Origin of the sequence: Sphingobacterium puteale, assembly GCF_050986225.1 — a bacterium.
Taxonomy (GTDB): Bacteria; Bacteroidota; Bacteroidia; order Sphingobacteriales; family Sphingobacteriaceae; genus Sphingobacterium; species Sphingobacterium puteale.
In genome coordinates, this window is record NZ_CP158959.1 from 3633298 (window position 1) to 3690968 (window position 57671).

At 39.0% G+C, this 57671-nt stretch carries 44 protein-coding genes and 1 pseudogene (2 of these 45 only partly in view); 19 read left to right on the plus strand and 26 right to left on the minus strand.

The features are described from left to right. On the minus strand, positions 1-1280 hold the start of the coding sequence (locus tag ABTV71_RS15555; protein ID WP_433900177.1) for a SusC/RagA family TonB-linked outer membrane protein. 1837 nt of this gene lie to the left of the window's left edge; the window shows 1280 of its 3117 coding nt (coding positions 1-1280); it begins with the start codon at positions 1278-1280; the stop codon falls past the left edge of the window. Positions 1281-1520: 240 nt separating this feature from the next. Between ABTV71_RS15555 and ABTV71_RS15560 the strand changes: the two genes are divergently transcribed. Beyond that, positions 1521-5459, plus strand: a complete 3939-nt coding sequence (locus ABTV71_RS15560) for a hybrid sensor histidine kinase/response regulator transcription factor (RefSeq protein WP_370483862.1) — start codon at positions 1521-1523, stop codon at positions 5457-5459. Positions 5460-5506: 47 nt separating this feature from the next. Here ABTV71_RS15560 and ABTV71_RS15565 read toward each other — a convergent pair whose 3' ends face one another. Beyond that, positions 5507-7501, minus strand: a complete 1995-nt coding sequence (locus tag ABTV71_RS15565) for a hypothetical protein (protein WP_433900178.1) — start codon at positions 7499-7501, stop codon at positions 5507-5509. Between the two features lie 514 nt (positions 7502-8015). On the opposite strand from ABTV71_RS15565, the gene ABTV71_RS15570 reads away from it, so the two are divergent. Continuing rightward, positions 8016-8561: an NIF family HAD-type phosphatase gene (locus tag ABTV71_RS15570; protein WP_433900179.1), complete on the plus strand. Its 546-nt coding sequence runs from the start codon at positions 8016-8018 to the stop codon at positions 8559-8561. 505 nt (positions 8562-9066) lie between these two features. Here the strand turns inward: ABTV71_RS15570 and ABTV71_RS15575 are convergent. From ABTV71_RS15575 to ABTV71_RS15630, 12 genes and pseudogenes are all read right to left on the minus strand, one after another. Further along, entirely contained in the window at positions 9067-10041 is a 975-nt protein-coding gene (locus ABTV71_RS15575; protein ID WP_433900180.1) for an aldo/keto reductase, read from the minus strand. Positions 10042-10122: 81 nt separating this feature from the next. Continuing rightward, positions 10123-10692, minus strand: coding sequence for a Crp/Fnr family transcriptional regulator (locus ABTV71_RS15580; RefSeq protein ID WP_433900181.1), 570 nt, complete (start codon positions 10690-10692; stop codon positions 10123-10125). 75 nt (positions 10693-10767) lie between these two features. Beyond that, on the minus strand, positions 10768-11175 hold the full coding sequence (locus ABTV71_RS15585; protein ID WP_433900182.1) for a helix-turn-helix domain-containing protein: 408 nt from the start codon (positions 11173-11175) through the stop codon (positions 10768-10770). Positions 11176-11255: 80 nt separating this feature from the next. Beyond that, a complete protein-coding gene (locus ABTV71_RS15590; protein WP_433903712.1) occupies positions 11256-12077 on the minus strand; it encodes an SDR family oxidoreductase in 822 nt (273 codons plus the stop codon). 55 nt (positions 12078-12132) lie between these two features. Further along, positions 12133-13017: a helix-turn-helix domain-containing protein gene (locus ABTV71_RS15595; protein ID WP_433900183.1), complete on the minus strand. Its 885-nt coding sequence runs from the start codon at positions 13015-13017 to the stop codon at positions 12133-12135. A gap of 162 nt (positions 13018-13179) precedes the next feature. Next, positions 13180-14088, minus strand: a complete 909-nt coding sequence (locus ABTV71_RS15600) for a helix-turn-helix domain-containing protein (RefSeq protein WP_433900184.1) — start codon at positions 14086-14088, stop codon at positions 13180-13182. A 9-nt stretch (positions 14089-14097) separates the two neighbouring features. Continuing rightward, on the minus strand, positions 14098-14451 hold the full coding sequence (locus tag ABTV71_RS15605) for a hypothetical protein (RefSeq protein WP_121123110.1): 354 nt from the start codon (positions 14449-14451) through the stop codon (positions 14098-14100). Position 14452: 1 nt separating this feature from the next. Further along, positions 14453-14653: a hypothetical protein gene (locus ABTV71_RS15610; protein WP_433900185.1), complete on the minus strand. Its 201-nt coding sequence runs from the start codon at positions 14651-14653 to the stop codon at positions 14453-14455. 7 nt (positions 14654-14660) lie between these two features. Further along, positions 14661-15107, minus strand: a complete 447-nt coding sequence (locus ABTV71_RS15615; protein WP_433900186.1) for a DUF2147 domain-containing protein — start codon at positions 15105-15107, stop codon at positions 14661-14663. A 64-nt stretch (positions 15108-15171) separates the two neighbouring features. Beyond that, positions 15172-16104, minus strand: coding sequence for an SDR family oxidoreductase (locus tag ABTV71_RS15620; RefSeq protein ID WP_433900187.1), 933 nt, complete (start codon positions 16102-16104; stop codon positions 15172-15174). A 236-nt stretch (positions 16105-16340) separates the two neighbouring features. Further along, positions 16341-16514: pseudogene (locus ABTV71_RS15625) on the minus strand (helix-turn-helix domain-containing protein); the annotation flags it as partial. Between the two features lie 311 nt (positions 16515-16825). Then, on the minus strand, positions 16826-17791 hold the full coding sequence (locus tag ABTV71_RS15630) for a helix-turn-helix transcriptional regulator (protein ID WP_433900188.1): 966 nt from the start codon (positions 17789-17791) through the stop codon (positions 16826-16828). An 87-nt stretch (positions 17792-17878) separates the two neighbouring features. Between ABTV71_RS15630 and ABTV71_RS15635 the strand changes: the two genes are divergently transcribed. Continuing rightward, positions 17879-19063, plus strand: coding sequence for an FAD-dependent monooxygenase (locus ABTV71_RS15635; RefSeq protein WP_433900189.1), 1185 nt, complete (start codon positions 17879-17881; stop codon positions 19061-19063). A 210-nt stretch (positions 19064-19273) separates the two neighbouring features. Here the strand turns inward: ABTV71_RS15635 and ABTV71_RS15640 are convergent, their stop codons facing one another. Both ABTV71_RS15640 and ABTV71_RS15645 read right to left on the minus strand, forming a co-directional pair. Continuing rightward, complete coding sequence (locus tag ABTV71_RS15640; protein WP_433900190.1) at positions 19274-19504, minus strand: hypothetical protein; 231 nt, start codon at positions 19502-19504, stop codon at positions 19274-19276. A 108-nt stretch (positions 19505-19612) separates the two neighbouring features. Beyond that, on the minus strand, positions 19613-19939 hold the full coding sequence (locus ABTV71_RS15645; protein ID WP_245971290.1) for a winged helix-turn-helix transcriptional regulator: 327 nt from the start codon (positions 19937-19939) through the stop codon (positions 19613-19615). Positions 19940-20131: 192 nt separating this feature from the next. Here ABTV71_RS15645 and ABTV71_RS15650 point away from each other — a divergent pair, with 192 nt between their 5' ends. After that, positions 20132-20866, plus strand: coding sequence for an SDR family NAD(P)-dependent oxidoreductase (locus ABTV71_RS15650; protein WP_121123099.1), 735 nt, complete (start codon positions 20132-20134; stop codon positions 20864-20866). Between the two features lie 164 nt (positions 20867-21030). Here the strand turns inward: ABTV71_RS15650 and ABTV71_RS15655 are convergent, their stop codons facing one another. Beyond that, positions 21031-22215: an FAD-dependent oxidoreductase gene (locus tag ABTV71_RS15655; protein ID WP_433900191.1), complete on the minus strand. Its 1185-nt coding sequence runs from the start codon at positions 22213-22215 to the stop codon at positions 21031-21033. Beyond that, the gene (locus ABTV71_RS15660; protein WP_433900192.1) at positions 22208-22705 is read right to left on the minus strand and encodes a transposase; all 498 of its coding nucleotides are present in this window, start codon (positions 22703-22705) and stop codon (positions 22208-22210) included. Before ABTV71_RS15660 ends, ABTV71_RS15655 begins: the two co-directional genes overlap by 8 nt. 111 nt (positions 22706-22816) lie before the next feature. Here ABTV71_RS15660 and ABTV71_RS15665 point away from each other — a divergent pair, with 111 nt between their 5' ends. The 5 genes from ABTV71_RS15665 to ABTV71_RS15685 all read left to right on the plus strand — a co-directional run bounded on the left by ABTV71_RS15665 (position 22817) and on the right by ABTV71_RS15685 (position 30992). Then, positions 22817-23791 carry a helix-turn-helix domain-containing protein gene (locus ABTV71_RS15665; protein ID WP_433900193.1) on the plus strand — a complete coding sequence of 325 codons (975 nt, stop codon included), beginning with the start codon at positions 22817-22819 and terminating at the stop codon, positions 23789-23791. A gap of 263 nt (positions 23792-24054) precedes the next feature. Continuing rightward, positions 24055-24450 carry a hypothetical protein gene (locus ABTV71_RS15670; protein WP_121123091.1) on the plus strand — a complete coding sequence of 132 codons (396 nt, stop codon included), beginning with the start codon at positions 24055-24057 and terminating at the stop codon, positions 24448-24450. Between the two features lie 171 nt (positions 24451-24621). Continuing rightward, entirely contained in the window at positions 24622-28965 is a 4344-nt protein-coding gene (locus tag ABTV71_RS15675) for a CusA/CzcA family heavy metal efflux RND transporter (RefSeq protein ID WP_433900194.1), read from the plus strand. Between the two features lie 2 nt (positions 28966-28967). Next, positions 28968-30116, plus strand: a complete 1149-nt coding sequence (locus ABTV71_RS15680; RefSeq protein ID WP_433900195.1) for an efflux RND transporter periplasmic adaptor subunit — start codon at positions 28968-28970, stop codon at positions 30114-30116. Positions 30117-30209: 93 nt separating this feature from the next. Next, positions 30210-30992: a phosphatase PAP2 family protein gene (locus ABTV71_RS15685; RefSeq protein WP_433900196.1), complete on the plus strand. Its 783-nt coding sequence runs from the start codon at positions 30210-30212 to the stop codon at positions 30990-30992. A 108-nt stretch (positions 30993-31100) separates the two neighbouring features. Here the strand turns inward: ABTV71_RS15685 and ABTV71_RS15690 are convergent, their stop codons facing one another. The 4 genes from ABTV71_RS15690 to ABTV71_RS15705 all read right to left on the minus strand — a co-directional run bounded on the left by ABTV71_RS15690 (position 31101) and on the right by ABTV71_RS15705 (position 35171). Beyond that, positions 31101-31838 carry a sulfite exporter TauE/SafE family protein gene (locus ABTV71_RS15690; protein WP_433900197.1) on the minus strand — a complete coding sequence of 246 codons (738 nt, stop codon included), beginning with the start codon at positions 31836-31838 and terminating at the stop codon, positions 31101-31103. 54 nt (positions 31839-31892) lie between these two features. Continuing rightward, positions 31893-32087, minus strand: coding sequence for an MBL fold metallo-hydrolase RNA specificity domain-containing protein (locus ABTV71_RS15695; RefSeq protein ID WP_433903713.1), 195 nt, complete (start codon positions 32085-32087; stop codon positions 31893-31895). Continuing rightward, on the minus strand, positions 32024-33262 hold the full coding sequence (locus ABTV71_RS15700; RefSeq protein ID WP_433900198.1) for an MBL fold metallo-hydrolase: 1239 nt from the start codon (positions 33260-33262) through the stop codon (positions 32024-32026). Before ABTV71_RS15700 ends, ABTV71_RS15695 begins: the two co-directional genes overlap by 64 nt. 511 nt (positions 33263-33773) lie before the next feature. Next, positions 33774-35171: a L,D-transpeptidase family protein gene (locus ABTV71_RS15705; RefSeq protein ID WP_433900199.1), complete on the minus strand. Its 1398-nt coding sequence runs from the start codon at positions 35169-35171 to the stop codon at positions 33774-33776. A 560-nt stretch (positions 35172-35731) separates the two neighbouring features. Between ABTV71_RS15705 and ABTV71_RS15710 the strand changes: the two genes are divergently transcribed. The 4 genes from ABTV71_RS15710 to ABTV71_RS15725 all read left to right on the plus strand — a co-directional run bounded on the left by ABTV71_RS15710 (position 35732) and on the right by ABTV71_RS15725 (position 39126). Beyond that, a complete protein-coding gene (locus ABTV71_RS15710; protein ID WP_433900200.1) occupies positions 35732-35956 on the plus strand; it encodes a hypothetical protein in 225 nt (74 codons plus the stop codon). Positions 35957-36067: 111 nt separating this feature from the next. After that, the gene (locus ABTV71_RS15715; RefSeq protein ID WP_433900201.1) at positions 36068-37483 is read left to right on the plus strand and encodes an aldehyde dehydrogenase family protein; all 1416 of its coding nucleotides are present in this window, start codon (positions 36068-36070) and stop codon (positions 37481-37483) included. 5 nt (positions 37484-37488) lie between these two features. Then, complete coding sequence (locus ABTV71_RS15720; protein WP_433900202.1) at positions 37489-38313, plus strand: helix-turn-helix domain-containing protein; 825 nt, start codon at positions 37489-37491, stop codon at positions 38311-38313. A gap of 15 nt (positions 38314-38328) precedes the next feature. Continuing rightward, positions 38329-39126, plus strand: a complete 798-nt coding sequence (locus tag ABTV71_RS15725) for an SDR family NAD(P)-dependent oxidoreductase (protein ID WP_433900203.1) — start codon at positions 38329-38331, stop codon at positions 39124-39126. A 75-nt stretch (positions 39127-39201) separates the two neighbouring features. Here the strand turns inward: ABTV71_RS15725 and ABTV71_RS15730 are convergent, their stop codons facing one another. Next, complete coding sequence (locus tag ABTV71_RS15730) at positions 39202-39561, minus strand: winged helix-turn-helix transcriptional regulator (protein WP_121123069.1); 360 nt, start codon at positions 39559-39561, stop codon at positions 39202-39204. Positions 39562-39688: 127 nt separating this feature from the next. On the opposite strand from ABTV71_RS15730, the gene ABTV71_RS15735 reads away from it, so the two are divergent. Both ABTV71_RS15735 and ABTV71_RS15740 read left to right on the plus strand, forming a co-directional pair. Then, on the plus strand, positions 39689-40480 hold the full coding sequence (locus tag ABTV71_RS15735) for an SDR family oxidoreductase (RefSeq protein ID WP_121123067.1): 792 nt from the start codon (positions 39689-39691) through the stop codon (positions 40478-40480). A 23-nt stretch (positions 40481-40503) separates the two neighbouring features. After that, positions 40504-40821 (plus strand): nuclear transport factor 2 family protein, encoded by a 318-nt coding sequence (locus tag ABTV71_RS15740; RefSeq protein ID WP_121123065.1) that lies wholly within the window; start codon positions 40504-40506, stop codon positions 40819-40821. 339 nt (positions 40822-41160) lie between these two features. Here ABTV71_RS15740 and ABTV71_RS15745 read toward each other — a convergent pair whose 3' ends face one another. Both ABTV71_RS15745 and ABTV71_RS15750 read right to left on the minus strand, forming a co-directional pair. Beyond that, on the minus strand, positions 41161-42582 hold the full coding sequence (locus tag ABTV71_RS15745; RefSeq protein WP_433900204.1) for an MFS transporter: 1422 nt from the start codon (positions 42580-42582) through the stop codon (positions 41161-41163). A 41-nt stretch (positions 42583-42623) separates the two neighbouring features. Beyond that, positions 42624-43664, minus strand: coding sequence for a bifunctional transcriptional activator/DNA repair enzyme AdaA (locus tag ABTV71_RS15750; RefSeq protein ID WP_433900205.1), 1041 nt, complete (start codon positions 43662-43664; stop codon positions 42624-42626). Between the two features lie 365 nt (positions 43665-44029). On the opposite strand from ABTV71_RS15750, the gene ABTV71_RS15755 reads away from it, so the two are divergent. Further along, positions 44030-47101, plus strand: a complete 3072-nt coding sequence (locus ABTV71_RS15755; protein WP_433900206.1) for an amino acid adenylation domain-containing protein — start codon at positions 44030-44032, stop codon at positions 47099-47101. Between the two features lie 429 nt (positions 47102-47530). Here ABTV71_RS15755 and ABTV71_RS15760 read toward each other — a convergent pair whose 3' ends face one another. Continuing rightward, positions 47531-51667, minus strand: coding sequence for a hybrid sensor histidine kinase/response regulator transcription factor (locus tag ABTV71_RS15760; protein ID WP_433900207.1), 4137 nt, complete (start codon positions 51665-51667; stop codon positions 47531-47533). A 301-nt stretch (positions 51668-51968) separates the two neighbouring features. Here ABTV71_RS15760 and ABTV71_RS15765 point away from each other — a divergent pair, with 301 nt between their 5' ends. The 3 genes in view from ABTV71_RS15765 to ABTV71_RS15775 are tightly spaced (at most 16 nt apart) and all read left to right on the plus strand, a layout consistent with a single transcriptional unit that may run on beyond the window. Continuing rightward, positions 51969-55154 (plus strand): SusC/RagA family TonB-linked outer membrane protein, encoded by a 3186-nt coding sequence (locus tag ABTV71_RS15765; RefSeq protein WP_433900208.1) that lies wholly within the window; start codon positions 51969-51971, stop codon positions 55152-55154. A 16-nt stretch (positions 55155-55170) separates the two neighbouring features. Next, positions 55171-56760, plus strand: a complete 1590-nt coding sequence (locus tag ABTV71_RS15770) for a RagB/SusD family nutrient uptake outer membrane protein (protein WP_433900209.1) — start codon at positions 55171-55173, stop codon at positions 56758-56760. A gap of 9 nt (positions 56761-56769) precedes the next feature. Then, positions 56770-57671, plus strand: partial view of a glycan-binding surface protein gene (locus tag ABTV71_RS15775; RefSeq protein ID WP_433900210.1) — the 5' portion only. It continues 553 nt past the right edge of the window; the window shows 902 of its 1455 coding nt (coding positions 1-902); its start codon is at positions 56770-56772; the stop codon falls past the right edge of the window.

A 57671-nucleotide genomic window follows, 5' to 3' on the forward strand; every position in this document is an offset into this window, starting at 1 on the left:
TCGCTATAGAACCAATCGGTCCATCCGTAACCTTCTATCTTTGGGATTACAAACGGCGCCATTTGGGTAATTCGTGCAATCGTGGCTCCAGCTCCTTCAATCAGATCCTTTGTCTTGCCAATATAGCCCGACACAGTAAGCCCCAGATGTGCTTTGTTGTTTAAAAATGAATGCTGGGTATTGAACCGGAAATTATATCTATCGTAATTTGTCCCCTCAACAATACCTTTTTGATTGAGGTATCCTGCGGAAATGGCATAAACAATATTTTCCTTGCCGCCACTAAGCTGTAAATAATGGTTTTGCTGTAATGCAGGCTTAAAATAGAAATCTGCCCAATTGTAATCCCTATAGCGCACAGGGTCTTTAATATCTTTATAATGGCTTATATATTCATCGTCATACTGCGGCTGGAAACCTGAATTTATTTTCGCTTCATTCAGTAGCGTTAGATAATCATAGGAATTCAACAATTTTGGATATCGTGTCACTTGTTGCGCTGCGGCATATCCATCATATTTTATTTTCAGTTTTCCTTCCTGCCCCCGTTTTGTCGTAATCAAAATAACACCATTAGCCGCTTTATTGCCATATATTGATGCCGATGCAGCGTCTTTTAGTACGGATATGGAGGCGATATCTTTGGGATCTACATCATTAATAGCTGCTTCAAACCCGTCTATGATGACCAAGGGTGACGTATTGTTCAATGTACCGATCCCACGGATCGTTAGGGTACCGCCATCAGCACCTGGCTGCCCTGAATTTTGGGTCACCTGCAGTCCGGCCACTTTTCCAGCTAATGCCATAGAAGCATTTGTGATAGGACGGCTTTCTATATCAGCCATTGAAACAGATGTGACTGCCCCGGTGAGATTTACTTTTTTTTGCTTTCCAAATCCTACGACAACGACATCTTGTAGTCCAAAACTGTCCTGCTCAAGTTTAATCTTTATTTCTCCCACGCCAGATTCGACCTGAACAACAGTCTGTTTATAACCCAAAAATGAGACTTGCAGACTTTGTCCAGAACGAACGTTAATACTAAACCGTCCCTCACTATCGGTCTTGGTACCTGTCTGCGTTCCCATTATTTTAATATTAGCACCAGCGAGTGGAATTCCCTGCGGGTCAAGGACACGCCCGCTGCGAATTTCCTGTCGGATATATCGCTCCACAGAAATAGCTTTCGCTTTCCATGCCGCATGAACGACAGGTGGCTCCAATAGAAAAACAACTAGAAAATAGAGTACATTATGGTTTAACTTTTTTCTTTTCATCTCTTTCTAAATTTGGTAATTGGTTATATTGTGCCGCAGAACAAGGTGATCCGCAACTTCGTCCCGAAAATAAGGAGTTATTCCAACTAAAAAAGATAATATGGTTTAAATATGGATGAATTTAATTTTTCATCATTTTTTTTTTGAGGAGCTGAACGATATTACAATTAAATAAACGATATTATATTTTTTAATCTATACATAGTTGTTTATTTGATAAATAAGCAAAGCCTAAAGAAAATGACTCTAAAAACGTTTTTCATATTTTGTTATCTACTGTTTACTTGTCTATCACTGGATGCACAGCATATCAGAAAATATAATAAGCTGACACAAGAAAATGGCCTTCTCTCAAATCGGGTAACCGCAATCTCCGAAGACCCTATTGGGCGTGTCTGGATAGGAACCAGCGACGGCATTAACCTATATGATGGTGCCCACATAATGGGTAATCCAAAGTCGATGAGTGATTCACTTTTTCAACCCGGCAAAATCATCGAAATTAAATCATTCAAACAGGAAATGATCATCGCTGCCGACAATGGCATATATTGCTATGATTTCACCACCAATAAATATAGGCTATTGATCAAAACTGAATTGCATAATACGTCGAAAGCCTTAGCCTTGACAACAGATGCTGTAGTAATACTCTGCAACAACACGTTATACAAATGGGCTGAACAAAAAATTTCTATACTCAATAACAATGTATATTTTAATAGGATTCAGGCGGATAATCAAGGTAACCTATGGGGAGCTACCTTCACCACCGTTGCTAAATGTGACAAAAAAGGGAATGTCTTAGCCAGTTTTAATTTCGCCGAGAGCTACGACAGGGATGTGCTGATCACCTCGCTGTACTGTGACAACAAAAATCTGATCTGGGTAGGAACAAAAAGACACGGTATCCTGCGCTTCGATCCCATCCAAAATAAATTTAAGGCGCAGCTACCACAACCCGCACAGATCCAAAATGTATGTAGTATTGCCGAAGACGCAGAGGGCAGACTTTGGATAGGACATAACAAAGGTGTGGCTGTATTTGATTATATCAACCAGTATACAGAATATCGGATGTTGATAGAGAACTTTGACAATGAACTTAATTCTACAGTATGCGCAATCTACAAAAGTAAGTCTGATGACATGATATTGGGGACTTATTTTAATGGAGCATTCTGTCTCTCGAAAAATGATTCATGGTTAGATTTTTTACACGTCACCAATCCCGGAAGAGCCCGTGGAATCGTGATCAACAATATTCTCATGTCATCTAAAAAACAGCTTTGGGTTGCAACCAACGCCATCGGGATAAATGTCTACAATGGACAATCACAGGTAATAAAAAGGTTTAATCAGGAAAAAAGCAAAATCAGTGATAATATCATATCACTAGAAGAAGATGCTCAGGGAAATATTTGGGCTGGTTCTGAATCAAACGGTTTATACTGTTTAGCTGATCAGGGAAGCAAAATCAAGCATTATCAATATGACAAGAACATCACGTCATCTTTACCGAATAATAGAATATTCTCCATCCGAAACCTCAACCAGGATTATCTACTTGTGGGGACAGATGGTTTTGTAAGCATATATGACCGCCATAAAGATAATTTTACAACTCTACTTAAAACGACTTCGACGATCAATGACATCATGGTAAACAATCATCTGATATGGATTTGCTGCCTCGATGAGATCGTATGTTATGATTGGAGCAAAAAGACAACTAAAATATATAAGAAAGAACTGAGTAAGGGAAATAGGATACAATTTCTTTCGATGCTCCTTGATGGAGAAAATGTCCTTTTGGGGACAAAGCAAAACTACCTTTATTTTATTGACAGAAATGGTCACCTACTTCCTTATCCCGGTCGAGGAAAAATCAATGTTCAAATACATGGTATCAAGAAAGACAACTTGAAGCGGTACTGGCTATCAACAACAAATGGCTTGTACTGTGTTGATACCGACCGGTCCATTAAAAATTTTAATGTCAGCTGGGGTTTAAACACGTCCTGGTTTAACGAACGTTCTGCCTACTATTACAATGACACCTTATACTTTGGGTCTGTTGATGGAATATGTTTTTTTAAGGCGCCACAGTTAGACCCACTTCCAACACATAAACCTTTACTCTACTTTTCTGATTTTAAAATATTTAATATCAGCCAACTTAGAAACAAAAAGTATTTTGAAAAAGGCATTGATCATACGAATGAAATCGTACTACCTTATGATCAAAATATGATTTCTATTGAGGTGAACCAAGTAAATTTCGATCCGCAAAGTCGCGAAAACTACCGCATATTTTATACTTTAAAAGACATTGACAAGCGTTGGTATGAACTTTCGAAAGCTTCAGGAACAATAACTTTTACTTCCTTAAAACCAAAAAATTACGAACTCCATATTAAGTTAGTAGATCTGAACAATAATATCATTGCGACAAAAAAAATGCTGATCAAAATCAAACCCCATTTCTTGTTGAGCAATATTATGCTGTGGGTATATGGGGCATTGGTTATTGTGGCCCTCATCCTATTTAGAAAGTTCTTAAAAAGACGGCATTTGAAAATCTTGAAGATAAAACTGGCTGAAGTAGAAACGTCTAAATTAGAGGAACTGAATAAAAGTAAGCTTGATTTTTTCACCTACATGTCCCATGAACTTAAGACTCCCTTAGCTATTATTATGGCGATACAGGAAGACCTTTTTTCCAATCATAAGATTGAAAACATCAAAGAATATGAAATCTCCCAAAAAAATATCAAACGGCTTACGTTCCTGATAAGTCAATTAATGGAATTTAGAGAAATTGAAAGCAGTAATTTGCCATTAAATACCGTTAACGGAGACCTGGTCACCTTTTGTCAAAATATCTTTTCGATGTTTGCGCCTTTATTCGACCGTAAAAACATTAAATATCGATTTGAAAACCCATCAACAGAAGTAAATGTCGACCTCGACTTTGACAAACTGGAAAAAATAATCAGTAACCTGCTGAGCAATGCGTTTAAAAACTGTGAGGTGGGTGGCCAGATAGCTCTTGTACTATGCGTTTCAAAAGATACCAATGAAGTTGTTATTCATGTAAGCAATACGGGCAGTTATATACCACCGGACCAAATTGAAAAAATATTTGAACCTTATTTCAGACAAAAGTCAACCGGCAATTATTATGACAATAATGGCATTGGTCTAGCTTTGGTCGTAGGTCTCACAAAGCGTATAAACGCACAGATCGATGTAAATAGCAGCATTGAAACTGGAACACAATTTACACTCACTATACCGGTGGATAATTTTGCATCCGAGCTTCCGGATGACCCTGATCTCGAGTTAAATGCTACAATTGAGCTCATAGACGACGTGATTTACACTGATAACAGCCAAATAAGATTTGATGTTCCGTTGGAAGGCAATACGCATAAAATTCTTCTGGTAGAAGACCATACTGATCTGGCAGAACTATTTAAAAATAAATTACTGGAATCCTACCATGTCATCATCGCTCACAATGGACAAGAAGCTTTAGAATACATTAGGAATAATCCGATCGACATGGTGATCAGTGATATTATGATGCCCATCATGGATGGATATGAATTATGCAAGCATTTGAAAAGTAACCCGAAGACCAAACACATCCCGATTATCCTAATGACTTCTTATGATACGATTGCCAATAAAATCAAAAGTTATGAATTAGCTGCAAATGGATATATCAATAAACCCTTCAGCACGCAGGAGCTACTGGCTAAAATGGGTAGTTTATTAAAAAATAAAGCTACGCTACGCCATTACTACAGTCAGGCGGAGCCTTTACGAATTAAAGAAGAAGCAAACTCTCAGGAGGAAACTTTTATTTTAAAAGTGCAGGAGATTATCGTTAGAAACATTGCGGAAAATAATTTTTCAGTCCATCAACTAGCGCAGGAAATGCGTATTAGCAGAACCCAGTTGTATCTATTGCTAAAAAAAATAACAGATCTCACTCCTACTGATTTCATTATTAAAGTCAAACTTGATTATGCTAAAACCTTATTAAAAGACCCATCATTTAGCATTTCTGAAATTGCATATAAGTTAGGCTATTCCAATGCAAACTATTTTAGCAAGCAGTTTAAGGATTTCTTTGGTATAACGCCAAGCCACTATAGAAAGGCTAAATAATCACTATCCATTTCAATCCTGACGATTGAAATGGATAGCAAAAATGCTTATTGATATGCAATTTCTGGATTCCAGTATGTAGTATCCCAGCCTGAATTGGAACGCTGATCCACACGAAAGGATAATTCATCGCCAAAGGTGACAGGCACATTAATATCATGCCAAAATCCAGTGGTATTATTATAAACCACAGTCTGCCAGCTGCTGGATGGCCAGACCATCACATTATTTTTCCAAATGCTTACGTTGACACCATCTCCACCCCCGATATCATTTTTACGAACCAATCCGGTAATTTTTACGGTACCCGATTTTGGCGCATTCCAAACAAGGATCGGCTGGCTATTATCGGGATGAATATAGATGTTACCGCTACCGTTCCATATCGCGTCATAACTACCCGAACCACGCCAATGGTTGGATCCGTCCGGATTCCAGCTCATCAAACTTGTTCCTATTCCAGCCTGCCAGTATTTATAGTACCACCTGCGGGTTCCTTGTACCGGCGAAAAATCGGTCGATGCATTATAGACATCGCTATTAACTGTTCCGGATGGACTGACAATCTTGACCGAATTCGCATACTGATTCATGGTCAAATGGCTATCTTTAAAATCTTTAACATAGTTACCGTTAATCTTAACATTCTCCAGGGTCACTCCTTCAATACGATGGCTGTCATTCCAACCGATCAATTTGATTTCGTTACTACCGCCAGATGTGGATGTAATATTCTTATAAAGTATGTTTGTCATTGCTCCAGGCCAATTCCAGTTTCCGGTCAACGAACCAAAATAAAATGTTTCATCCATCTGAACGTTTATCAGTCTTTTTGCTCTTTCTACCCGGATGTCTTCAAAGGTTATATCATTAAAATAGGTGCCATGTAAGGCAAAAATATTAATAGCGGAACGATCAGGGAGAACATCCGGATGATTTTTGTCATCGTAATTATATAGGATATCTATGTTTTGAAACTTAATATTCTGAAAATAGGCAGCGCGTGTTTCAGCACCGATACCGATGGTATTATTTGCATCAGCCCATAATTGTGCATTTTTGTAGGTTATATTATAAACGGGCAGTGAATTTGCAGGAATTTGATCCGACATTCCTTTGATGGCGACTGCATCATCTGCAGAGTGGATAAAAGATTTATCAAAAGTGATATCGTGACTGCTGTTGATATTAAATCCATCGGAACTGGCAAAATATGGGCTGACAGCTTTATAATTAGTTACATTTACAAAGGAACAATTGTGCATGGCAGAAGTCCAGCTTCCTATGTTTCGATTGACAATGATGTCTTTCACAGTCGAGTTGCTTACTGCGCCTAAGGCGAGGGCGATATCATCCGTGGGACTGTTGTAATCGTTGAGCAGAACGCCCCTACCCCTTATCGTCACATTTGACGCATTATCTATTTTTACTCTACCTCTGATAACGGCTCCGCCGCCGATATATAAGGTTTTTCCGGAACTCAAAGTCAGTGGCGGCTGTGCGCTCAAATCGTAATATCCTGGACCATAATACAAGACATTGGGGTCTGTCGCTGATGGAATATCACTTTCTGGCTCCTGGGCAAATAAATGCAATACCTTTCCTTGGTAATCGTTGTCTAATACAAGTGATATATTGGTCGGCTGAGAGAGTGTGAAAGTAATCGTGTTGCCGGATCTCACCCCTGTGATACCCAATGATGAAGGCACTAATTTGAAGCTGCTGAAGCCGCTGGAAGGGGTAACCGATATCGATACAGTACCGCTGAAATCAAAGTAACCATAACTAACGCTATTTCCCCAGCTGTTATTTCCGGCGTTATATAGGCCGACTGGATTTCCACCCGCACTAACTGTAAAGGCCGTTGACTTGTACTGATTTGGTAGACCGCTGGGCAAAGGATAAGTTGTTACTGCTGTGCTTAAATTAGCATGGACAGTCGAGTTTGCTGATTTCAGAAATTCAGCTTCTTCTTTTGAAGGTGCTATTTTGTTGCACGCGACAAAACATAGCCATAAAAATGGTAAAATAAATGATTTCATAGTTGATCTATAAGTGGTTAATTGTTATGTTAAGATAGAAATACTCCAGAAAAATTGCCACGAACTGATCAATTATTGAACAAAAGTGTAACACTTTAAACTTTATTAGTAGTAACAGTACATTAGATACCCAATAAAATTCAAAGTTGATTTTGTATTTGGATCATTTTGATTTAATTGGATTAGCAGTCTCAAGAGCTTTTCTGCGCTCAGCTCCTGCTAAACCTCTAGTTGATAAGGCAGAAGCTCAAAATCAAGAAATCTTTTCATGACCCAACTACTTCGCGAAAAATTTGTATGAAACCATTAGCGCATTGTTCCAATAATTCTTTATTTTTAGTCTATGAGTGACTATACTATTTCGCTTGTGCCTAAAGTTGTCCAGGTACGCCTGTTGATGAAGTTGTTGTAAATGATATTTTAAAGTGGTTCGTTTCGAAAGATATCGTCAAAGCTGAACTATCGGATTGCACATTGGGCAACTCGGGCTATGCAATTTCTGATGGTGCATAATATGAAGGAAACTCTTTTAGTATTGGATTTGGACGAAACATTGTTGTACGCGACAAAAGATAAGCTGATACAGCAGGAAAAATTTGTTGTAGGGCAATATTATGTATATGTCCGTCCAAATTTAGCCTATTTTTTATCAGAGATGGCTGGAGATTTTAAACTAGCCATTTGGAGCTCTGCGGATGATAGTTATGTGCATGAACTCGTTGATAAAATAAAACCAGCCGCTGTCGATTTTGAATTTATCTGGGGACGATCTCGCACGACAAAAAAACGGATGAGTGTGACTGATGAATACTATTACGTAAAAAGGTTATCCAAAGTAAAACGAAAGGGCTTCTTATTGGAAAGAACGCTTATAATAGATGACACCGCTGAAAAATCAATGCTGAACTATGGTAACGCAATCCAAATAGCTGAGTTCACGGGAAATGCTAACGATGATGAGTTACTCCTATTGGCTTCCTATTTAAAGAAATTTAAAAATGTTGATAATGTCAGGAGAATTGACAAAAGATATTGGAGGAATAAAGAGATGTCCAGATAGATCATCTTTAATCCGGACTTACCTTTGATCGTTCGGACACTTTTGTTATCGTTTCACTCTTGTTCATTTTACTATAATCTGATTGATGCAGTAAAAATACAATGCATCAGAATGGACAATAGAAATAAGAGACAGAACTACGGGTTTCCGCGACGGAAAGTATTATAAATAAGATTAAAAAATAGAAGTGCAAAAAATGTTTTATCATTTATATCTATTATTATCAATAAGCCTGTTATCGCAGGCTTTTGCTGAGCCTCCTATTTTGGATTAACTCAATTTTATTCAATCATCCAACATTGATTTCTTGCACGCTGATCCGAAGATGGCTTTTGTCATTGATACAGTGGGAAATTTAGTACATGAAAAATACAAATATGATAAAGCATTGCCCAGAATAGCATCATACATAACGTTTTGTCAAACACGCTCTATTATTCCTTCAACCCCGCATTGCATAAAACCCATTACCAGCAGTTTTTTGTGTCGGTCGTAACGTTGTTGTCTATTTTCTTTCTGCAGTGTCCCGTATTTGTACAGGATAGCGTTCGCCTACGATTTTGATTTTAGCCAATGCTGCATTTATTTTGCTCAATTCGTCATTCGTCAATAAAACGTTTGTTGCACCAATATTTTCTTGTAAACGATTCAATTTTGATGTTCCTGGGATTGGAACAATGAAAGGTTTTTGAGCCAACAACCAACCCAACGCAATTTGTGCAGGTGTGACATTTTTCTCTGTCGCTATGGAAACAACCAAATCAACCAATGCCTGATTGGCCTCCCGGTTTTCTTTACTAAAACGTGGAGAAAAATTTCTTATATCGTCTTTGTCGAGTTCAACATTTGCGTTGATTGTACCTGTCAAAAAACCTTTGCCTAATGGGCTGAACGGAACTAAGCCAATTCCTAATTCTTCCAATGTAGCAATAACCTCTGTTTCGGGTTCACGGTAAAACATGGAATACTCACTTTGCAAAGCCGTTACAGGCAAAACAGTGTGAGCCTTGCGAATGATTTCAGCAGGTGCTTCTGACAAACCAAAGTGTTTTACTTTACCTTGTTGAATTAAATCTTTTACTGTTCCTGCGACATCTTCAATTGGCACATTCGGGTCAAAACGATGTTGATAGAACAAATCAATTACGTCAGTTCGTAATCGTTTCAAAGATGCCTCGGCAACGGTTTTTATTGTTTCGGGACGGCTGTCTAACCCAAGTCTTACATTTCCGTCTTTGAAGCCGAATTTCGTTGCAATTATAACTTTGTTACGAAATGGTTCAAGTGCTTCGCCAACCAACAATTCATTTTCGCCATAGCCTTGTGCCGTGTCGAAAAACGTAATGCCTAGTTCAGCTGCCGAGCGAATTAATTTTATACTTTCTTCTTTTGTCGGTGCGTTTGGAAAACTCAAACCCATTGCACCAAAACCCAATGCAGATACTTCTAATCCGCTGTTTCCTAATTTTCTTGATTTCATTTTTTCTTGATTTTAAAACTTGACACCACAAAGGTTGTTCAATAAAAAATGAAAACATTTGCCATTTGGCAAAAAGCGATTTTAGCGGATATTTTTTCTTATCCTGCTCAAAGACGATTGCGTAATCCCTAAATACGAAGCAATGTACGACAGCGGAACACGATTAACCAATGTCGGAAATTTTTGGATAAAATCAAGGTAGCGTTCGGTTCCGTCTTGCGAAATTAATTCACTTCTTCTTGTAATTTTTTCGCTGTGATGTTTGGTTACTATTTTTTGAACAATCGCATCCCAGCCAATGATGGTATCTAAAATTTCTTTCCAATCCTTTTTTGTAAAAACCACCAATGTACAATAGGTAGTTGCCGACAAATATTCAGACGGAGTATAAACTTCATCAACCGTATTTCCCGATAAAATCAAATGGTTTTCGTCAATAAAATAACGGGTAATTTCTTCGCCTTTGTTGTTGTAATAAAACACACGGATTACACCATCGGTAAGAAATCCAATTTGTTTTACGGTTTTCCCAGCTTCCCAGTAATATTCGTCTTTGCAGATTTCAATTTCTGCCCCTTTGCTTCTAATGAGGTCAATTTGCTGTTTGTTCAAATTGCCAAATTGCAATATGTAATCAATAAATTTTTCCATTGTGCAAAGTTAGAAATTGTCGTTTGTTGGCATTTGTCATTTGGCAAAAAGTTGTGGTATTGTAGGATGGTTATTCTACTTTTCTTGCAATTTCGTTGGTGCGGTTCCGAATTCCTTTTTAAATGCTACAGAAAAATGTGATAAACTTCCAAAGCCCAAATCTAAATAGATTTGATTAGGTTTTTTGTTTTGCTGGAAGATTAATAAATGGACTTCTTCAAGTCTTTTTCTTGTTAACCACCGGATTGGTGTTTCACCGAAAATGGTTTTAAAATCTCTTTTGAAGGCTGATAAACTTCTACCTGTTAAAATGGAAAATTGTTCGACACTTACATTAACAGCATAATTTTTATTCATAAATGCTTCCAGATTAATTTTCTCCTGTGGTGCATAATCAAACAAAATGGCTGAGAGTTCTGGTTGGTTTTTTAGTAAGATAATTAAAAGTTCCTGGTATTTCAAATCTTCAAAATCTGCATACACTACCGTTGTAATTTTTAAAGGAACAGCCGAATTTTAAAATCAGGTTGTTCCCAATTAAATATCAAAACAAATAGTATTATTTATATCATTTTAATACTATCAAGTCTTTTTTGCAAACCTGTAATCAGATTTTTTGTAGCTACTGAACCAATCGGCAAACGTAAGGGAGGATCTTGTAATGTAGTACATTCAATAATCGCCTTTGCAACATCTGCAACATCATCCAGTTTACCAAAGCCTGTGTCGATAAGTTTTCGTATTTCATTAACTGAGGTACCTTGATAAGCTTCCATAGGTTCTGCAATGCTTAGACTGTTTCCAAAATTAGTACTCGTAGGTCCTGGCTCTGCAATGGTAAACCTAATATTAAATGATAAGACATCTTGGGCAGTAGCTTCCACAAAACCTTCAATTCCCCACTTAGAGGCGTGATAAAGACTGAATCCTGGATAGGTAATTTGCCCGCCTTCCGATGATACCTGAATGATATGCCCACCTTCAGGTTGCTTTCTTAAAAAAGGGATTAATGCTTTTATCAGCATGATGGAACCCAGTAAATTTATGTTCAGTTGTTTTATGATTGTCGAACTATCCAATTCCTCTACCGCTCCAAAAACACCTATTCCTGCATTGCTGACCGCAATATCAAGTTGGCCTAATTTTTCATAAGCATTACTGACCGCTTTTTCGATACTTGTCAAATCCGTTAGTTCCAAATAATCCAAATAAAGTCTTCCGGGGTACTTTTCAACTAATTCCTTTAACAGTTCCGGCTTTCTTAGTGTAGCAAAAACTGTATGCCCTGCCTCTAAAAGTTGTTCTGTTAAATTACGTCCTATACCGCTTGATGCGCCGGTGACAAACCATTTTTTTTCATAGTAGTTCTTATTTATAGGGCAAATTTCGAACTAACCGTGTATTAGTAGTTAATGAAATAAAAACCGATAGTTATAAAAATCAAACTTTTCTATATAAAGATGGAGATATACCTTCGAACTTTTTGAAAAAGCCGGAAAAGTGGGTAAGCTCACGAAATCCCAAAATATGGGAAATTTCGGAAATATCAAGATCGGTATATTTTAAGAGCAGTCTGGCTTCCTGTAAAAATCGTTCTTGGATAAGTTGCTTTGTTGAGCTTCCCATATTTACCTTCAGAATACGGTTAAGATAGTTTGGATGTACAGACAATGCCTCTGCAAAATCAGAAGCTCTATTTAAAATGTGCCCACTCGGTATTATTGCTTTATTAAACTGCTGTTCGAGTAAATCCAGAAATGCTTTAACAATACGTGTCGAAGTTTTATTATGCCTGTCTACGTTCGATTTTTGAGGAGACAACTTCGAAGCAAAATGAAGAAGTTCATATATTTTACTCCTAATGAAATCATACTTATGCTCATTATGGCTATCGTACGTATCTTCCATTTCATTAAAAATGTTATCTAAGCGAAAAAATTGTTCCTCCTCCAATTCAAACACTTTTAATCCATCCTGTTGAAAAACGGAATATGATCCCAAAGAACCAAAATTATGAAAGAAGTCAGCATCAAAAATACAATAAACCCCGCTGTGTTCCCCATCATTTGGTATCCAGTTATACGGGTTCAAAGGATTAGCGAAGAAAATTGCGTTTTTCTTGATTTCATAGGTCTCTTCAGCAAAATGAATGTTATAGGAGCCCTTCAGTAAATTTATCTTATAGAACGACCTCCGGTTATAAGGTATAGGTTGTAAAGCACAGGGATCCTTTTCTGTGATCCGTAGAATATTAAAACTGCCTGGACTAGATTTGTGTCTAATTTCCGATTTATCTAAAAAGTCATTTATATTAATAGTCTGCATCCTCCAAACTTATAAAAAACAAACTATTTTGCAATTCTTATTCCAATCTTTTTCTCGGGTAATTGCATATAAGATAAAATTCCTTACCGATACGATTCTGAAATTTATCCGATGCATCTTTTGCTATTTCAACTACTGCATAGTGGCAGTCCTACAAAGAGCTTAATTAAACCTCGCCCTAAACTCTAAAGGACTTTCCTTAACCTTGCTTTTAAACAACTTGCTGAATGATTGTAAATGTTCAAAGCCTAATTCGTAAGCAATTTCGCCAACTGAAAGGTCGGTAGTAGATAATTTTTCTTTCGCTTTTTCAATTAGTTTGTCGTGAATGTATTGTTGTGTGCTTTGTCCTGTCAGCGTTTTGAGTAAACTACGCAAATAGCTTGGCGAAACATTTAAGTTGTCTGAAATATATTGAACTGTCGGCAAACCTTTTGTTACCAAATCATCGTTGTTAAAATAGTCGGAAAGTAGTTTTTCCAATCGGTCAAGAATTTGATGATTTGTTATTTTTCGGGTAATGAATTGTCGCCCGTAAAATCGTTCCGCATAGTTCAGCAACGTTTCAAGATGCGAAATTATAATATCTTGGCTAAACTTGTCAATGTTTGCGTGATATTCGTTTTTGATGTTTTCTACAATGTCGTTGATGAGGTTTTCTTCTTTGTCAGAAAGAAATAATGCTTCGTTTACGGAATAGTCAAAGTATTCATATTTCTTTATTTTTTGGGCTAACGAAGTTCCCCATAAAAAATCGGGGTGTATAAACAACATCCATCCTTCTAGGTTTGGTGGTATTCCGCCTTCTTCACCACGTAGTATCTGCCCTGGTGACATAAACGCCATTAAACCTTCATCAAAATCATATTTTTGTTGTCCGTAAAGAAGTTTATCGCATCCCCTTTTCAGCGATACGACATAAAGGTCAAATATTACCGCATTTATACCTGAACCATTTTTCAGCCCTGATACATCAATTATACCAATGAGCGGATGATGCGGCTTTGAAAGCCCCATTAAACGGTGTATGTCTGTTATGGATTGTATTCTATATGGTTTCGTATCTGCCATAATACAAAGTTAGTTTTTAAACGGATATTTCAGCCATATCATTACCAAAGGAATTATCAAGAACGGAATTTCTATCAAAGCTATTTTAAAATTTCCCACTTTTAGTGATAACGCCATAATGAGAAGAATTGACATTGCATTCAAGACATTCCCTAAGAAAAATGTTTTGGGTGTCAGCAATAAAACGCCAATTGCAATGGTTAAAACGCCAAAGAACGGTATAAACAATTCACTTATACCTAACTCACTCAACATTTTTAATGTCTCGTGATTTTTCTTGTAGTTAAATGTATCCCAACCGTGTTTGAAACTTAATACTACCGAAACAATCAGCAACACTAATGAAATTATGTTCTTTATCATTTTAAGATGTAGTTTTATTAAAAATGTAACCCAATACTATTGCAATCGGAAAACCAATTAAAGCATTTCTGAACGCTTTTTTTGCTTTGTTTGGAAATGGTTTTCTGTGTTTTACATACAGGAAAAATCCGATTGGTGGTAACATTTGCGAAAGCATAGACCAAAATCTTGACAGTTCGTCTTTGTTGTTTTCGTCTTTCATTTTTGTTTTATTGAACTCGTTTAAATTTCATTGTTTTTCCAAATAGAGAAAAACCAACATAGCCACGAAAATCCATTTCTTTTTCGTTTTTTAATATTGCTTTTACGCTGTAATTTCTGCCTTCCGAAGGGTTGTATAGATTGCCGCCGGTGTATTCGCCATTTTCATAAGAAAGGTTGGTAATGTTGGTTATGCCGTATCTTGACCTGCTACGCAGGTTTTTGTCGGGATTTTTGAAATCTTTTTTCGGTGTTTTTCCGTCTCCTTCAAACATATTTGAGGCGTATAATAACTTACCAAAGTATTTATCGTCTGATTTATAAAACTCAAATTTTAACTTTGGGTCAGAATCCACACTTTCCCAAACCCCGATTATTTTATCGGCAGGCAATGCCTGTGCAAAGGTCGCAACCGATACAAGTAGTATTGTGACTATAAAAAGCAATTTTCTCATTTTTCTTATTTTTGATTGTTCTTGTTTAACTCTTTAAATTTTTTAAAAGCTCTGTGTCCAAATTTCAAAAGGAATTTGGGAACTCAATCTTTGCTAACTTTTGCGATACTTCCCATAATTTTAAAGAAACATCCAAATTCTGTGCTTGTGCTGGTATTCTTGCAATAGATGGAAATCCACGGGTTTCGCTCATTTTGTTTGGTCCGTAATACAATCCGCCTTTAGCTTCTGGAGCGGTAGCTGCAAATAATGTTGGCAAGGCTCCTTGTGCAGATGGCTGGAACAAAAATGGAAGACAAGTTCTCGCCATTCCTGCGGCAGTCCATCGCCCTGCACCTGTAATGAGTAGGTTGGTCCGAGAAATACCCGGATGGGCGGCAATACTGGTAACGCCCCAATTATTCTTAACACTTTGGCGTTGCAGCTCGAAGGCAAACATAAGGTCTGCTAGTTTTGATTGCCCATAAGCTACCATTGGTTTGTAGAAAGATTTCGATTGAAGGTCGTCAAAATTAATTTTCCCGTCTCTAGCTGCAACGCTTGATAAAGTAACTACTCGGGCATCTTCGGCTTTAAGAAGTAAAGGAAGCAATTGGGCTGTTAAAGCGAAATGACCTAAATAATTAGTGCCAAACTGGAGCTCAAATCCGTCTTTGGTTTCGAGACGTTTTGGCGGTGTCATTACGCCAGCATTGTTGATGAGAAGATCTATGGCTTGTCCACTTTCTATCATTTTATTAGCAAATGCTTCTATAGATGACAAGTCTGCAAGGTCAAGTTTTTCAAAACTTATTTTTGCATTTAGATTGGTCTGTTTAATTTTTTCGATTGACTCTGCCCCTTTTTGTGGGTTGCGTCCTAACATTACTACAGTCCAACCAGCAGATGTTAAGGCTTTTGCGTCTTCAAATCCGACTCCTTCTGTGCTACCTGTCACTACGGCTAATCCTTCTTTTCTTTGTGGAATATTAGATGTGTTCCAATTTTTTGTTGCCATAATTTCTGTCTTTTAGTTTAAGCAAAGTTGCAACTACTTAAAAAAACAGATTTAGCCAAAACGACTTTTGTGTTAGTCAAAAGTGATTTGTCAACGAAAACAGTCAAATGGTTTGGGATGGTGGGTGGGCTTGGTATTCCGTTTTTGTCTATCGGTTAATGTCTGCACGGTGTTACCAGCACGGGCTTTTGTCGGTCTTTGTTTGTCGCTTGTCAGTTAAATGATCGCCTAAACTCCTAAGGCGATTGATTGGTTTTGCTTCTGAAAAGTCTGCTGAAAGCCTGTGAATGTTCAAATCCCAATCCGCAAGCAATCTCGCTGATTAAAAGGTCTGTTGTAGAAAGTTGTTCTTTAGCTTTTTCAATCAGTTTGTTGTGTATGTGTTGTTGTGTATTTTGTCCGGTAACCACAACGGTCAAGAATAAGCGTAGTGCGGGGTATTATGGACTAACTCACTGTCCGCATACGGCAAGTTTATTAGGAGCAAAATGCTCAATTTTAGCCGTTCAGACTCCATTACGCAAAACCGATATGTTTGTTGCACAACTCCAATATGTTTTAATTTACTTGATAAATAGGTCTATATTGGGTGTTTTTAAGTATGCAAGGATACAAAAAATTCACTCCCCAATTATTTTATCAGACGAGTTTGGATAGTTTAATTCCCCAGGATATCAACTCACCAATTGATACCTACTGAATTTAAGGGAATGGAAGGGGACTAATGTTTATTCATATTATTCTGAGTCCACTTCTTCGGTGTGGACCCAAAATGTCCCGCAAATAATCTACCGAAATAACTTAAATTACTAAAACCCAACTGGTAACCGACTTCAGAAACCGAGAGATGTTCTTCACGTAAAAGTCTTGCTGCCTCTTGCATACGCAGATGCTGATAATAATCAAAGATACCTTTACCAAATACTTGCGTGAAAAGTTTCCGAAGTTTAATGACATTCATACCGCTTAAATGCACTAACTCGTCCTGAAGAAACGGTTTGTCTATTGAAGCTGCGATTTTGTCCCGGACACGATAAACCGATTCCAGTTCATATTTTGACAGATGTTGATGTGCAACATTTGCTCTTCTTGATAGGTTTTTAAACAAATAAAATAGTAGTTCAAGCGACTTTAGCCTGTAGAAAGCATCTGATAGTGTATCCGGCATTTTTGTAATCGAAATCTCATTGGCCACTTCTGCTATTTCCGGAGACATGAACTCCTCAATCCAAAGTGTTTTTTCATTATTAAAAAGATAATCGAATTTTTTATGGTCTTTTCCGATAAAGCTTTTCAAATAATCAAGACTTATAATTATGGTTACCTGCTGAATATTTATATCTTTTGGAAAGCAAACGTCACTTTCAACATGCAGCGGGATAATGCGTACGTGTGGTTGTGTTTGTTGTAATTCTATGTCTTTGACAGATGTGTCTGATCGAGAATGAATAATATTTTGAAATGAAATAGATATTCCGTTTTTAAAAGCCGTTATAGGTTTTCTCCGAATACAGAATGTTTTCTTCGCCACTACAGAGCGAACCATAACTAACATATCGGGCAATAAATCTAAGATTTTCAGCTCATTGAGATGAAGCATATCTAATTCAGATCTGGATGGTGTGAGCGAAACGCCTAATCGCTCCACCCAATAGTACATCTCTTGTTTCTTTTTATTATCACTCATTTTATCGGACTATTTTTATTTTTTAATGCGATATTTTAGCATTAAAAGTATAAATAAATTTGCAATATCAATTTAAAAATAGAAGAAATGAAAAAACACATTTTAATATCCGGAGCAGGGATTGCAGGTTTAACAGCTGCTAACTTTTTGGCAAAACAAGGTCATAACATTACTGTAATTGATAGATCGCCTTCATTCAGTAAAGCAGGATTTCTTATTTCCCTCAAGAGTTTCGGTGTAAAAATCATGGACGAATTGGGGCTAACTCAAAATCTACAAGCAGAATCATCACCCTCTGAAACGGTTCATTTTGTAGAAACTAATGAGCAAATCATTCAAAGCATTGAATATGATAAAATGCATGAGAATATTGAACGTTCCGTTCTTATAACTCGTGGTGGATTACATTACGTTTTGTATGAGGCAATCAAAAACGATGTAAATATATTTTTTGACACAACGATTTCACAACTGGAAGATAAATCAGATAAGACAAAAGTTACACTTTCAAACGGAAGTTCGATAGATGTTGATTTAGTCATTGTTTCCGAAGGATTGCGTTCCCCAACAAGAGAACGGTATTTTACCAATTACCAATTAGAAGATTTCAATACGCTTTATGTAGGAGGAAAATTAAAACAAAACCATGGAAAGCAAGTTGGTGTATTTAAGGTCTATATAGATGTCAACAAAATGCTGTCCATATACCCCTTAGCAGAGGAAGAAATAGCCATTCAGTGTTACATCCGTAGCTCCGAAGACATTGGCTATATTAAAAATAATGCCTCATCTATTCTTAAGGGTACGTTTGCTGATTATAATCCGGAAGTAAAGCAATTATTAGAAAATCTTTTGGACGATGGTTTGTTTTTTATGGATAAAATGGGCATGGTAAATGCTCCAAATCTGCGTAATGGCCGTTTGGTTTTGTTGGGAGACGCAGGTTATTGCCCTACAGCTTTATCAGGAATGGGAGCCTCTCTGTCTATTTATGGGGCAAAGGCACTGGCACACTATATTGCGGAGTATCCGGATGATATCTTAACCGCCTGTGATAGCTATAACACATTGATGCAGCCTATTGTAGAAAAATTTCAGACCAATGCAAAGAATAATGCGGCATCTTTCCTTCCTAAGAGCGAAGCAGATCTGGAGAAGTTTGTTAACGGATTCCGTGCTGCTGATGATAAAGCCGTTCAAAAAATAATGACTGAACCGATTGTACTTACAAAAGATCAGGAAAACTTTATATTGAATTGTAAATTAAAATAATTCTTTATCGATTTAAGACAAAAAATAATTGAGATTAATACTTGTTAAAAGTCTTCTCCTTCCATAATTTTTGCTTACATAGATTTAAAGAGTGATTGTAAGGAGGCTTATTATTAAGCTTTCGAAGTTGTAAAATTTTCAACCTCGAAAGCTGTTTTTTTTATTATCATTAAAATCACAGATAGTATAGCCCGGAGCAATACCTCCGAATTAATTATCATTAAGTTGAAGATATTCAATTACTTTTCCGTCTTTTTGTTCTACTATAAATCGAACTCCTATACTGACTCTGTTAACTGGAATAATTATTCTTTTTGACTCTTTTTCAAGTATTTTCCAAAAAGCTTCCAAATCGTCAATTACAAATATTGCATTAACCATGCTAGGTATCTCCAGCGCTTCAGGCCCGTCTACAGCACCCAAAATAACAAAATGATCCACTAAGTTTAAACTTGGCTTGAAACCTTCAGGTTATAACACAACAGATGATAGAGGAAATAACCTGAAGTCCTGTTCAATCTCACTTCGAAGAAGCCGGAAAAATTGATATTACTTCCCGACAATCACTCTTCGATGTTCAATTCCCCATTCAGCCAAAGTATTGATGATTTTTTTTAACGTCAAACCGTATTCTGTTAATTGATATTGAACTGTTATCGGCTGCGTATCAAGAACTATGCGTTTAATGAGCTGGTTCATTTCCAGTTCTTTGAGCTCTTTACTGAGCATCTTATTGGAGATACCTTTCACATCGTTTAAAATATCAGAAAAACGTCGTTTGTTGTAATAACAAACTGACGATATTATTGAGATTTTCCATTTACCATTCAACACATCCATGGCATCGTGAACAGCCATAATATGTTTTCTGTTCATGTCGTTATTAGAGCATTCAATTTCCATCATAAGTTACCTCGTTACCCAAAAGTTACCGTTACTTTTAGTTACAAAGTTACCAAAATAAATTTAATCAAATTAACTTTGCATAGTAAAAGAAATCGATTTCAAAAATAAACAGTTTAAAAAGTCTTGACAAGAATTGAATTTTAACTATCAAAAATTTAAAAAATGAATTTCACAAATAAAAACGTTGTAATTACAGGCGGAAGCGCAGGAATTGGATTAGCCACCGCTAAAACATTTATTGAAAAAGGAGCAAATGTATTGATAACAGGCCGAAATATGGATAGCCTGCAAACAGCATCAGCAAGTATCAATAGCCCAAAATTGAAAAATTTGGCTTCGGATACGTCCAAACTGGCAGATATTGCGAAATTGGCGGAAACAGTTGCAGATAGCGGAAAAAAAGTGGATGTGCTTGTTTTGAATGCGGGAATAGCAAAGCAATATTCAATTGAAGATACAACCGAAGAAGTTTTTGATGACCTATACAACATCAATGTCAAAGGACTATTCTTTACTCTGCAAAAATTAATTCCTCATTTAGCAGAAGGAGCTTCGGTCGTTCTGCTCTCATCAGGCGTATCTGTCAGCGGATATGCACAAATGGGGGCTTACGCTGCAACAAAAAGTGCAGTCGATGCGATTGCTCGTACTGCAGCCACTGAACTGGCCGACAGAAAAATAAGGGTGAATGTGGTTGCTCCCGGATTGACGGATACACCTATGAATCATCAAACGCCTGAAGATATAAAAAATGCTATAGCGGCAGCAGTTCCATTGAAACGAATCGGACAAGCTGAGGAAATTGCTAACGCAATTGTTTTTTTGTCTTCAGACGAAGCCTCTTATATTTCGGGTTCATACCTAGCCGTAGACGGAGGTGTTACAATTCGTAGATAACTATGCGATCTTTATGATATACTTAGTTTTTGTCAACTAAGTATATCATATCTAATCTCGGAATACAACGGTCCTAATCATCCTACTCACTTTCGGGATCTCCTGAAAAATTCGCAAGAAATGGTTTCCGTCCTAAATATTTGTTTAAGTTTTGGGTAACTGCCTTAGCTCCCATTCTTCTGTGAATAGATCCAACTATATATCCAGTCAAGCTGTTTGATTTGTTTTTTAATAAAAAAGCCGATTAGAGCATCACGAAACCAGGCTGCTATTGGATTGATTTTTGTTTTGGTATTCCCTACTTTCCTTGCACTACTTATTATCCGCTCTACTCTGGACTGACGTTCGGTCTGAAAAAGCCGAAAGGCAGGTGCAAAGTCTTTGTGTAATTTTAATAGTTCAGCAATTACAATCGTGTCTTCCAATGCCAAGGAGGCTCCCTGCCCAATATGTGGAGAGATACCGTGTGCCGCATCTCCAATAAGACAAACCCTACCTTTATACCAATGCAAAAGCTTAGGTACATCATAAATAGGATATGCAATAATTTGATGGCTATTTTTGATTATTTTGGAGAATAAAGGATCGTCATTCTGATGAATGTTTGCTAAACAGCCCTGAATTTCGGTATTTAATGTTTTTCCTAATTCTTTTGGTTTCGGTTCCTGTTCTCTAAAATAATTATTAAACCACCAAACTTCACCTTTGTCGGAAACTGAATAAGCAAAAAATCCCCTTTCGCCAAAGTTCATGCGTATGGAATCCAACGGTTCGGAAAGTTCAGGGATATTTGCATACCCCCCAGTGGAAATGACTTTCGTATACCTAATGGCAGAAGCATTCGGGAATAATTGATTTCTAACTTCGGAAAACATTCCATCACAGGCCAACATAATGTATCCAACAACCATTGTTCCATCATCAAAATATGCTGTTAACTGTTCATTAGTCTCCTGATATCTGACAAATTTTTTGTTGTACCATATTTTTATACCGGCTTCTTTAGCAGCTAACCGGACGTATTTATTGAGGTTTGCTCTTTTGATCTGAATTGTTTCTACACCATATTGTTGTTTCTGATAGGCCGTATCGAGTTTTGCTATTTGCTTTCCTTTAGAATTAAAAAACCTCATTGTGCCGGGAGTATAATCTTCCTTGAGCAGTTTTAAGTCAATAAATTCTTTCAATACATTCAAGCCATTGGGTGTAAGGCCCAAAAAGGCTCCCTCTTTTGTATTGTCTTCTGATCTCGCTTCAAATATTTCAACATTAAAACCTATTTTTTTCAGTTGTAAAGCTAGTATGGGGCCGGCTACGCCGGCACCGATAATGAGTACTTTTTTATCCATTGTTTTCCTCTTTTATTTTTAATCCGGATATGAGCAATAAGTTCAATGCAAAAAAAATGGCCACGCGCACGTAATTTAAATTACGCCATTGAACCGCTTTTTCCTGTAAGTTTATATCCAGGGTATCGCTATATGAAAGTTGCTGGAATTCGGTGATAAGAGGCGCAAAATACGTTAATGTCCATATCCGAACTGCTATATGCGCAACAAAAAGCGGTACCATTAACTTTCTACGATTCTTTATCCCCCAATTAAAAACCAACGCTGTGATAAATACCGATTCATGAATTCCATGGACTATTATCCAAAACATTTTAAAATCCAGCCCGTAAGGTTTTTGAAAAAATATGAATGAAGAAGGCGGAGCTGCTGTCCATGCAGGAACCATTATAGCGGTTTCCCATAACTGCGCTCCATTCATAATAAAGTAAGCACAGATTGAATAAAATAGCCATCGGGTAGCTTTCGGGTATTGGTATGTGTTTCTCATTTTTCTAAACTTTTTAAATTTATTTCTTACATTCACTCACTTGGCAAAAGTACCGCGCTATCGAAAAAAGCGCTTGCAAAAAAAGGAGTTAAACTGGTAAATTAGGGCATAATGGGATTTGAACTGAAAAATGATAAAAAGGCTTTTAAAATAGCCTTTAACGAAAATGATTTTGGCGATCATGGTTTTAAAGAAAATGCCTTTAAAACGAATATTCCCTTTGGACAATTAACTGCCAGACAATGGCTTTTTGATGGCATCAAGATCTTATATTCCGAAACTAATATTGATCAACCGACGGAATTGGATTGGAAAGGAGATTCAGAACTGGTAACCATGCACTTTAATTTGCAAGGAAGAACTTCAATAGTACAGAACGGAATGAGCAATTCTTTTGATTTAAATGGTAATCAGCACAATTTATTCTATGGCACCAAAGCTACAGGTAAAATGAAATTTGATGGTTTGCAGATGAAATCATTTATGGTGCAATTTCAAAAAGATTCTTTTTTAACAATATCAAAAGATGGAAACGAATCCCTAAAGCAGTTTGCGGACAAAATAGTTTCAGGAATTCCGGTCGCTTTTTCAGATGCTAGTCTAAATATTGATCTGCCGATACAAACCTGTATCCATTCGATTCTGAATTGTGATTATTCCGGTGGGCTAAAGAGATTGTTTCTTCTCTCAAAAACCATTGAGTTGCTTGTTTTGCAAGCAGAGTCTTTAAATATCCTTCAAGATTCATCATCAACATACATAAAACATGATTATGATAAAGAACGAATTGTATATGCCCGTGATTATTTGGTTAAGAATATTCAGTCGCCCCCAACCTTGATAGAATTAGCGAGAATAGCCGGTGTTAACGAATATAAACTAAAACGAGGCTTTAAGGAAATATTTAATCAAACAGCGTTTTCTTATTTATCTGACCTACGTTTAGATCTCGCAAAAAATGATCTATTGGAGGGCAAAAAACAGGCCACTGAAATAGCGTTTGAGTTGGGATACTGTTCCTTACAGCACTTTAGTAAGGCATTCAAGAAAAAGTTCGGTATGGCACCAAGTAAAGTTAGACGTTGAGGTAGGGTTATTTTTTAGCCAGCGTTCTATTTTATCGAATATGGTGTTTTATTTTCTAAAAGAAGCAGCCTCATAGATATACTAAATTGAATGTTTGTTTTCGTATATCGAGAAGCGCAAGAATATGATTAATGCCATTGAAGTTAATGTTCCATAAATCGAAATATCTCTTTGGACAAGAAAACTTCTGAAAAAAGTAAGAACAATGAAAATATTTGATAGTAGAACGGATTCAACAATATTTTTTAATAATTTTGTATAGGATGAAGAAATTGCTTGCTATTTGCTTTTTGACGATCTATATTGTCTCTGCAACCGAAATTGCGCAGTTGTTGCGGTTTCCGTTGTTGATAGAGCATTATTTCGAGCATAAGGAAAAAAATCCGGAACTATCTGTCCTCGATTTTCTAAAGATTCATTACAATGGAGATCATCTGGAAAACCATCCGCATGATGACGACTATGAGGAAGATCAAAAACTTCCATTTATGATGCATGCGACTTCATATTATGCTGTTTTTATCTGCCCACCGACTATAGAAGTGGATATTCATAACAGCTCCATACTAACGAAAGATAATACTACTCCCATCCGGAACGATCATTTTATAGCCGATACCTTCCTGACTTCCATATGGCAGCCGCCAAAATTCTGTTAATACATTCCTCTTTTTATTATTTCGGATAAAGACATCCGTAGTTCAACAGCTTTCTTGACAGTAAAAAACCATAATTTCTGTATGCGAATACGGAAGTACTTTTCAATGTCAATATATTACTGTGCACGAGTGTCTTTGTCAAAACTTACGATTTAACAGAATCTATTTGATATGCTTACAAAAATCATTGAGTTCTCTGTAAAGAACAAACTCATTGTCGTGCTATTGATGTTGGCTTTAATCGGTATAGGCGCTTATCAGGTAACAAAATTGCCTATTGATGCCGTACCCGATATTACCAACAATCAAGTGCAGGTCATTACCATTGCTCCTTCTTTTGGAGCTACAGATATTGAAAGGTTGGTTACCTTTCCGATCGAACAGGCCAACAGTAATATTTCTGGATTACAGGAAATACGGAGCTTTTCGCGATTTGGCTTATCCCTGGTAACCATTGTTTTTGATGATAATATTGACATCTATTGGGCGCGGCAGCAAGTAGCCGAACGTCTCCAACAGATACAACAGGAAATCCCACAAGGTATAGGGTCGCCTCAACTAGGCCCCATTTCCACAGGTCTTGGAGAAATTTACCAATATGTCGTTCGTCCGCAACAGGGATACGAGCGTACATATAATGTCACTGAGCTCCGTACTATCCAGGACTGGATTATCAGACGGCAGCTGCTGGGTGTTAAGGGTGTGGCCGAGGTCAGCAGTTTTGGCGGCAAACTCAAACAATATGAGATCGCTGTAAATCCCGACAGGCTAAATGCGTATGGGATTACCATTAACGACGTCTTTGATGCCCTCAACACCAACAATCAGAATACGGGTGGCGCTTACATCGAAAAAGGCCCCACAGTCCTCTACATCCGAAGTGAAGGATTGGTTGGCACGATTGAAGACATTCAGAATATTGCGATTACAGGGAAGCGAAATGACTTACCGATTTTCATTCGGGATGTAGCCGATGTACGTCCTGGTTTTGCAACGCGATACGGTGCCATGACCTACAATGACAATGGAGAGGTGGCTGGAGCCGTCGTCATGATGCTTAAAGGAGCCAACAGTAGCCAAGTGATTGCGGACGTCAAGGCCAAGGTAGCGGAAATCCGAAAAACCCTGCCCAAAGGTGTCATCATTGAGCCCTTTCTAGACCGTACCAAAATGGTCAATAATGCCATCAGCACGGTGCGGACAAATCTCTTGGAAGGCGCACTGATTGTCGTTTTTGTGCTGGTTCTCTTTCTGGGTAATATACGAGCCGGATTGCTCGTGGCCTCGGTCATTCCTCTGGCCATGCTCTTTGCAATCTGCATGATGAACCTTTTTGGGGTAAGTGGTAACCTGATGAGTCTTGGTGCACTCGATTTCGGATTAATCATTGATGGCGCAGTCATTATTGTTGAATCCGTCATGCATCAGCTTATTCAACAGCAACGATTCAAAGCCCTACTCAAAGTACCTGCTTCTGAAATGGACGATTTGGTAACAGCATCAGCGGGTCGCATGATGAACAGCGCTGTCTTTGGACAGATCATTATCCTGATCGTTTACCTCCCCATCTTAACGCTACAGGGAATCGAAGGTAAAATGTTCAAACCTATGGCTGAAACGGTTGCCTTTGCTTTACTAGGTGCATTTCTTCTATCGCTCACCTATATACCGATGATGAGTTCAATTTTACTACGTATAAGAAATAGTAAACCTTCACTCTCGGACAAGCTGATGAAAAGACTGGAAAAGTTTTACCTGCACATACTACTCAAAGTACTGCGGATTCCAAAGACAATTTTTACACTGGTTATTTTACTTTTTTTAGGAGCTGTAGTGATACTCAGCCAGCTAGGTGGGGAATTTATTCCTTCACTGGAGGAAGGTGATTTTGCGGTAGATACCCGTGTCCTCCCAGGAAGTAATCTGACCACGACCATTGAAAGCACACAGAAAGCTGCGCATATTTTAAAGAGCAGATTTCCTGAAGTAGAAAAAGTAGTCACCAAAATTGGCAGTGGTGAGGTGCCGACCGATCCTATGCCGATGGAGGCCTCGGATATGATGGTTATTTTAAAAGACAAAAAGCAATGGACTTCGGCGCGTACATTTCCTGAACTTGCTACAAAAATGAGCGAAGCATTAGCCGATGTTCCCGGCATTACGGCCGGATTTCAATATCCTGTACAAATGCGGTTCAATGAGCTGATGACGGGGGCACGTCAGGATGTTGTCCTCAAAATATTTGGAGATAATCTGGATTCCCTTACCTTACATGCTCAAAAAATAGGTAAAATTATCGAACAGGTCGAGGGAACCCAAGATCTCTACATCGAACCGATTGCTGGGCTTCCTCAGGTTGTCATATCTTATAATCGCCCTATCATTGCACAACATCATCTCTCGATTGATGAAATAAACAGAACAATCAATGCTGCTTTTGCCGGGCAGCGAACGGGCTTGGTGTTCGAGGGTGAGAAACGCTTCGACATGGTTGTACGGCTAGCTGCCAGAGACCGAAATAATATTACTGATATCCGTAACCTTTTGATCCCTACTCCTATGGGCAACCAAATTCCACTGTCCCAGTTGGCCCGTGTAGAGATTGTACAGGGCCCTAATCAGATCCAACGGGAAAATGCGCAACGGCGGATTGTCGTAGGATTTAATATCAACGGGCGGGATGTACAAAGTATCGTTCATGACCTACAAGCTAAGATTGATAAGGAAATCAAACTTCCAACAGGATACTCCATTAAATATGGTGGTTCTTTTGAAAACCTCAACAACGCCAAGCAGCGCCTCTTGATTGCAGTGCCTATTGCGTTAGCGCTAATTTTCATACTCTTATTCCTTGCTTTTAAATCTGTTAGGGAAAGTTTATTGATCTATAGCGCCATACCATTATCGATTATCGGTGGAGTGTTCTTATTGGCGCTGCGGGGAATGCCTTTTAGTATTAGTGCCGGAGTTGGATTTATAGCGCTATTTGGTGTCGCGGTGCTCAATGGTATCGTATTGATATCTGAATTTAACCGGCTTCAAAAAAGTGGCATCCGTAATATTGTGCGTATTGTTGTCGATGGTGGTGAAAATCGGTTGCGCCCCGTTTTGATGACCGCATCGGTGGCCTCACTGGGATTTATCCCTATGGCGCTAAGCAACGGGGCTGGAGCTGAAGTACAGCGCCCTTTGGCAACTGTGGTCATCGGTGGTCTGCTTATTGCGACGCTATTAACCTTATTTGTGCTTCCGCTCCTTTACGTAACCATGGAGCGCGGATTTAAACCTCATAAATTAAAAAGAAAGCATGTTGTGCCTCTTTTGATTGCTCTTGTTGTTTTTGCAACAAAAAATTCGACAGCACAGACCAAGATCACTTTGGATCAATCCATTGAACTCGCGCTCCAAAACAACCGAAACATAAAAATTGAAAAACTGCGTGTAGCTTATGCCAAAGCTCTAATAAAGACATCCACTGCTGATATTCCGCAGACGGATATCAGCCTAGATTACGGGCAGATCAATAGCGCTTATCAGGATACAAAGGTTAGTATCAGTCAACGCTTTGGTTTTCCTACCGTCTACAGAAGACAACGTATGCGCTATACCGAAGAATGGAAAAAAAGTCAGCTGAATGTCACCCTCAAAGAGTTTGAGCTGAAAAAGGCTGTTAGCCTTACCTACTATAACATACTATATTGGCAGCAAAAGGAAAAACTTTTGAGCGAGGCATTATCCCTTTATAGCAGCTTCCTTGACAAAACAGTTCTCCGTAAGAAGGCAGGAGAAAGCAATGTGCTGGAAAGCTCAACTGCGGCAAATCAAAAGGCCGCAATCACAATCCAATTGAGACAGGTAGCTGATGAAATAAATGTCCTTCAACTGCAATTCCAATGGTTGCTAAATACATCACAAGCCTACACCCCTACCATTGTGGAAAAGGCTACTTTCGTTCAGTCATCGGTGGCCGACCACCCTTTACTCAAAGTGCTGCAACAAGAAAAGATAGTCGCAGCGCATACAACTGCAATGGAAAAATCCCGACTACTCCCCCAACTGTTGCTAGGCTACAATTTGAATAGTTTTAAAGGTGCGGGGCCTGATAACAGAATCTACGACGCGAGTCCAAGATTTCATTCGGTGCAGTTAGGGCTCTCCATACCGGTATTTTCCAGCGGACAGCGTGCTCGGATCGAAACTGCACGTCTGGCAGAAACCATTGCAAGCGATGAACTTCAAAATGCACAATCTGCGCTTGAAAGACGGTCCCAAGAATTCGCCCAACGTTATCAGACCAGTCTCGCTATTGTCGATCAATATGAATGCGAGGAACTCAAAAATGCAGCAATAGTTTTTGAAACAGCGCAGAAGCAATTTTCCAATGGAGCCATTGACTATCTCGAATTTGTCACTTTAATAAACCAGGCAATCGCGCTGAAAAGTAGCTATACAGATGCATTGTGGCAGCTCAATGAAAATGCCATTCAGCTTCATTACATCATGATAAATCAATAGAAATGAAAACGAAAAATATGATAGTCCAATATATCTTTCTTATGTTGGCAACAACTGGCATCTCTTGCCAGGGCAATAAAGGCGAGGCTTCACCGTCATCAGCAAAGCCGAAAGACGAAACTCTTGTTTCCTTAACGGAAGCGCAACTACAAAATGCCCAAATAGAGACGGTAACGCTTTCGGACCAGCCGATAGCCAGCATATTAAAACTGAATGGAAAAATTGATGTACCGCCTCAGAATCTGGTGTCTGTAAGTATTCCTTTGGGGGGATACTTAAAGAGTACCAGCCTGCTGCCAGGCATGAAAGTATCAAAAGGTGATATTATTGCCATCGTCGAAAATCCACAGTTTATCCAACTGCAGCAAGACTATCTTGCCGCCCAGTCGAAACTACAATTTGCCCAGCTCGACTACAGACGTCAAAAAGAACTCAACCAGAGTCAGGCAAGCAGTGATAAAGTAATGCAACAAGCACAGGCCGAAATGAACAGCCAGCAAATAACTATGAATGCAATCGCCAAACAATTAGAACTCGTTCATATTCAACCCAGTACCATTGCTGCCGGGAATATCCGTAAAAGTGCTCCCGTATACAGCACGATCGATGGCTATGTAAGTAAAGTCAATGTCAATATCGGAAAATATGTAAATCCTTCGGATGTCCTCTTTGAATTGATCAACCCAACGGACATCCACCTAAATTTGAAAGTCTATGAAAAGGATCTTGAACAGCTCCATCCAGGACAAACGTTATTAGCTTACTCCAATGCTAATCCCAATAAAAAGTACTCGGGAAAAATTCATTTGATCGGCAAGGATGTCGATCCCACAGGTATGACAGCTGTCCATTGCCATTTGGATAAATATGATCCGGATCTGGTACCTGGGGTATATATGAATGCTGAAATCCAAACAAAAACCACGTTAGCACAGGCCCTGCCGGAAGAATGTATTATAGACTTTGAAGGAAAAAGTTATGTATTCGTCTCGGAAGGAAACAGAAATTATCGCCTGGCAGCAATATCCGTTGAGGAACCCCAAAAAGGGCTGGCAAAGGTGTTGAACCATCGAGATTTCGTAGGTAAAAAAATCGTTAATAAGAATGCCTACACCTTGTTAATGCAGTTAAAAAACAGCGGGGAAGATTAAATAAAATCGCTATGAAAACATTATTAAACACGTCGCTACCGATACTTTTTTTTATAATAAAATATTATTCTCTTAAATCTTGGATTCAATTACATGAAAGTCGCAATCTTAATCACAATCGTATGTTCACTTTTCGGGAATTTAGCGTTTGGAATGTTTATTGGCACTAGTCTGGATACGCTGGTTGGAAACGAGTCGGCCCACGTCGATTCTTCGGACAATATGTATAAGCCAAGCTACAAAAGGACAATTATACCATCCATATGCATTGGATATGGTATTCTTAGCCTTACCAACCCGGGAATAAAAGAGATCAACAGTTCAACCCGTTTTGAGATCGGAGAGCACAGTCCATCGCATATTAAAGTTGATAATTACACGCAATTTATACCCGGAGCTTTAGTCTATGGTTTAAATGAAATTGGTATAAAAGGAAAGCATGATTTTAAAGATCGTAGTATAATTCTGGCCACTTCTTTGCTTCTTTCCACAGCTATCGTTACGCCTACCAAACACCTCGTACACGAAAAACGACCCGATGGTTCAAACAGCTTATCTTTTCCTTCTGGTCATACAGCTACAGCCTTTGCAACAGCCCATTTTATGTTCCGCGAATATCGCGGACATAATTTGTGGCTTAGTTTCCTCGGTTACCCCTTTGCGATATTTACCGGAACATATAGAACATTCAATGATAAGCATTGGGTCGGCGACGTGGTCGCAGGAGCAGGCATAGGAATATTGTCCACCGAATTCGCATATTGGTCATTTCCAAAAATTTCAAAACTGTTCGGGAACAAACAGAATAATAAAATGATCTATATTCCGTATTACCAGTCAAATCAGCTTGGATTCAATTGTATTCTTAAATTTTAAAAATGAAGCAGTTTGGCTAAAATCTTAATTTCAAAATAAGGGTGTCTTAATTGACACCCATCCTAATCGTTCTGTTCAGAAAGTTAAAGGCGCCAATGGCTTTTCTATTTATGATCTACCCGTATAGATATACTTATAAAGCTGGAATGCGGCAGTAATCAATATAACGATCAGAATAATATATCTAAATGTTTTTTCCGATGTTCTTTGTAATATCAACTTCCCAAGATAACTACCCAAAACGCTTACACCGATCAAAAACGGGATGTAAAATATGTGTTTACTGGTAAAATAACTATTGCTTATATAGACAATTGCCCGGCTCAGATCGACCCCCAGATCAATCAGAGCGGAAGTAGCGATAAAAACATCTTTTGGTAATTGGAAAGCTGCTAATGTAATACCACGAATCGCTCCGCCGGTACCTGCTATGCCAGCAATAAACCCGGAAGTGATGCCTCCGATATATAGATTTGAATTGGATGGTTTAACAGGCCTGCCTGATTTAAAAATTAAAAATAAAGCCAGAAAAACCAAGATGATATTCGTCCCCAACTCAATTTGCTGAACCGGTAAAAACTTGGTGGTGATGGCGCCCAATATGACAAATATAACGGCGGGAATACCCAGCTTGATCGCAATATCCAAACGGATCCCCTTTTTGAACAATGCAATTTTAGACAGATTACTAAAAACATGAAATACCGCAGTAATTCCCAATACTGTTTTAAAATCAAAGAATAGAGCGGCGATTGGAACGAATAATATGGATGAACCAAATCCAGAGACTGTCCCTAATACTTCAGCGATTAACGCTAAGATGAAGAAAATTAGATATCTTTCCATAAATGATTATACCTGGACACTGGGATGGACCACTTGATGCAAAGAATATTTAGGCTATGAAAAGGCAACCTGTTCATCTTTGACTAATATTTTAACAGGGATGTTTAAATCTGTCTGGATCTTTACACGTAGTGCCTCCAATGCTGAAGGTTCACCATGTACGAGCATGATTTGCTTAGGAGGGATTATATATTTGCCAATCCATCCATTAACCCGGACTGATCGGCATGTGCCGATAATCCGGTCAATTCTACAATATTAGCCCTTACAGGATAATACGAACCGTGGATCTTCAATTCATGCGATTGATTTAACAATGCCCTGCCACGTGTGCCTTCCGCCTGGAAACCTACAACTAAGATTGTATTCCGACTGCTCCCTAGGTCGTGTTTCAAATACTCAAGAACACGACCGCCGGTCACCATGCCACTACCAGCAATTATGATTTTACTTTTTTTATCACGAATGATTTCCTGCGTATTGATATAATCTCTGTTAATATCAACACCAGAGACAATCGCAGACCATTCTCTTTTGTCCACGGTAGTATATTCAGCATAATCAACCATTATGGCTGTCGCTGAAGCAGCCATTGGGCTATCCAATATAACCGGTAGATCATGCGGAATTCTTTTCTGCTTCTTTAATTGATGAATTATATAAAGAAGCTCCTGGGCTCGGCCTACTGCGAAACTTGGAATGATAATATTCCCTTGATTTTCAACCGTCAGGTTGATCCAATGTTGCAAACTATCATACACATTTGTATTATCATGTAACCGGTCTCCATAAGTTGACTCCATGACTAAATAATCGGCTTTGGTAAAAAAGTCGTTAATAGGTAAAACCTCACTATGCCTCCTTCCGATATCTCCTGAAAATACGATGATTTTATCAAAGCATGTGACGGCTACTGAACAGGCGCCGATGATATGGCCGCAGGGTTTAAACTCACATTGAATGTGATCGCTCAAGTTTATAGCGTTGTTTTCCTGAACGGTATAAAAATAGTTAAAAGATCGCTCTGCATCATCCCTCGTGTACAGTGGCTTCGCAGGATGATGTTTGGAATAAAGATGGTAATTTGCTTTTCTTGCATCTTCTTCTTGTATTTTGGCGCTATCGAGCAAGATCAATTTTGTCAGTTCAGCGGTCGGCTCCGTCATATAGATTTTTCCTCTAAATCCGTTTTTTACGAGCAAGGGAATATAGCCGCAATGATCCAGATGAGCATGCGTAAGAATAACTAGATCAATCTCTTCGACAGAAATAGCTAAGGGTTCCCAATTTTTTTCACGCAGGGTTTTTATACCTTGGAACAAACCACAATCGACCAATATAGTGAGTTCGGGGGTTTTTAATAGGTGCTTAGAGCCAGTGACTGTTCCCGCGCCGCCAAGGGATTTTAAAAAAATAGTTTCCATCGTTTTTTAGTTTAAAGGGCAGTATTATGGAAATCTGTAAAGTTTAGTTACCGTATTTTGATTTCTTTCACTTGCTAATTGTCCAATGTGTTTTTTTTTAATGGTTATATGAAGCAGTCCATCTTTATAATTGGCCTTTATCTGATTCAAGTGCCAGAGCCTTAATTTTGTAAACACCATTCTTTTCAATAATATTGATTGCTGGTTCCATTTTGTCCAATTGAATAGACGATTCATCCTTAGTCCAAAAGTTTTTCTATTGTCGATCCAAGTGAAGATTGCTTGGCCTTACTGTTTGTTTCTGCGGTTTTCATAATAAATTAATTTAATGGTTTTATTTCTAAAATTAGGTTTATCCATACTATTAAATCATGATTCCTGCGATATTTAATAATGATACTGGTCACTTTCATTACAGATAGTAAGCCAATTTCGCATATGCGGTTCTTATTCATGTCCTGTAGGAAATGGGAAGATATTATAAACTTATGGTGTATACGTAAATTTGCTATTATGGAGTAGTGGCAGTCCGCATATCATGATGTAACATTTCCACTAAAGATTTGTCTAACTGGTAGATATCATCGTATATAATTGGCTTGCCATTTTTTATCAGCACAGTCAAATAAGTGATAATAATGGGTACAGGTTGCTTCAGAATAAAATCTCTCTTACGGTACGCCTTCACTGCCTCTTCCAGAACCGGGATTTTTTCATTTGAATCATCAAATGCCAAAAGCTGAGTCGCCAGTAACTTGGGATTTTGAACCCTTATACAGCCATGGCTAAGTGCTCTGTTTTCTCGATTGAAGTACTGCTTTTGTGGAGTATCATGCAGGTATACACCATGTGAATTCTGAAACCGAAAGACGATTGCACCCAAGGCATTGTGACCACCGGAGGATTGCCGCACGCTATACTTTCGTGGATTTTTGTTTATTTCTTGTAATGTCGATGAATTCACGATAATTTTCCCCCCTGTTTCATCGTAGATCGAATAATGGTTATCTTCTAGATACCCGCTGTTTTCTAAAATTTCAGGCAAAATTTCATTCCGAAATATACTTTGAGGAACTCTCCAATCGGGAGCTGTGGAAAAATAATCTATTTCGCTCTCCAAAACAGGTGTTGCTGTTTTTGGTTTCCCAACAACGACTTTAAATTCTGACACATTACCCTGATGATGAAACGCTAAAGTATAGGATGGGATATTTATCCAAACATAATCTGAGCTTTGGGTATTTATCCACCTTAAACGTTCCATATTTATTAGAATTTTTGCCATTTCAGCGGATGTCGTATCGGGATTACCTACCGCATAAAATTGATCCAAATAGTTCTGCAAATCCTGATACGCTTTGAGTTTAGGCTGAGCCTCACATACTGCTTTGGAAAAATCTAACTGACGACGAGCATTAGATAACGCTTTGTCCGCACAAAAACCCTTAATACTAATACTATCAATATAGGAACGATCATATAATGGATTATATTTACCAAAATGAATATTATTGATAAAGGTAATGAGACCATCGGTCATCAATATATCGAACATGGCTTTCCGCTCTTCGTGTTTCTCAGAAAAGAAACCGCCCAATTGGTTTAATCCCTCAAATGTGAGGTTCTTAGAATAGTAATCTGAGGATAATAATCCAAAGCGATTAAAGTGTGTTAGAAGCGCTAAAGCCGTTTCAGCCTGATCTATGTTTTGTTTATCATTTAACCAAAGAAAATTATAACTATTTGTGGCATAGCATCGACTGACTGATTTTGGATAATTTAAGTTAGCCAAATAGAGACTGTCTTTCAATAATAATGTGATCTTGTTAGCTGTCTTTGTATCCTGCCCATGGACAACAATGTGCATTATGCCGAAAAAAATCATCGTAAAATTCAGAAACGCTTTCATAACCTTGAATTTTAATATACTAAAATTACAAATCATTGGGCTTAGAAATCCTGACGTTGATCACTAAAAAAAATGATCGTTTATCCCTGAGTTGCCTGATCTTACGTCTCCTGAAGAGTTCGTTTAACAAACGATGAGAAGATCTCTCAGCTAGAAGATCAGCATCAGGCGGATCTATTGCTTCCAACGTATTTACGATACCGTCAAATTGTCTGCAGTTCATTAATCTCGGTAACGAAGAAAAGACTGTCTCCTTTGCTGAAACGTCGGAATCATTTTCCGATCTTCATAAAATTACTTATATTGAATCTGAAATAAACACGATCCATACTCAACCAACTTTCTATGGGCACCATATTTGACAATGAAAGACTCTATCTTTATCAAGGTAAGTTAAAAGAACATTTCAAAGCTCTTTATATGCTGTTTTTACCGCATGGCGACCGTTTTTTCAGTTTGATAAACCTCTTCCCTCCTACCAAGGCAAGGGAATCGGGCGATTAAGAAATTAGAAATGTGAAAAATCGTTATTATCCAACAGAAGTTTTAGTGAAGAAGTTATGAAAAAAGCATTAACTACAGTAGGTGGAGGCATAGGCTTATTATTTTCAATTTTGGATTCAGTAGTAAGTTATTCTGATACTGCTCCTATAGATGAATATGGAATTAGCATTATTTCTTGGCAATTCTTTATCAAAAAGATATTAGTATATATCCTGATAGGAGGCGGATTGGGATGGTTGATAGGTTTTATTGTTGATAAATTAAAAAGAAATATAAATTGATCCAATCAACAAAGTAATCTGGGCTTTCTAACAAACCTTCAAAGACGGTAGCGAAGTAATTTTGTGTTAATAATAACGATGCTCTTGAGCGAAGTGTTAAAAGACAGCAAAATGAAAATAATCAACCAGCATTATGTCGATGGTCAATTTCGGCCTTCGACAGGAACCGAGAAGATGGATATCATTAATCCTTCGGATGAAAGCCTCATCGGCCAAGTGGTATTGGGCAATGAGCAGGATATGGAGGCTGCAATAGTTGCTGCATCAGCAGCTTTACCTTCTTTTTCTCAAACAAGCAGAGAACAGCGCATGGATTACCTACAGCAATTACACGATGCGCTGATGGAGTGCCTCGATGCCCTGCAGGAAGTAACCACAACAGAGTACGGTGCAACGGCACAACGGTCGCGCTGGTCAAACCAGTATGCCGCAGAGACATTCCTTTACTTTAAGGAAATCCTTAGGGATTTTTCTTTCGAACGCCGCATAGGTCAGTCGGCAATGGCAATGGTGCCGGTAGGTGTAACCGGGATCATGACGGCCTGGAATGCCAATTCAGGTTCCATATGTGTGAAGCTGGCAGCGGCGATTGCAGCTGGCTGTACCGTAGTGATCAAGCCCAGCGAAATGAGTGCGATGCAATCTCAGGTTCTGGCCGAGTGCTTCGACCGGGCAGGACTTCCAGCCGGCGTAATCAATATGGTGCATGGACGCGGAGATATTTTGGGAACGGTATTGTCTACCCATCCCGCAGTAGCCAAAATTCTGTTCACAGGTTCTACAATGGTCGGCAAGATCATTGCCCGTAATGCAGTGGACACGATGAAGCGGGTCACGCTGGAACTCAGCGGAAAATCACCCAACATCATTCTTGATGATGCGGATCTCAATACTGCAATACCAATGGCGGTAAATGCGGCCTTTATGAACAGTGGTCAGGCCTGTATTGCTGGCACACGACTGCTGGTGCCCGAAGCTGTCCTGCCAGAGGTTAAAGCTATCTTGCTGAAAACGATGGCTACACAAAAAGTGGGTGATCCAAGAGATGAGCAGACGGTCATCGGGCCAATGGCCAGTCAGAAACAATTTGACCGGATACAGTATTACATCAGGCTGGGTATCGACGAGGGCGCGGAACTTTTAGCTGGAGGTCTGGGCAAACCGGATGGATTACAAGACGGATTTTACGTCAAACCCACTATATTTACAGGTGTAAGTAATGAAATGACGATTGCCCGGGAAGAAATTTTCGGGCCTGTATTATCCGTTATCACTTACAAAACTGAAGAAGAAGCTATTGCCATCGCCAATGATACTATATATGGACTGCATGCTTATGTAAGCAGTTCAGACATGGAGCGGGCGCAGAGAGTGGCTGCACAGCTCAATGCAGGCAGGATCGCGATCAATACGATCGCTCACGATGCGCTGGCACCATTCGGCGGATTTAAACAATCGGGCCTGGGCAGAGAAGGAGGTTTATATGGCCTCGAAGAACAATTAGAACCAAAAGTAATCATAAGCTAATCGCCATGGAATGCAAAAATGATATTTCTGAAAAAGCAAAAGATGCTGCCACAGGCCCTAAAATAATGCTCAATTCGTATTCAGGCAATACGATCGAGGGTGAAGCTTTTGTAGCAGATCATATCTTCAGTTATATTCTCCAAGGTAAACAGGATGTCTGGCTGGCTGATCAAAAGCATTCTTATCATGAAGGAGACTTCCGCTTTTTCCGACGCAACCAGCTGACAAAATACGTGAAAAGTACTACCGACGGAAGTTTCAGGTCTATCGCAGTGCATATCGATCAATGCACCTTAAAGGAAATGAGCGAGCAGTACGGGCTGAAAGCCGATAGCATAATTAATCCCCATACAGCACTGCTGATACAGTCGGGCACATTACTGCAAGGTTTTGTAGATTCTTTAGTTCCTTACCTGCAGCAGCAAATGGATGAGCGCATTGTTGCGCTAAAAGCCAGAGAGCTTGTTTTGCTGCTTATCCAGCTTAATCCTGTATTTAAAAATGTGTTGTTTGATTTTAATGAACCGGGTAAGATAGATCTTGAAGCTTTTATGAACAGCCACTACCGCTACAATGTACCTATGGAACGTTTTGCTTTTCTTACGGGCCGCAGCCTCTCGGGGTTTAAACGCGATTTTGAAAAGCAGTTTCATACCAGTCCGGGCAGATGGCTGTTGCGGAAGCGTCTGGATACAGCCCGTTTCCTGATCGAACAGCAAAAAGAGAAACCATCCGAGGTGTACCTGGATCTGGGGTTTGAGGATCTCTCCCATTTTTCCTTTGCCTACAAAAAGGAATTTGGTTATGCGCCAAATAAAAAACATTCATAACAAAAATCATTTAAAATGGACATACAATTAAAGGGTAAACGTGCCCTGGTAACCGGATCTAGTTCCGGGTTGGGCGAAGCTATTGCCAAAATGCTCGCAAGTGAAGGCGCCATGGTAATTATACATGGGCGTAACCTTGAACGTGCCGAAGCTGTAGCTGCGGAGATTAACGCTTCCGGCGGATCAGCAGCAGTAGCTATCGGAGACCTTAAGACAGATGAAGGTGCCGATGCCGTAGCTGCAGCAGCACTCTCATGTGGACCGGTGGATATACTGGTTAATAATGCCGGAGTTACTTCACATAAAGCGTGGGGCGAAGCAAGTACGCAGGACTGGCTTGAGCTGTACGATACCAACGTGGTTTCTTATGTACGTATGATACAACGCATCGTTCCAAAGATGAAAGAGCTTGGCTGGGGCAGAGTGATACACATCGGTGGTGGTCTGGCCATACAGCCCATAAAGGAACAGCCGCATTATAATGCTACTCTTGCCGCGCGGCATAATATGTCCGCTTCGCTGGCGAGGCAGCTTAAAGATACGGGGATCACTTCTAATATCGTATCACCCGGAGCCATCATTAATCCCATGGTGGAACAATGGCTCGAGCAGGCAGCTCCTAAATTTGGCTGGGGAAGGGATATGGAAGAGATCAAGTACAAAGCGGTTCAGGAGCTTATTCCTAACGATACCGGCAGGTTCGGTACACCTGAGGAAATTGCGGGGGCCGTGGTCTACCTCTGTAGTCGTTTTGCAGACTATATAAGTGGCGCTGTGCTACGGGTCGATGGCGGTACGATCCGTAGTCTGTAAAATCAGAGGACATCGTGAAACAGCGGTCAATTGACCGCTGTTTTTATATAAATTCAGTTTAATATTTCATTCCACTTATCCCGGAATTCTTTTTAAGATTACTCTTCTCAGTCGATCTTGGTGTTGATCACCCCAGTGTCCCAAGGCAGAAATCACCGGAATCAAGCTCTTCCCAAAATCCGTGAGCGAATATTCTACTTTTGGTGGCACCACAGGATATATTTTCTTCATGACAAGCTCATGATCCTCCAGTTCCTTCAGTTGAATGTTCAGTACCCGTCGAGAGGCATCCGGTATTTTACGCTGCAATTCACTGGGCCTTTTGTGCCCTTGTTCAATAAACCAGAGCAAGCGTATTTTCCATTTCCCATAAAGCACTTCGCCTATCAAGTCGAGGCCGCAGTTCAGGTTCGGAATTATTTTTCTCTCATACATATTTCAAAGTTAAAGGTATGTTCCGATTTGTACAATAGGGGAAAAATTTATCCCTATATGAATCGTAACTCCGTACTTGTACAGACTGTTTTTATACCCCAATTTTGTCCTATAAACAATTCATAAAATGGAACAATTTAATTTCAACAATGAGTTATCAGGCAAGATTGCTTTGGTTACCGGAGGTACAAAAGGTGCTGGAAGAGCTATTGCGGATAGGCTGCTACAGGCTGGTGCAACGGTTGTGATTACCGCCAGAAATTCACCCGAACCAGAAAACAGCAAGCTGCATTTCATTGCTTCCGATCTGAGTACAGCAGAGGGAGCGCAAAAAGTAGTGAGCGAAGTGCTTTCGAGCTATGACAGACTAGATATTCTGGTAAACAACCTCGGCGGATCATCTACGCCTGCGGGCGGGTTTGCAGCGCTAAGCGATGAGGATTGGGAATCGACAATTCAGGCTAACCTTTTGGCTCCAATTCGTCTGGATAGGGGCTTTCTGCCGCAGATGATCCATCGGAAAACCGGTGTTATCATCCACATTGCTTCAATTCAGGGTAAATTGCCTCTATATGATTCAACCTTACCTTACGCAGCGGCAAAAGCAGGATTGAGAAATTACAGCAAAAGTTTATCGAACGAAGTTACTCCTAAAGGTGTGCGTGTGCTGACTGTTTCGCCCGGATGGATCAATACTACAGCATCCGAGGCCTGGCTGGGCGAAATTGCAAGAAACGCCAACAGCACCATTGGAGAAGCGCAACAAAGCGTAATGGATGCATTGGGAGGAATTCCTTTCGGCAGACCCGCTGAACCTAAAGAGGTGGCTGAACTTGTTGGCTTCCTTGTTTCGCCAAGAGCCAGTTATCTAACTGGAACAGAATATGTAATTGACGGCGGAACAGTACCGACCATTTAATAATCATCTAAAAAATAAAAAACATGAATTTACCAAACATTATCTCCGAACTAGTGAAGGCGCAAAACGAATTTGACAGTGCAGCTTACGCAAATTGTTTTACTGAAGATGCGGAAGTATTTGATGAAGGAAAAAATCACAAGGGAAAAATTGCAATTCAAAACTGGATTGACCTAGCCAACAAAGAATACAGAGCTACGATGAAACCATTAGATTTTAATGAAAGTGGATGCATCTTATCGGCGGAGGCTTCAGGCACATTTCCCGGTAGTCCCGTTGTTTTGAAATATCATTTCCAGTTGTCTAATGAACGAATCAAATACCTGAAGATAACAACTTAATATTGCAATATGCAAATTACTTTAAGCTGAAGTATAAACCTCAGCTTTTTGCGTTTAATCGAGTTTCTGCGCCTTTTTCTTCAGTCATATTCAAAGTTTATGCCTTCATGCATTTTGCTCATCACTTGAAGACAACTTTACCACTGTAAGTCTGTTTCATTCTGCATCTATGCTTTACCCAATTCGTCAAATTCAAAAACATGGAAAATGCGGCTTCAGCAGCCCATTTTCCAGTAGCGATCCGATGGAACGGATATTACCCCTACTTGATTAGATAAGGTTTTCTTCGGTTTGATGGACCGCACGCGATGAACGCCGCGAACATGCTACTTCGAAGTGTTAATCTAGTTGATGTAAATCAGCTTTTTCTGGTTTATAAGAATATGGTAATTTTGATAACATGCACCATACGATGATCAGAAAAAAAATGCCTACCGACAACCCTGCTTGTAGCGCAAAAAGATAGTTATTCTTGAAGTATTCATGCTCTAAAATCGAATAAAAAATTCCACCGATGATACTTATTCCCAATGCGGAAGCTGTCTGCTGAAATGTAGAAAATATTCCCGAAGCAGCACCTGCATCTTTCTCCTCAATATGATCTAAAACCACATTTAACAGAAATGGAAGAACTAAACCGTTGCCTAATCCATACAAGCCTATCAAGAGCATAGAAATAAATGGAATGTCTCTGTGCGAGAAGAATATCATTTGTAAAACAAAGGATACTAAAATGATAGACAAACCTAATTGTAGAATACGCTTACCATATCGAGGAAGGAGTTTTCCGGCAAAGACCGATGAAATCATAAATAGAATAGCATGGGGAATAAAATACATACCGCAGGCCAAGGCTGATATCCCCAATCCACTTTGTAAATAAACTGCAACAATCAATAAATAAGCCGTGTGCAGCATAAAATGAAATAGTACAGCAAATAAGCCTATTTTAAAATCTTTTAGTTTGAATAAAGAAATATCAATTAAGGGGTCTTGTTTGCGTTTCAGTTTTCTTTGTTGAATAACAATAAAGCTAGCCAAAAAAACGATCGATAAAAATGTTAACGTATAAAACCACCAAGGAAATCCATTATCTCTACCTTCGGTCAAAGCATAGATGATACAGACCAGCCCGATTGTTAAATACAAAGCTCCTTGGTAATCAAACTTCACTTTTTCCAATGTAGGTGTTTCGGTCAGATAAAAATGTATAGCTAATAAAGAAAATATGCCAACAGGCAAATTAATGAAAAATATTAAACGCCAACCTTCTATTACAAAATGTGTCTCTGCTAAATACCCGCCTAAAACTTGTCCAATAATGGCTGCTATGCTTAATGTTATCCCATACCACCCGATTGCAACTGCTCTCTCTTTGCTTTCAGTGAATAAAACTTGAATTAATGCAATAGACTGAGTTACCATAAATGCGGAACTAACTCCTTGAAAAAAACGTGCGACATTTAATTGTGTCGCATTTTGGCATAAACCGCAAATGCAGGATGTGACTGTAAATGCCAGCATCCCCCAAAAGAAAACTCTTTTTTTACCAAGAAAGTCTCCGGCTCGCCCGCCGGTTACCAAAAAGCAGGCACTGCCCAATAAATAGGAGGCTATTACCAATTGTATTTCACCATCAGTGGCGTGCAGATTTGTCTTGATCGTCGGAATCGCGATATTGATAATAAAGATATCAATTACATATAGCAAGGGTGCAGTAAGCACTACACATAGTGCAAACCACTTGTTAACAATTTTCATAAGAATAAAGGATTAGTATTGTAGATCGATAGCGGGAGTGCCTAGGATTTTTTGCTCTCCAATTCCAAAAGCCATTTTTTACGCCAGATACCGCCTCCATAACCGGTCAGGCTTCCGTCTGTTCCAACGACGCGATGACAGGGTATTAAGATCGAAATTTTATTCAATCCGTTCGCATTTGCGACCGCCCGCACCGAATCTGCGCTGCCGATAGCGATTGCCTGTTGCTTATAGGTCTTAGTTTCGCCATAGGGAATGTTTTTAAGCGCTTCCCATACCCTGTTCTGGAACACCGTTCCGGGGCTATATAGTGGTACTGTAAATTCTTGCCGGTTTCCTTCAAAATACTCTCTGAGCTCTTTTTCCAACAAGGGAAAATGGGGATTGTTCCCCTGCACGATCGTTGCGTTTAGTGTTTTTGCCAAACTTTTAAATTCTGTTTCGAGCATTTTCCGATCTGTAAACTCGAGTAGACATACGCCTTGCGTTACAGCGCAGGCATACATTGTACCCAAGGGAGTTTCTATCCTTTTAAGATCAATTATATTTTGTTGTTTACTTTTTTTAGGGGAAACTCCAAAGATATGTTTAAAAGAGTCCCCAAAACCGCTAAGTGATTCGTATCCTGAATTAAAAGCGACGTCTGTTACAGATTCGCCGTTTTGGATCTTTTTAAACGCTGAATTTATCCGGAACATTCGCTGATAAGCGTGAAATGTCATACGGTGGTTTTTTAAAAACCAGCGTCTCAACTGATGGGGCTCGACACCACGCTGACGTAAATCATAGTCTTTAAATTTTAAGCTTGGATCCGCAGATAACTCGGAGATAATCTTTTTGATATAGGAAGGCGTTTCGCTCAACAGTTCAAGTGGATGACATACTTTACATGCCCGATATCCACGAAGGATGCATTCCTTAGTCGACCTGAAAAATTCGATATTCTCAGGTTTCGGTTTTCTTGCGGTACAAGATGGCCGACAAAAAATACCTGTTGTCCTTACGGCAGTAAAAAACACTCCTTCATACCTGATGTCTTTGTCTAGTATTGCCTGATACATCTGCTCAAAACTTAATTCCATAATACAATTACCTATGATTTATGAAACAAATTTACCAGTGTTAGAATCCATTCACAACCGAAAAATTAACAAGTATTTTTTTCTCATCTGGAGAATTCGGCGATATGGGTGAATTAAAGTTTTCAAGCAAGGCGTCGGACTGACCTCTTGTTATTTATTAAGGTTAAGAAAAAGTCTTTTGTTAATGAATTGTTTTCAATAATTTAAAATTAGTTTAAAACTTGGTTTAAAATAAAATTTTGCGGTATTCTAAAAGCAAAAAAAAGTGTAATCCTTATTAAGGATTTAAAATTTAATTTATAATAACAATTTGAAATATATTTTTTATTAATTTTATATACAAACCTAATATAAAATTTTAAACCATGAAAAAAGAAACAGTCAATGCAATTAATCATTATCCGAATGATTTTTCGGAAAGGAATTTCAAAAACAATGCTATCGATATTGTAAAACAAATTCAAAAAATCGTACAGGAGCACCCTGAAAAAACTGCAATTGTAGATGGTTATGAAAAGACTAGCTATGAAGCGTTAAATGATAAGGCAAATCAATTAGCGCGCTATTTGCAAACCCAAGGCATTGAAAAAGGGGGATTGATCGGTGTTTGTATCCCCCAATCAACAAACCGTATCATAGCTTTTTTAGCTATTTTAAAAGCGGGTTCCACCTATTTACCTATTGATGGGGAACTACCGCAGGCCCGAATGCAGATGATGATTGATGATTCAAAAATCAAACTGATGCTCACTGTAGACCAGTTTCTTGATAAAGTCAATAATGACCAAATTCCCAGTATTGTATTGGACTCTTTAGTTGTTGGCGAAAGTTTAAAAAAAATGCCAAACGAGAATCTTTTAATCGATATTGCTCCTGAAAATCCGGCTTATGTAATTTACACATCAGGTAGTACAGGATTACCCAAGGGAGTCATCATTTCACATGATTCTTTTTATACTTTTGTAAAATATCAGGCGAAAGTTTTAAACTTATCCGTTGATAATGTTACCCTGCAATTCGCTTCTCCGAGCTTTGATGCTGCTATAATAGATATTTGGACACCTTTGATCAGTGGAGCCACCATTCATTTGTATCCGAATAATAAAATTGTGGGTGAACCACTTTTGGATTTTATTGTTAATCATCATATCGATACCGTTCCGTTGATGCCTCCCATGGTTTTGGCATCCCTGCCGTTAAACAAACCTTTAGGTAATCTACATACCATAGCCATTGGTGGTGAAGCCTGTACCGAAAATACGGTAAAAGCATGGTATAAAAGGATTCGTTTGATCAACAGTTATGGACCAACGGAAGCTACGGTCGCGGTAAGTAATTATGAATTTATAGAACAGATTAATCCAAAAATTATCGGGACTGCAATGCCGTTTGTCAATGTGTTTCTATTAGACGAAAATCTGAAACCTGTAATGGATGGTACAGTTGGCGAAATTTATATCGGAGGTCCTCAATTGGCGTTAGGATATTTACATCGTGAAGAAGATACTCAAAAATCTTTTATACAGGCTCCCGAATGGTTATTGAATCAATTAAATTATGGTAAAAAGCTTTATAAAACCGGAGACATGGCTCTACGCCGAGAAGACGGAAATCTTGAGTTTTATGGACGAAAAGACGATCAAGTTAAAATCAGGGGGTACAGGATAGAACTTGCCGAGATTGAATATAATATGTCAAAATTACCGCAGATCACCAAAAGTGCTGTTAAAGTTCAGAGAAAAGAAAATGGTTCGCCACTATTAATTGCTTTTATTCAGCTTGCGACAAATGAAAATCAGGTAAAAATTTCACAAAATATAAAGGCTAAATTACAACAGGTAATGCCTTCTTATATGCTTCCGGATAAGATCTTCGTTGTCGATCAAATGCCCTTGAACCACGCCGGAAAAATAGATAAAAAACTTTTGGAAATTCCCGAAAATCAAACAAAAAATAATTATCTGCCGAAATGGAAAGAAGATAATTTAGCCCAAGGAGTAATGCACATTTGGAAAGACCTTCTTTCGCTTGAAAATGTTAATGAAGAAGATGATTTTTTTGAACTAGGAGGCCATTCCCTAATGCTCGCCCAATTACATATGTTGCTTCCCGAACATGTGAGAAATTTGATCACTCTGCCAGAACTTTATATTTACACTACAATTTCAGCTTTTGTTAAGGAGGTTAAAAACAGAATGGTGAAAACAGAAATTTCGCAAAAAAACAAAGCTGAAATGATGATCAGCGAATTAATAAAAGATGCTGAACTACACATAGAATTTAATATAGACCAATCGCCAGATCCTGATGTTTTGAAGAATCCTAAAAATATTTTTTTAACGGGTACAACAGGTTTTGTCGGATCTCATTTATTGGAAGAACTATTGCTGCAGACGTCGGCAAATATTTATTGTTTAGTACGTGCATCTTCCTCAGAAGGCGGCCTGAAGCGTATAAAAGCTACTTTTGAAAAATTTAAATTATCATGGTCGTCCGATTATGATAGCCGTGTTATCGCGATGACTGGAGACTTATCTCTGCCCCATTTCGGAATGGACAGTGAAAATTACAGTTTAATTACCAATCATATCGAAATCATTTATCATTCTGGAAGCTCAGTAAGTTATGTACAGCCATATTCGTTAATTAAAAAATCAAATATAGATGGTTTGCATAATATCATTGATCTCGCTGTCACGGGCAAAATAAAATTTTTAATGCTACTGTCTTCCATGGGTGTATTTAGCTGGGGAAGACCTTTCACAAAGAAAACATGGATGTATGAAGATGATTCTATCGATCAGAATATGGCAGCAGTTTCAAGAGATCTAGGATATATAAAAAGCAAATGGGTAATGGAGAGTATTTCCGAGAAAGCTAGACAAAAGGGGCTTCCGATTACAAATTTCAGGTTAGGTTTTGCGGTTTGTCATAGTACATCAGGAGCTACCGTGATGAACCAGTGGTGGGGATCACTTATTAGAAGCTGTATTGAACTTAATTCATTTCCTCTTGTCATGGGATTAAAAGATGAACTTACAACTGTAGACTATATGTGTAAGGCAATCACGCATATCAGCAGGAAAAAAGATGCAGTCGGACTAAATTTCCATCTTTCTCCTTTACCTGAAAATGATGTGTCGCTAACAGATTTCTGCGCCAAAATAAATGAATATTACGATATCAAATTAAAAGGAATGGAATACCATCAGTGGCTCAATCAATGGAAATATGATAGTAAACTACCACTTTATCCTTTATTGAGCTTGTTTACAGAAGATATACATGAAGGAAAGTCACTGGTAGAGGCCTACGAAAACACTTACTATTATGATAGAAGCAATACACAGCAGTTTTTAGCAGACACCGATTTAATTCCACCTGCTTTTGATAAAAAGCTGATGACACCATATTTGGAATTCATGGGAGTTCTTTAGCGATTGGTTATTCTTAGTAAAGAATTTCAAATATTGATCAAAGCTAATTGTAAAAAGTGAAATGTAGATAATTACGAAATTTCAGCATTCTCATAAGAAATAATGTGAATTCATATTTAAAAAGCATATATTATTTATAGTTGATATTAGACAGCACAACATGCGACTGCCGGAAGATTGGAAAGCTTTCGGCAGTCGCATTCCAATATCAATATTTTCATAGTTACTTTTGTCTCTGAAAATGGAAGGAGCAAATACCAAAAAAACGTTTTTTTCATTGCCTATTTTTAAGTCCTGTCCTAATAGCCGACGGCATCCTAAGAATATTTTTTTCGGGTGCAACAAGTTTTGTAGGATTTCGTTTATTAGAAACCCGTTCTATCGGTGTTGTTTAAAAATAACTCACCAAGTGTGAACTCAAACATGAAATCAATTTTCCGACTCCTGTATATTATTTGCTATAACTTTCTTATACTCGTTGGGCGTCATTCCAAATTCTTCCTTAAAATACTTTCTAAAATATTTGGTTTCATTAAATCCGACAAGAAACGCAACCTCATTCACGTACATCTGACTTTTTTCGAGCAATTCCGCCGCTCTTTTTAGCCTAATAAAACGAATAAATTCCGATGGTGTTTTATCCGTCAAAGCGAGTGTCTTTTTATAAAAATTCACTCTGCTCATCGCCATTTCCTGACATAGATCTTCAACCAAGAAATCTGTTCTTGCGATATTGGCCTCCACAATGGACACAGCTTTTTGTATAAACTTCTGATCCATTGAAACGATCTCCGGCTTCGTTGTGGAAATATCAATTTTCGATTTAAACTTCTGCTGAAGCTGCTTTTGCATTTTAGCGATGTTAGCGAGGGTAACACGAAGAATATCGATATTAAAAGGTTTGGAAATATAGGCGTCAGCACCGGCTTCCATACCTTGGTATTGATTTTCATCTGAACACTTTGCCGTGAGAAGCACAACGGGGATATGCGAAGTCCTTATATCCTGCTTAATCTTTCGACAAAACTCATATCCGTCTACATTTGGCATCATCACATCACAAAGAACAATATCCGGAATATGTTCAACAGCAAGATTATATCCCTCTTGTCCATCCTTTGCAGACAGAATCCTGTAATCGCCGTGAAACAGATCCTTTAAAAACAAACGAAAATCCTCGTTATCATCAATAATCAGCAGCGTATAAATGCCAGAGCCTGCGTCCACAAACGTTTCCTTCTCTTTTTCGGCGATCTCCTGATCATACTGTTCTATTTCAGCACCAGAATAGATTACATCTTGCTTGTTTATGATATCAGATTCATTGGGCATCGGTAGATGGACTGTAAAGGTTGTGCCTTTACCCAGTTCGCTTTCAACTTCGATGGTGCCAGAATGCAGTTTCACAAATTCACTGACGATATGAAGTCCAACACCAGTCCCTGCTATACCATGTGTTTCGTTGGACTCGATTCGATAGAAACGGTCAAAAATAAGATCCAGATCTTCTTTTGCAATCCCTATACCAGTATCACAAATACGGATTATCAACTGTTTGTCAATATGATTGTCGACAACCATCTCAGATATATCAATCTGGACATCCACATGTCCTTTGCTCTTCGTGTACTTAAAAGCATTCGATATTAAATTTGACAACACCATATACATTTTATCCTTATCAAACCGCATATCAACATAGTGATAATTGGCTGTGAATGTAAGTTTGATAGATTTTTCAGCAGCTATAGAGAGAAATGAGGTACAGATTTCTCTTACAAATTCGACGATATTACCCGACGATATATTTAGCTTTGCTTTGTCCTGATCAAGTTTTCTAAAATCCAATATATCATTGACCATGGTCAGCAGTTTTTGCGCATTTTTATACATCACCCCCAGTACTGTCCGCTGTTCGGGATAAGTGGAGTCTTTCAGCAGCATCTCGAGCGGACTGATGATCAGTGACAATGGTGTCTTAAATTCGTGGCTGATATTAGTAAAAAACTTCAATTTTATCTGGTCAATTTCATGCAGTTTGTCCGCTTCCAACATACGTACGTCTTGGTCCAATTGGTCCTGTTTTCGCTTTAAACGATACCGGATAAAAAAGCGGACAAGGCCGATAAAAGCCATGATATAAAAAACAATCGCCCACCAGGAAAACCAAAATGGCGGTTTGACTATAATGTGCATCACTATGGCTGTCGGTGACCAAACATTGTCTTCGTTGCCTGCATAGACCTTAAGCACATAATGGCCCGGATTAAGATTGGAATAGGATGCAAATCCGGTACTACGGGATGTTTCTATCCATTCTTTATCGATGCCTTCCAATTTATACCTATATCTATTTTTCTCGGGATGTATAAAGTTGAATGCCGAAAAACGAATGGTAAAATTTGTTTCATTGTATTTGAGGACGATCTGATCGATGTCGACAATGGAACGAGGAAGCACCAGGTGATCATTTCTTTTATCACCGGGATTTATGAGCTCATTAGACAATAAAAACTCAGTGAATCGTGCACGGGGAACACTTTTATTGACAGGAATCTTTCTTGGATAAAAGCCAACATAGCCTTCCGTGGTACCCATATAAATTTTACCTGTTTTATCCGTGTATACCGCATTGGGATTAAAAACCATACCTGTCAGCCCGTCGCTCAGATCGAAGGCCAAAACAATGCTTTTATGTTTGCCTCCTTCACCCGACATGTATTGTATGCGGTTGAGTCCATAGCTTGTACCCGCCCAAATATATCCATCCTGATCCTCGGCCAATGAGCGTACGTCATCGCTGGATAAACCGTCTGCCAGTGTCAGCATACTACAGTCGCCCCGACTAAGATCGAAAATCTTTATTCCCCTTTTTGTTGCCAGCCAAATACGTCCTTTTGAATCCTTCATAAGCTGGTACACAGGTACGGCTGATGCCTTATCCTGAAAATCAGGATTTGAGAAATAGGGTAATATGGTCTGATCAGGGCCAATTTTATACACGCCGATATCCGAACTGAAGCTAATTATGCCATCTCCCCCCTGAAAGGCCGACAACATGAAATCAGAACGTAACTTGCTATTTTCCCTATTAAAATTGCTGAATATACTGCGGCTTGGATCTAATCGGTCAATCCCTCCTCCTAGCGTTGCGATCCATAAATGATGACCCGAATCTTCCGTTAAACCATAAACACTCAGGTTAGAAAGACCTTTTTTCTTTTTTCCCTCAACTTTATACTGCGTAAATCTCTGGCCATCATACACATTCAACCCGCCCATAAAAGTCCCCACCCATATTCTTTTTGTATGGTCTTCAAAAAGAGCAGTTACAATATCCGAAGATAGACTACTATCGTCGCCACGTTTATTCTTAAAAAAGTGGCTTTCTCCACTTTGTTCATTTAACTTGATAAGCCCTTTACCATTGGTTCCTAACCACAGATTATCATCTTTGTCTTTGATGATGCTGCTACAATCAAAAATAGTATTTCCACGATTGGATCCATTTCCTATTCCCGTAATTGGAAACTTGAACATATTCGGATGATAATAAGAAACCCCGTTTTTATAAGTACCCGCCCAAACGATTCCCTCAGGGTCACAATACAAGCTGACGATGGAATTCTGACCAAGTGAACTGCTGTTATATTCTTCGTGCTGAATGACCTTGACTGTGTTCTTTTTTTTATCAAATAAATTGATTCCCCCATGATCGGTTGCAATCCATAATAATCCCTGATGATCCGATATGATTCCGCGGACAAATGAATTGGAAAGTGCCGGTTTACTGTCGATATCGAGCTGCTTCCATTGATCGTTTGTCTCATTATAGCAAACTGCCCCCTTATTATTCAACCCGGGATATATCCAGACCATATTGTCTGAATCGATAAAAATGCGTTTTGGAATCAAAGAGTTTATCGGTGTACGCTTCAGCTGATTTTTACGTAAATCGACTTTTCCAGTGCTGCAATTTAAACGCTCCAGTAGCCCATCTTTATGGAGTATCCACACGAATGGACCTTTTACCGCGATCTCGACAATCTCAGTAGACAGGATGGTTGTTGGATCATTCAACGGTTTATAGGCCACAAGTTTCTTCGTTTTGGGTTGAAATTTATATACCCCTTTATCCGCATAGGCGACAATAAAATTTTTAAGCTCATCTATCTGAATCGAAACGGGGTTTGAAGGAAGGCCCATCTGTTCAAGAATCGAATCCGTATTGTTGACAAAAACCTCCTTACGCCAGTCAAACATCACATACTTATTGCCCAACATCCAGAGATTCCCTTTTTCATCTTCAACAATTTTTTTCATTGCATCATAATGGCTATCTGCCAGTGCGTCACTGCTCCGATTGAATACTTTGATTCGCTCACCGTCATATCTATTTAGACCTGTGTTGGTTGCAAACCATACAAAACCCCTACTATCTTTATAGATAGCAACCACCTCATTTCCAACAATTCCATTACGTGTATTTAATTGTGCAAATTTATAAGCTTGCCCAAAGCTGGATATGGCAGAAAAAAGTAAAATCAGAAAGAATAGTTGTTTCATTGGTTATCGTCTCAAGAACTAAGCGTTAAAATACAGATTTTATCAAACCTTTACAGCATAAGTAATCATTTTATACCCTAACCTGAAACATTTGGACACCTTACAAAACCTACCCTTCCGAAAAAGATTCATCGGGATTACCGGCCACATCTTCTCAACAATCGCTACTATGCCTAGTTTTATAAACATTTTGCCCTCTTTTCTGCAACATTTGAACCCTATTAACACAATTTTCTATTCCTAATTTTAATCATCCCTTTCTGGGGATAATAACCAAACAAATTATAAACTTAAATTAACCATGAAATCAAAAAACGGATCTCAAAAGTTTTTTTGGCCCAAATTACGACATTGGGAGTATCTCATGTCAATGGCCTTACTTTTCCTTTTTGTCAACTCCTTAATGGCTCAGGGAACAAAAATCAATGTCTCCGGATTGATTACGAACAAAGCCACCGGAGTTCCATTAACCAATGTTTCAGTCAAGGTCAAGGGAACAAATTGGGTAACTTCTTCCGATGAAAACGGGAGATATGCCATTTCAACAGCAAAAGGAAGTACACTCATTTTCAAACACTTGGGATTCCATACCCAAGAAATAAAAGTAACGAACAATCAGCAAAATATTCAGCTAACGGAAAATATACAAGAAATGGGTGAAGTCGTTGTCGTGGGATATGGAAAAATGAGGCGAAGTGACCTAACCGGATCTGTTGTCTCTGTAACGGCAGACGATATAAGCAAATCGGTAAGTACATCATTGGACCAAGCCCTCCAGGGGCGTGCCGCAGGTGTTTCCGTGACCCAGAACTCTGGAGCACCGGGGGGCGGAATATCGGTCAGCATCCGTGGTACAAATTCGTTCAGTGGTAATGAGCCCTTATATGTTATCGATGGAATTCCCATAGATGGCAATACCAGAGACAATTCCAGTGCACTCTCGTCGATTAATCCATCAGATATAGAATCCATGGAAATATTGAAAGACGCTTCAGCTGCCGCCATCTATGGAACCCGAGCAGCAAATGGTGTTGTGCTGATTACAACGAAACGCGGATTAGCCGGAAAAACCAAATTGAGCTATGAAGGATATGTGGGCCTTCAACAGCTGCCCAATATACTGGACGTCCTCAACCTGCGCGAATATGCGGTGTATCAAAATCTGCGCAGCAAAGTCATTGGCTTTGGTGATCGAGACGAATTTAAAGATCCATCCTTGTTAGGTGAAGGAACGAATTGGCAAAAGGAAATATTTCGAACCTCATTGATGCACAACCATCAATTGAACATTTCCGGTGGAACCGAACAAAATAAATTTGCGATCGCTGGCGGATACCTTGACCAACAAGGTATCGCACAAGGATCAAGTTTTGAACGCTACTCCTTGCGGATGAACTTCGATTCGAAAATCAACAAATGGCTAACAGTTGGAATCAATGCCTATACGGCGAAAACAAAAAACAGAAACACCATTGACAATGGAGGAATCATTTCACTCGCCATTCGACAATTGCCGGAAGTTCCAGCAAAAAATCCAGATGGAACCTGGGGAACACAACAGGAAAATATGTATGGTACCTATTTCGCTAACCCATTGGAAGAAGCGCTTACTCGGGAAAATTATGCGAAAGGCTCACAAATCAGTGTCAACGCCTATACAGATATCTCTCCCATCAAAGATCTTGTACTCCGGATCGAAGGTAATGGAAACTATAATTATTCCAATTCCTACCAATTCACGCCATCGTATGATTATGGCAATTTCAAGCAACAATCTGCGGGGGCAAGATTTGCAAGTAATGGCTCTTTTACAAACTTTAAGACTTATCTGACCTATAATAAATATTTTTCCGAAAAACACAATCTCACAATTATGGTCGGGCATGAGGCACAGGAAAACAGATGGGAGTCATTGTCTGGAAGCCGAACTAATTATTTTTTAAATTCTGTCCATGAACTGGATGCCGGTGATTCAAAGACAGCCAAAAATAGCAGCTCAAGAAGTTCGGGCGCCATTGAATCTTATTTCGGACGTTTCAATTATGGATTTGACGATAGGTATCTCTTGACTGCTACTTTTCGCAGAGACGGGTCGGACAAATTTGGCGTCAACAACCGCTGGGGAACATTTCCCTCTCTTGCAGCAGCTTGGAAGATTAAAAATGAATCTTTCTTAAAGGAAAATTCCACAATCGAGAATCTAAAACTAAGGCTAGGCTGGGGGCTTGTCGGTAATCAGGCGGCAAGCTCATATGCCTATGGCGTGACAATGGCGTCAGCTGCATCCATATGGGGCACAGGTTTCTATCCTGCCAATTTTCCCAATCCTGACCTGAAATGGGAAAAAACCAACGCCTATAATGTCGGTGTGGATCTCAGTCTATTTAAAAACAGGATTGAACTGACGACCGAGGTTTATTTAAAGAAAATCGACAATCTATTGATGCAGGCTGTATTGCCAGACTATATCAGCGGCCTTATTTCGGCCCCCTGGGTTAATGCTGGTTCGATGAGCAATAAAGGGGTTGAACTTAGCTTAAACACCGTAAATATCAATAAAAATGGATTATTCTGGAAGTCGGGATTGACATTTTCCATGAACAGAAACCGTGTAACGCACCTATATACCGAGGCTGCTGCGATTCAAGGAAAAATAGGAGCCGAAACCTTTACAATGACCAAGGTTGGAAATCCTGTTGGCCAATTCTATGGTTATAATGTGGTTGGCATGTTCCAGAACGAAAGTGATTTTTACCGCAAGGATAGTCACAATAACCCCGTGTTAGATCAAGATGGCAAAAAAATACCTGTGGCTCTTCCCAAAGACAAAAATATAGGTATCAACGAGATTTGGGTTGGCGATTTTATCTTCGAAGATAAAAACAAAGACGGTAAAATCGATGAGCAAGACCGCGATTTTATAGGCAATCCGGACCCTAAGTTTATCCTCGGACTGAACAATTATCTAGCCTACAAAGGATTTGACCTGAATATCTTTCTGAATGCCGTCTATGGAAACAAGATATATAATCAATTGCGCAAGGATTTTACGAACCCAATGAACAATTCGGGTATGCTCAAAGAAACGACGGGAATTGCCCAGATCGAAACGATTGATCCTAGCGGTTCCGACCAGGATATTGCCAATGTACGGGTTTCTAACCCTAACGCGAGCATTCAGCGTATTACCGTCAGTGATGCGAATGACAATAGCCGCATGAGCAATAGATTTATCGAAGATGGCTCCTATTTGCGCTTGAAAAATATTTCACTGGGGTATACCTTCCCACAAAAGCTTTTGAAAAAATATCAAATTGAAAATCTCAGGTTATACGTCAATATTCAAAATCTTTTCACCTGGACAAAGTATTCGGGCTATGACCCGGAAATAGGATCCTACAACCAAAATGTTTTATTGAAAGGAATAGATTATGCGAGATATCCCTCACAGCGTATCTATACCTTCGGTTTAAACTTCATGTTTTAATATTAACTACTGAATTATGAAAAAGCTATTCTTGATAGCCTCATTGATGGCTACCGTTGTTCTACATTCCTGCAACAAAAGCTTCCTTGAACGGGAGCCTGAAGGTGCATATGTGGACGCAACCTTCTATACATCCCCCGAGGCATTGAAAGCAGCCACAGCTCCACTCTACAACAGAGCATGGTTTGACTATAATAAGCGACCTGCTGTTGCCATTGGAAGCTTAAGGGCAAATGATGGCTATAATCCTTATATGAACCCCTCTTATACCCTATTCACGGTGACATCACTTGACGATGGGCTTTCGGATTCCTGGAAGTCATTCTATGGTGTCGTAACGATGTCGAATGCCATCATCGTCGCGGTTAAAAACAAGGCGATCAATGTCACTGAGATACAAAAGAACGTAGCTATCGCAGAAGCACGACTTATGCGCGGTATAGCATATTTTTATCTTTTGCGTACTTGGGGGCCTGTTATATTGATCGAAAACAATGATGCCGTGATCAAAGACCCTATGCAGCCAAGGCATCGGGAAGAAGATATTTTTCGGTTTATCATCGATGACCTCAGTTTTGCCGTTCAAAACCTTCCGGATAAAGCTGATAAAGGCCGGGCAACAAGCTGGGGCGCCAAAGGTATGCTCGCCAAGGTATACCTCTCCCGCGCGGGTTGGAAAACCGGTGGCACCCGAAATGAAGCCGATCTTGCCAAAGCAAAAGAATACGCACAGGATGTCTGTATAAATAGTGGACTGGAACTATATCCTAAATATGAAGATCTGTTCAAATACAAACATAATAATAATCCCGAATCGCTTATTGCCATGCAATGGGTACCACTTGGCGACTGGGGCGTCTGCAATACGCTCTTAGCTGATCTGGCATTTTCATCCGATGTTACAGGTGGTGTCAATGTTTGGGGCGGCGGGCTGAACGGAACGATCGACATGCTCAGACAATACGAACGTGCCGATACGCTCCGGAGAAATGCCACCTATTTTACCCAGCACTCCCTCTATCCCTATATCGCCATTGATAAAGGCGGTTATTCTTATCCTAATGCAGGAGCATCCATAAAAAAAGGGGTAATCGGCGGACCAAATGATGATAATGATGGCTTTGTACAGTCGATGAGTTCGCCACTCAACACCTATATTTTACGATTGGCAGATGTATACTTGACCTATGCTGAAGCTAGTCTGGGAAATAATACTACACTCAGCGGTGGTGAAGCTTTAAGCTACTTTAACAAGGTAAGGGATCGGGCCAAAATCGGGAGAAAAACTTCAATTACATTGGATGACATCATCAAAGAACGACGTGTTGAATTTGCGATGGAGTATACCAACTGGTATGATATGGTCAGCTGGTATTGCTACAAGCCTGAAAAAATGCTGAAATATTTTAATGATCAGCAACGGGGCTGGTCAACGGCCTCCATTACGAAGGATGAAGACGGGAATCTTATTTTCGAAGATCCCACAGCACCCGCAGTGCCTGTGGTCGTGACAGCAAACAACATCTTCTTTCCTTATCCTGAGAATGATCTCATACAGAATCCGAAGTTAAAAGACGAACCACAGGCTTATCCTTTTAATAATTAATAGAGAATTATGAAAGCAATATATGATAACAATCGCTTTATATTATTAGTGTTCATCGCATTTATTATGCTGTCTATACTATCATGTAGCCGCAACAATGATCTGACAATGCCCCCAGAGATAACCCACATACGACTGACAGATCCTGAAAAAGCTGATAGCACCTTTACAGGTGCATTTCCGGGCACAATGATTGCTATTGCCGGAAAAAATCTTGACGGTATACAAAAAATTTATATTAATGATCAACAGATTGGATTTAATGCAAATTACTGCACGTCAACAAGCGCCATTATTTCCATTCCTGCCAACTTGCTACTGACTGGCACCAATCCGGATCTCCCCAATGAGATTCGGATAGAAACGAGCCACGGTGAAGCGAGGTTCAATTTCCATATCTACTCTCCCGCACCCCAGATCAGCCGTATCGAATTAAATTATCCAGCCAAAGCTGGTGAAAAGCTCAGTATATATGGTTTAAATTTTTATGAAGTAAAAAAAATAGCATTCGAAACCGCAACTGGCGGTAGCGTACCAGCTACCGAATATGAAGTCGGTAAGGACTATGATAAAATCGAATTAAAGATCCCATCAGGTATCCAAGATGGCCGGCTGGCAGTCTACTGCATAACAGATTCGGTCAGCATAGCCTTCACAACTAACGTTTCGCCGCCAATAATAAAATCATGGAGCAGCGATATGCCTATTGTTGGCGACCAGGCGTTTATTACCGGTGTCAACTTCATCAACGTGACCAAACTAAATATCAATGGAGAATTTGATATTCCAAGTGAAGATCTTATGGTAGCAAAAACTCAAGATACCATCTATTATCGACTCCCTAAAGCCCCTATCAAATCCGGTACAATTACGGTTCATGCGGCTGGCGGGCAATCTAATTCAACAAAGCT

Coding starts and splice junctions, on each gene's coding strand:
- ABTV71_RS15645 (WP_245971290.1), bottom strand. CDS start 19,939: ATGAACAGAAAACATATTATGGCTGTTCACGATGCCATGGATGTGTTG.
- ABTV71_RS15615 (WP_433900186.1), bottom strand. CDS start 15,107: ATGAGAAAATTGCTTTTTATAGTCACAATACTACTTGTATCGGTTGCG.
- ABTV71_RS15720 (WP_433900202.1), top strand. CDS start 37,489: ATGGAATGCAAAAATGATATTTCTGAAAAAGCAAAAGATGCTGCCACA.
- ABTV71_RS15630 (WP_433900188.1), bottom strand. CDS start 17,791: ATGAGTGATAATAAAAAGAAACAAGAGATGTACTATTGGGTGGAGCGA.
- ABTV71_RS15750 (WP_433900205.1), bottom strand. CDS start 43,664: ATGGAATTAAGTTTTGAGCAGATGTATCAGGCAATACTAGACAAAGAC.
- ABTV71_RS15760 (WP_433900207.1), bottom strand. CDS start 51,667: ATGAAACAACTATTCTTTCTGATTTTACTTTTTTCTGCCATATCCAGC.
- ABTV71_RS15560 (WP_370483862.1), top strand. CDS start 1,521: ATGACTCTAAAAACGTTTTTCATATTTTGTTATCTACTGTTTACTTGT.
- ABTV71_RS15605 (WP_121123110.1), bottom strand. CDS start 14,451: ATGATAAAGAACATAATTTCATTAGTGTTGCTGATTGTTTCGGTAGTA.
- ABTV71_RS15655 (WP_433900191.1), bottom strand. CDS start 22,215: ATGGATAAAAAAGTACTCATTATCGGTGCCGGCGTAGCCGGCCCCATA.
- ABTV71_RS15730 (WP_121123069.1), bottom strand. CDS start 39,561: ATGTATGAGAGAAAAATAATTCCGAACCTGAACTGCGGCCTCGACTTG.
- ABTV71_RS15740 (WP_121123065.1), top strand. CDS start 40,504: ATGAATTTACCAAACATTATCTCCGAACTAGTGAAGGCGCAAAACGAA.
- ABTV71_RS15660 (WP_433900192.1), bottom strand. CDS start 22,705: ATGAGAAACACATACCAATACCCGAAAGCTACCCGATGGCTATTTTAT.
- ABTV71_RS15675 (WP_433900194.1), top strand. CDS start 24,622: ATGCTTACAAAAATCATTGAGTTCTCTGTAAAGAACAAACTCATTGTC.
- ABTV71_RS15765 (WP_433900208.1), top strand. CDS start 51,969: ATGAAATCAAAAAACGGATCTCAAAAGTTTTTTTGGCCCAAATTACGA.
- ABTV71_RS15755 (WP_433900206.1), top strand. CDS start 44,030: ATGAAAAAAGAAACAGTCAATGCAATTAATCATTATCCGAATGATTTT.
- ABTV71_RS15670 (WP_121123091.1), top strand. CDS start 24,055: ATGAAGAAATTGCTTGCTATTTGCTTTTTGACGATCTATATTGTCTCT.
- ABTV71_RS15575 (WP_433900180.1), bottom strand. CDS start 10,041: ATGAAATCAAGAAAATTAGGAAACAGCGGATTAGAAGTATCTGCATTG.
- ABTV71_RS15570 (WP_433900179.1), top strand. CDS start 8,016: ATGAAGGAAACTCTTTTAGTATTGGATTTGGACGAAACATTGTTGTAC.
- ABTV71_RS15600 (WP_433900184.1), bottom strand. CDS start 14,088: ATGGCAGATACGAAACCATATAGAATACAATCCATAACAGACATACAC.
- ABTV71_RS15705 (WP_433900199.1), bottom strand. CDS start 35,171: ATGAAAGCGTTTCTGAATTTTACGATGATTTTTTTCGGCATAATGCAC.
- ABTV71_RS15725 (WP_433900203.1), top strand. CDS start 38,329: ATGGACATACAATTAAAGGGTAAACGTGCCCTGGTAACCGGATCTAGT.
- ABTV71_RS15700 (WP_433900198.1), bottom strand. CDS start 33,262: ATGGAAACTATTTTTTTAAAATCCCTTGGCGGCGCGGGAACAGTCACT.
- ABTV71_RS15650 (WP_121123099.1), top strand. CDS start 20,132: ATGAATTTCACAAATAAAAACGTTGTAATTACAGGCGGAAGCGCAGGA.
- ABTV71_RS15665 (WP_433900193.1), top strand. CDS start 22,817: ATGGGATTTGAACTGAAAAATGATAAAAAGGCTTTTAAAATAGCCTTT.
- ABTV71_RS15710 (WP_433900200.1), top strand. CDS start 35,732: ATGAAAAAAGCATTAACTACAGTAGGTGGAGGCATAGGCTTATTATTT.
- ABTV71_RS15595 (WP_433900183.1), bottom strand. CDS start 13,017: ATGCAGACTATTAATATAAATGACTTTTTAGATAAATCGGAAATTAGA.
- ABTV71_RS15685 (WP_433900196.1), top strand. CDS start 30,210: ATGAAAGTCGCAATCTTAATCACAATCGTATGTTCACTTTTCGGGAAT.
- ABTV71_RS15735 (WP_121123067.1), top strand. CDS start 39,689: ATGGAACAATTTAATTTCAACAATGAGTTATCAGGCAAGATTGCTTTG.
- ABTV71_RS15635 (WP_433900189.1), top strand. CDS start 17,879: ATGAAAAAACACATTTTAATATCCGGAGCAGGGATTGCAGGTTTAACA.
- ABTV71_RS15715 (WP_433900201.1), top strand. CDS start 36,068: ATGAAAATAATCAACCAGCATTATGTCGATGGTCAATTTCGGCCTTCG.
- ABTV71_RS15610 (WP_433900185.1), bottom strand. CDS start 14,653: ATGAAAGACGAAAACAACAAAGACGAACTGTCAAGATTTTGGTCTATG.
- ABTV71_RS15580 (WP_433900181.1), bottom strand. CDS start 10,692: ATGGAAAAATTTATTGATTACATATTGCAATTTGGCAATTTGAACAAA.
- ABTV71_RS15745 (WP_433900204.1), bottom strand. CDS start 42,582: ATGAAAATTGTTAACAAGTGGTTTGCACTATGTGTAGTGCTTACTGCA.
- ABTV71_RS15680 (WP_433900195.1), top strand. CDS start 28,968: ATGAAAACGAAAAATATGATAGTCCAATATATCTTTCTTATGTTGGCA.
- ABTV71_RS15690 (WP_433900197.1), bottom strand. CDS start 31,838: ATGGAAAGATATCTAATTTTCTTCATCTTAGCGTTAATCGCTGAAGTA.
- ABTV71_RS15620 (WP_433900187.1), bottom strand. CDS start 16,104: ATGGCAACAAAAAATTGGAACACATCTAATATTCCACAAAGAAAAGAA.
- ABTV71_RS15770 (WP_433900209.1), top strand. CDS start 55,171: ATGAAAAAGCTATTCTTGATAGCCTCATTGATGGCTACCGTTGTTCTA.
- ABTV71_RS15565 (WP_433900178.1), bottom strand. CDS start 7,501: ATGAAATCATTTATTTTACCATTTTTATGGCTATGTTTTGTCGCGTGC.